Here is a 57,671-nt window from a genome sequence, read left to right as displayed (position 1 = left end):
TGAGGGGTTCCTGGTTCAGAAGCTGTGGCGCATGCCGATCACGGCGCCGATCTGGTTTGCACCGGGCAGCACCGATCCGTCATACCCGTTCGCGCCAAGCGCCGACCCACCCTTGTTCTTGGTATACGACGCCGTCACGTACGCGTCGGTACGCTTGGACAACCGGTAGTCGGCCGACAGCACGAACGAAATCGGGTCCTTGGCCGAAGTTCGGTCGTTGGTCTTGTACACCGCCCCGGTCAGCGCCAGGTTGGGCGAGATATTCCAGTTCGCGCCGGTCCAGATCAGGTCGGTACGCGACATCGACGCGAGCAACTGGCTCACCAGCCGCCGGTAGCCCAGGTACGCCGTTACCGGCCCGATATTCAGCGCTGCCGCACCGACATAGCGGCGCTCGGTCAGCCCCGCCTTGGCCGCCGAATTGCCATTGAGCTGGTCATAGACGCCGCCAACGCGGAACTTGCCCGCCTGGTAGCTGAAGCCCGCGCTCATGTCGCGGCCGACACGGCTGTTGCCCGGCACTTCCGAGCCATTGGCGACGGTAGAATCGACCCCGAAGCTGTACAGTCCGGCCACCGTCAGGCCGCCGAACTTGCCCGTGTACTTGGCCGCATTGTCGACCCGCCCCGCCAGCCACGGGTCATGGCTGAAGGACGAGTACTTGGGCGCGAAATACATCGGATCGAATGTGATGATCAGGTCGAACATCAGGTTGTGATGCCGGCCCATGGTGAACTGGCCAAAGCTGCTGCTGTCCAGCCCGACATAGGCCTTGCGCCCGAAGATCCGCCCGCCCTGCGACGCCATGCCGGAGTCCAGCACCATGCCGCCTTCCAGCACGAACACGCCCTTCAGCCCGCCGCCCAGGTCCTCCACGCCACGCACGCCCCAGCGGCTGCCGGCGATATTGCCCGAGGTCATGCGGAACAGGTTCTCGCCTTGCCTGGCTGCATTGGGGACGTGGTTCAGGTACTCGATGCCAGCGTCGGCCACGCCGTACAGCGTGACCGACGATTGCGCATGGGCGTGCGTAGCCGCCGCGAGCATGGCGCCCGCGATGGACAGGATTCTCTTCATGGCTCCTCCGGTGTTGGGAATGGCGCCGCCGGAGCAGTCTCGACGTCTCCCGGGGGCGTGCGGCCTCTTGATTTGCAGCCGCGTCCGCCCTGTTGGCCAGGGAAAGATCCGCCTCTACCGATTTATTTGAGACCGCGCCAATAATGTATTTATATTTGACACGATATCAAATAATGGATTTCCCCAAGACCGTTGCAGAGCCTGCTGGCAGGGCTTGCGGTAGAGACGGCCCACCCTGCAACTCAGCATCCGTTCACGAAGTTCAATCCCTCAACGCCCATTTTCCCAATCAAATCCCCCCGGCTTACCTCCCACGAAGGCCGCAATGGCATCCGCATGGAACACCGATGCAGACGCCACCCCCTGCGCCTGGCTTTCGAGCTCAAGCATCGTTTCGTACGGCGTCTCGAACGATCGATTCAGCAGCCGCTTGGTCAGCGCAATCGCCGCGGGCGGAGCCGGCACCAGCCGCGCGGCAAACTTCCGCGCTTCGTCCACCAGGGAGTCGGCCGGATGGATCGCATGCACCATGCCGACCGCTTTGGCCTCGGCCGCCGACAGTCGCCGCGCCGTGAACATCAGTTCCTTGGCCAGAGAGAGCCCCACCACGCGCGGGAGTTCATACAGCGCGCCCATGTCAGGCACCAGGCCTATCTTCACGAACGACATCGAGAAGAACGCGCGGTCGGAGGCGAGCACAAAGTTGGCCACCAGCGCCAGCGAGAAGCCCGCTCCCGCGGCAGGTCCATCCACCGCTGCGATGACGGGAATCTCCAGGCCGCGCAGGCGCCGCAACCATTGATGCGAGGTGCGCACGCGCCGGCACATCAGTTCCGGGCCGCTGGTGTCGGGACCGGCTTCCTCCTGCATGCGCTTGACGGACTTCAGGTCTCCGCCGGCACAGAAGCTGCCGCCCGACCCCGTGATGATCAGGACCCGCACGCTTCGGTCGGCTTCGACCTCGTCGAGCATATCGAAATAGTCCGCACGCAACTCGTTCGAGAATGCGTTGCGGCTGGCCGGCTGCTGGTGGGTCAGCTCCGCAACGCCATTCGCAATGCGAAGCATTGAGTGGCGAAGCTGGATGTCGCGGTCTTCCATGGTGGCTCCTTCGTGGATTTGAAAGTCATCCCGGCCGGCGCGCATCGGCGCCGGCCGGGATTCAGGAAGTGCGGTCCGCTCAGCGGCCGCACCATCGTGGCTTGCGCTTCTCGGCAAACGCGGCCAGGCCTTCGCGGCGATCCGCGGACTGGAGCACGCGCGCGGCGATCGGCGCCTGCAGGCGCCACGCCTCCTGGTCGGTCCAGTCGGCGCTGCGGCTGACCACCTCCTTGCTGGCGGCGAGCGCGAGCGGTGCGTTGGCCAGCAGCCCTTCGGCCAGAGAAACAGCCTCCTGCAAGGCGGCGCCGGGTTCCACCAGGCGATTCAACAACCCGTGCTGATGGAAGAACGACGCGTCCCGGATCTCTCCGCTCAGCACCAGCTCCATCGCCACGTGATACGGAATGCGCCGCGGCAGACGGAACAGGCCGCCACCGAGGGCGATCACGCTGTGGCGCACTTCCGGCAGTCCCATGCGGGCCGACCGCGAAGCCACGATCAGGTCGCACGCCAGGCAGATCTCCAGACCACCGCCGACGGCATAGCCTTCCACCGCCGCGATCAGCGGCTTGCGCGGCGGCCGCCCGAACAGGCCGAACAGGCCCCTGTCGCAGGTGCTCAGGCGCTCGCCGCGCGCTGCCGCCTTCAGGTCGCCTCCGGTGCAGAAGTTGCCACCGCTGCCGGTCAGGATGCCGATGAACAGGCTGTCATCGTCATCCAGCAGATCCATGGCCGCATTCATTTGCGCAGCCATGGCGGCGTCGACGGCGTTCTTCGCTTCCGGCCGGTTCAGCGTGACGATCAGCAGCGGTCCGCGTCGCGCGACGACGATGTTCTGGGCGCTGTCGGTCATGCTCGCCTCACAGGCCGAACGAGAAGCCGCCATTGACCGCGTAGGTCTGGCCGGTGATCCACGAGCTGGCGTCCGAAGCGAGGAACAGGACCATATTGGCCACGTCGTCGGGCCGGCCAGGACGGCGGATCACGTACTTCTCCATCATCTTCTTCAGGCGCTCCGGATCGGCCGACAGGGCCTTCTCGGTGAACGGCGTGGCTGTGGCCGAAATCGCCACGCAGTTGGCCGTGATCTGGTGGCGGCCCAGCGTGCGCGCGATGCCGCGCATGAAGCCCGCCGCGCCGGCCTTCGCGCCGGAATAGATCTCCATGCCCGGTTCGCCTACACGGCCCGCGTCCGAGATGATCGTGATGATGCGGCCGCCCTTGCGTTCGATCATGTGGGCAATGCAGGCGCTGGAGCAGTGGATCACACCGTAGAAGTTGACCTCGACGGCGCTGTTCCATACCTCGCGGCCGTGCTCCCAGAACGGCTTGCGGATGTCCGCCGACGGCGCCGCGCCGTTGTTGCCGGCATTGTTCACGAGGACGTCGACCGGGCCCGCGAGTTCGATCGCCTTGTCGATCATGCGTTTGACGCTGTGCGGATCCGACACGTCGGCCTGCACCGCGAATGCCTTGCCGCCGCCATCGCGGATCGACGCGGCCACCACTTCGGCGCGCTCGAGGTGGAAGTCATTGACGATCACCGTCGCGTCATGCCCGGCGAAATGGCGCGCGATCTGTTCGCCCACGCCTTGTCCGGCACCGGTCACCAGTGCGACCTTGCCGGAGAGATTCAGAATGTCGTTCATGGCTGTTGTCTCCTTGTTCAATAGCCCTTGAATTGCGGCTCGCGCTTCTCGACGAACGCGCGCAAACCTTCCTGGATGTCCCACGAGCGCTTGTGGTCGCGCAGCTCGAGCACTTCGTGGCGCAGCGCGTCGGCCAAAGACTTGTCGGCGCTTTCGCTGGCCACGCGCTTCATGCGGGCCAGCACCAGCGGGCTCTTCCTGGCCAGCTTCTCGCCGAGCGCCTGCGCGCGCGCAAGCAGTTCCGCCGCGGGCAGCACTTCGTTGACGAGGCCAACCATGCGCATATCGGCCGCGCTGAGCGAATCGCCCGTGAACAGCAGGTAGTTCGCGACGTTGGCCGGTACCTTGCGCGGCAGGATCGCCGCGCCGCCGCCGCCCGGGAACACGCCGAAGTTGGAATGCGCGTCGCCAAGGCGGGCGGTGTCGGCGGCGAGCACGATGTCGCAGGACAGCACCAGCTCCATGCCGCCGGCCAGCGCCAGGCCATTGACGACGGCCATCACGGGCTTCGGGAAGGTGCGCAGCGTGGTGAAGAATTCGACGATGTTGTCGAGCGAGTCACGTTCGCCGGGCTCGGTCGTCGACTTCGCGCCTTTCAGGTCGGCGCCGGTGCAAAACGCACGCTCGCCAGTGCCGGTGAACGCCAGCACGCGCACGGCCGGGTCGTCGCGCCAGGCCTTCAGTTGCGCGGTCATGCCCTCGACCATCGCGGGCGTCATGCTGTTGAGCGCCTGCGGCCGGTCAAGGGTGATCCACGCGACCGAGCCGACCACGGTAGGTATGAAACTCATCTCTTGTCTCCGTTGTGTCTGCGATCAGGTGTGAAGGATGGTGGCCACGGCCGCCGCGCCGTCCTGGCCTACGGAACCGCCGGCATTCTCGGCAAGCGCCACCCTGGCGCCCTCGCGCTGGCGCGGACCGCTCTGGCCGCGCAGTTGTTGCGTAAGCTCGACGATCTGTGCGGCGCCCGTCGCAGCGATCGGGTGGCCCTTGCTCAGCAAGCCGCCACTGGGGTTGACCGAGACCTTCCCGTTCAGGCCGGTGGCGCCGCTGCGCAGCAGTGCCGGACCCTGACCCGCCGGGCACAGGCCCAGCGTCTCGTAGTACATCAGCTCGGCGGGCGCGGAGGCGTCATGCAGCTCGACCACATGTACGTCGGTCGGCGACACACCGGCCTGCTCATAGGCTGCCTTGGTCGCGCGGATGGCGCTGTGCTCCATCTGGCCTTCGGGATCGCCCGACAGCAGCACCGAGGCACCCGCGTCACCGAGTGCCGCCGTGATCGCCGACTGTGCCAGCTCACGAACGGACTTGTCAGGGAACTTCCCGAATGGCGTCATGCCGACGCCGATGATTGCGCACTGGTTGCTCATACCTGTCTCTCCCTTCCTTTCCAATATGGCTCTCTGAGTTCCCGCTTCAGCAGCTTGCCCATCGGGTTGCGCGGCAGCTCCTGCATGAACCGGATGCGGCGCGGCCGCTTGTAAGAGGCCAGCAGCGGCACGCAATGCGCGAGCAGGGTCGCTTCATCGGTCTGCTGGCCGGGCTTGAGTTCGCAGAACGCCAGCACCTGTTCGCCGAACTCGTCGTCCGGAATGCCGATGACCGCGGCGTCGAGCACCGCCGGGTGCTTCTGGAGCGCCGCTTCGATTTCGGCGGGGAAGATGTTCACGCCGCCGGAGATGATCATGTCCTTGGCCCGGTCGGTGATGAACACGTAGCCGTCTTCGTCCATGAAGCCGACGTCGCCGGTCCTGAAGAAGCCGGCGGCGTCGAGCGTGTCGGGGCCGAGCGGCGGCGCGTTCAGGTAGCTGCGGATCGCCACGGGCGTCCTCACCCACAACTCGCCCTGCTGCCCCACCGGCAGGCTATTGCCCTGCGCATCGCGCACTTCGAGTTGCACGTGCGGAAGCAGGTGGCCGCACGAACCGGGCTTCTTGCGTTGCATCGACGGCGGCAACGTGGTGACCAGGCCGCATTCGCTCGCGCCGTAGACCTCATGGAGGACGTCGTCGCCGAAATAGTCCAGGATCCAGGTCTTCAGCTCCAGCGGCACCGGCGCCGTGCCGATGCGGATCTGGCCCATGGACGACACGTCGGCGGCGGACAGCACCTCGGCCGGCAGCGCGGCAATGCGCTTGAACATGGTCGGTACGGCCGTCCAGTGGCTGATGCGGTGCCGCGCGATCAACTCCAGCGCTTCCTCGGGGTTGAAGCGGCGCTGCAGTACCACCTTGTTGCCCTGGCGCACCGACGTCCAGAACTGGGCCGGGCCGGCCGCATGGTGGAACGGCATGTTGATCAGCGTCGCGTCGCGGCCAGAGAAACGCACGTAGCCGTCGCGCCCTTCCAGGAACTCGCGCATCGTCTTCTCGTCCGCGCCGGCGCTCTGGTTCATGACGATGCCCTTGGGCGTGCCCGTCGTCCCCGAGGTGTAGATGATCAGGCGCGGATCGGCCTTGGCGCAGTGCTTGTCCGGGCATCCCTTGAGCAGGTCGGCGTAGGAGATGAAGCCGTCCGCGGGCGTGTCGATCGACACGGCGAGCCTGACCGGAGGTTTCACCAGGGGCGACAGCGGCGCCGGATCGGCATCGTCGCAGACCAGGATCGTCGCGCGGCTGTCTTCGATCACATGCCGGCCTTCCGCCGGCGTCAACCGGTAGTTCAGCCCGAGCATCGAGCAGCCCAGCTTGGCGATGGCCCCGGCGATCACCGCCCACTCGGTGCGCGGGCGCGTGCGCACGACGACGATGTCGCTCGCGACGAGGCCGCGTGCCCGCAATGCGTTCGCCACGCGATTGGCAAGGTCGTCGAGCTCGGCCCAGGTCAGGCTGTGCTCGCCTTCCACGATGGCCACGTCGTCCGGCCTCTCGATCGCCCAACGCTCGATGCCCCTCGGGCTCGTCTGGTTCATGTCTCCTCCTGTGGCTGATGAGTTGCAAAGGCCTTTCGCCAACGGCGTCACCGGCCATGCTGGAATGCCATTCTACTTATTTGCTTGTTGATAGCAAGTATGCTGGAGAAGGAAACTCGACCTGCGCGCGGGCTTATCGGCGAAAAGCGCCTGATGAGGAAGACGGAAGCAGGTCGAGCGCCGTCAATGCGGCGTGGGCGCGCATTGCGCGGCCGATTGGCAGAACGGGCAGAACGGGCAGAACGGGCAGAACGCCGGGGTCAGGCTCGCGGGTCGGGACTTTATTTGTGGTCGTCGGGACGCAGTTCCCGCTCCACGGCATGGAGCGCCACGTCGCGCGTGCGCTTCCAGTTCTTGGATGGGGTACCAAGATAGAACTGCGCCGATACCCCGCGCAGCACGCCGAGGATCATCGCGGCCTGCGCCGCGGCATCGACGTCCTCGCGAATCTCTCCGCGACGGATGCCGGTGCGAATCTCTTTGCGGAAATGCGTGAGCGTCGAATCGGTGAAGGCTTCGAGCGCGGTGGCCAGTTCTCCGCCGGAAACGAATACATCGGAGAAAAGGACGTGCATGGCAAGCAGCCCGCGGTCGCGGTTGCCCGAACGGTCCAGGTACATCCGCATCGTTCCAAGCACCGAATCGAGGCCTGGCTCCAGGTTGTTCGCAAGCCGCGCGTCGCGGAACTCCTCGACAATATCGACGATCAGCGCCTTGAGCAGCCCTTCCTTGCTGCCGTAGTGATGTGCCGCCAGGCCGCGGCTGTAACCGGCGCGCTCGCCCACCTCGCCAAGCGTCATACGCACCACGCCTTTCTCGACGACAAGCTCCAGCGCGGCGTCAAGCACCCGGCGCTCCGCCTCGGCGCGGCGTTCATGCTGGGTACGGCGTGGTTTTGCTGCTTGAGTAGTGGTGGCCGGGTCCATTTCGGCGGGGATCGGGAAACGATTTGTGCCGCATGATAGCACCGCGCCCCACGTGTCGGACCTATCGTACCCCGGCGCCCTGCTATTTTCTTGCTTGTCGTTAGCAAGTATTTTAGTATGAGGCTGCCGTCATGCAAGTGCCGGACGGCCAAGCAAACCTATAAAAGGAGACAAGATGCAACGACTAGCAGGCCTGGCAAGTCGGACCCTGGCGATACTGGCGGCGTCCCTCGCGCTGGCCCCGCCTGCCATGGCGCAGAACTACCCCGAACGGCTCGTCAAGATCGTGTCGCCGGCCAGTCCGGGTACCAGTGTCGATCACTACCTGCGGCTGCTGGCGCAGCATCTCGGCCAGAAGCTGGGGCAACCGTTCATTGTTGAAAACCGGCCGGGCGGCAACATGATCATCGGCACCGACCATGTGGCCAAGGCGGCGCCGGACGGCTATACGCTGCTGATGGCCTCGTCGGGCGCGATGTCCGCCAATCCGTATCTCTTCAAGAAGCTGCCCTACACCCCGCTCAAGGACTTCATCCCGATCGCGCGCTTCATGTCGCTGCCGATGGTGATCGCCGTGCCGGCGTCCTCGCCGTACCACACGCTCGCCGAGCTGGTCGCGGCGGCGCGTGCGCAGCCTGGCAAGCTCAATTTCGGCACGGCCGCCGCCCCTTCCCAGGTGGCGATGGCTGCCTTCAATGAAGCGGCCGGCATTCGTGCGGTCAGCGTTCCCTACAAGGGCATGGCAAACCTGCTGCCCGATGTGATGACCGGCGTGGTCGACTACAGCGTGAGCGAGGCGGCCACCGTGCTGCCCCACGTCCAGTCGGGCAAGCTGCGAGTGCTCGCGGTACTCGGCAACGCACGCGTCCCCGCGATCGGCGACGCGCCGACCATGGCGGAAGCCGGATACCCGGGCGTGCGCGTGGGTAGCTGGGCCGGCCTGTTCGCGCCGGCAGGCACGCCGCCGGCGATCGTCGAGAAGCTGTCGCGGTACACCCTGGAGTTCGTGAACTCCGCGGCGTCGCAGAACTTCCTGGCCAGGCAAGGCAGCCTGGCGTGGCCGGCGTCCGGCCCCGAACTCGCCCAGGCGATCCGGGACGACCAGCAGATGTGGCAACGCCTGATTTCCCTTGCCGGCATCGAAGCCCAATAGCCCGCCGCGGACGCAAAGATTTCAATTTTCACTCGACGGAACAGCAATGACCGATACCACAGCAGCCCTGCTCAGCGAGCAGGAGATCATGATCCGCGACTCCGCCCGCAAGGTCGCCACCGAAGTCGTCGCCGCTACTGCCGCGGAGCGGGACCGCACCAGCGCCTGGCCGCGCGATGAGCTCAGGACCGTCGGCGAACTCGGCTTCCTTGGCATGCACATCCCCGAGGAGTACGGCGGCAGCAAATCGACCTTCACCGAGTACTGCCTTGCGCTCCAGGAATTCGCCGCCGCGGATGCCGGCTTCGCCACCATCATCCATGTCCATAACGGCATGGGCGGCAAGCTCTCGCGCTACGGCACCGAGGCGCAGAAGCGCAAGTACCTGCCCGCCCTGGCCAGCGGCGAGACCATCGGCTGCGGCCTGTGGACCGAGCCGCAGGCCGGCTCCGACACCTCGGCGTTCCGCACCACCGCACGCCGCGAAGGCGACCACTACGTGCTGAACGGCACCAAGCAGTTCATCTCCAACGGCAGCGAGGCAGGGTTCGCCTTCGCGCTCGCGATCACGGACAAAGCCGCCGGCAAGCTTGGCGCAAGCTGGTTCATCGTCGATCCGAAAGGCCCCGGCTACAACGTCACGCGCGTGGAAAGAAAGATGGGCCAGCACACGGCACACACGGCGCAAATCCAGCTCGAAGACCATCGTGTCCCGGTGGAAAACCTGCTCGGCGAGGAAGGAACCGCCTACAGCCGGATGCTCGGCGGCATGTCGGAGGGACGCATCGGCATCGCGGCGCTGGCCGTCGGCGTCGCGCGCGCCGCGCTGGAGGCGGCGGTGAGATATGCGAAGGAGCGCGAGGCCTACGGTGCGCCGATCATCAGGCTCCAGGGCGTGAGCTTCGATCTTGCCGACATGGCGACGCAGGTCGAGGTTGCGCACCAGTTCGTGCTCCATGCCGCGCGCATGCACGATGCCGGCGTGCCATGCAGCAAGGAAGCATCAATGGCCAAGCTGTTTGCGGCCGACATGGCCGAGAAAGTCTGCTCCGACGCGATGCAGATTCATGGCGGCTACGGCTATCTCAGCGACTTCCCGGTCGAGCGCTACTATCGGGATGCGCGCGTTACCAGGATTTACGAGGGCACGAGCCATATCCAGAAAGTGATCATTGCTCGCAGCCTGATGTAAGCGCACGGCGGCCAGGGACCAGCGTGAGGACGGTTCCTGGCAATGGGCTAGTGTCGCGCGTTTTGCCTGGATGGCGAGCCATGAAGCGGGATGTAGATGACTGGCCTCGTGCCTGGTGATCGTGGCCTTTTCGCCGGCGTATCGCAAGAAGGCCTTCGGCCGCACTGCGCTCGGTTCGCAGCGGGCATTGCGAGCGAGATCGAGGCTGGCGTGCGTCGGCCGTCCGCCCCACCCGAAAACGCGCTTGCCTACTCTTGCCACTCGGGCAAAAGCAGGTGGCCGGCTACGCCGGCGAACCAGCAGCGTTTGCCAAGAACGACCGGCCCCAACAAACAACGTTACGGGTACCTCCGGACAATCGACTCCGCAATACAAACCGGCCGCTGCCCACCCTCACGTTCAACAATCATCTCCACCTTGGTCTGGGCCCCACCGCCCTCCAGCGGCTCATACGACAGCAGCTTGAACTGCGCGCGCAAGCGGCTGTTCACCGGTACCGGCGCGGGGAAACGCACCTTGTCGAGCCCATAGTTCACCCCCGAGCTGGTTTCGCGGACGCGGTATGCCGAGTTGGTCAGCTCAGGCAGCAGGCTCAGCGTCAGGAAGCCGTGCGCGATCGGCACGCCGAACGGGCCGGACTTTGCGCGTTCCACGTCAACGTGGATCCACTGGTGGTCACCGGTGGCGTCGGCAAACTGGTTGATGCGGCCCTGCTCGATCATCACCCACTCGCTGGTGCCGATGATTTCGCCCACCAGAGGCTGCAGGTCGCTGATCTTTTCGTAGACTTTCATACTGGTTCTCACTCCGTGGTCAGGGATTGCTGCAACGCCTGGGCGACCAGCGATTCATGCAGGTCGGCGTTGCCGAAGAGCGCGTCGGCTACCACCGCGCGCTTGAAGTAGTGACCGACGGTGTATTCCTCGGTCATGCCGATGCCGCCATGGAGCTGGATGCCCTGGCCGCATACGTATTTGGCGGCGCGGCCGATCAGTGCCTTGGCTTGCGACATGGTGCGCTGGACGGCATCCGGCGTGCCGGTTTCGACCGCGGCCAGCAGTGCGTACAGCATCGAGCGCGCGACTTCCATCTCGGCGGCCATGTCGGCCATGCGGTGCTGCAGGGCCTGGAAGCTGCCGATGGGCACGCCGAACTGCTGGCGCACTTTCAGGTATTCGGACGTGATCTCGACGGTCTTTTCCATCGCGCCCACGAGTTCCGCGCACAATGCGGCGGTGCCGTGCATCAGGCCTTGCCGCAGCGCGGCCAGGCCCGTGCCCGGCTCACCGAGCAGTGCATCGGCGTTGAGGGCGACGCCGTCGAACGTCACTTCAGCAGCCCACGTGCCGTCATGCAGTGGCAGCGCGCGGCGCTTGACGCCCGGCGCATCGGCGTTCACCACGAACAGGCGCAATTCGCCGCCGTCATGCGCGCTGGCCGGCTGGGCGATCGGCGTCATGGCCGAGACGATGAATGCATCGGCTTCCGTGCCCCCGAGCACAAGGGTCTTGACGCCGTTCAGGATGTAACCGCCCGGTGCGGCGTCGGCATGCGTGGATACCGGCGCCGGCAGGCCGCGCGAGCCGGCTTCGCTGTACGCCAGCGCGATCTTGCGCGAACCGTCGGCCAGCGCCGGCAGCAGCGCATCGCGCTGGGCAGGCGTGGACGCAGCCAGCAGCGTCTGCGCCGCGGCGACGGCGCAACCCAGGTACGGCTCGATGACGAGGCCGCGGCCGAGTTGGCCCGCAATCAGCACGGTGTCGAGCAGCGTGCCGCCGAGGCCGCCCTGCTCTTCCGGCAGCGCGGCGGCAAGCCAGCCGTTGTTGGCGAAGGTGTTCCAGTGCTTCGGGTCGCAGCGCGAGCCCGCCTTGACCAGCGCGGTGCGCGCCTCGAAGTCATAGTCCTTCTCGACGAAGCGGGCCACGCTGTCCTGCAGCATCTGCTGCTCGGAGGTGAGATTGAAGTTCATGATCGTTATGTGCCAGGAGACGTGCGTCGGAACGTCAGAGTTGGAACAGGGCGCGGGCGATGATGCCGCGCTGGACTTCGCTGGTGCCGCCGTAGATGGTCGAGGCCCGGCGGAAGAACAGTTCGTTGGCCATGCCGCGCGCCACATCCTGCATCGGCAGCGGTTCGCCGTTGGCATCGCCCTCGGGCGCGGCGTATGCCACCGGGCCGTAGTCGCCAAGCGCTTCCACGACGAAGCAGCTCATGCGCTGCTGCAGCTCCGTGCCACGAACCTTCAGCATCGACCCGAGCGCATGCGCAGCGGGACTATGGTCCTCGGCCTGCTCCAGCGCGGCCACGCGCTGCACCAGCATGGCGATGGCGTTCAGCTCGGCTTCGAAGCGTGCGACCTGCTGCGCGATATGCGGGCGCTCGATCAGCGCGCGGCCTTCGGCGTCGCGTTGCCGTGCAAGGCTGCGGATCTGGCGCATGTAGCGCCGCAGCATCGGCAGGTCGGCTGCGGCGGCGTGTTCGTTGTTCAGCAGGAACTTGGTGATCTTCCAGCCGTCGCCCTCGGCGCCGACCAGATTTTTCACGGGCACGCGCACGTTGTCGAAGAAGGTCTCGTTCAGGTGGTGACAGCCGTCGATGGTGTGGATCGGACGCACGGTGATGCCCGGCGTCTTCATGTCCACCAGCAGGAAGCTGATGCCGGCCTGCTTCTTGACCTCGGTGTTGGTCCGCACCAGCAGGAAGATCCAGTCGGCGCGGTGGCCGTGGCTGGTCCAGATCTTCTGGCCGTTGACCACGTACTCGTTGCCGTCGCGCACGGCCGACGTGCGCAGCGACGCCAGGTCGGAACCCGAACCAGGCTCCGAAAAGCCCTGGCACCAGGTGCGCGTGCCGCCGAAGATATGCGGCAGGTGCTCGGCTTTCTGCTCGGGCGTGGCGAACTCGTTGAGCACCGGGCCGAGCAGCTTCTGTGCGCCGACGTCTTGTGTCGGCGCTCCGGCTCCCGTGCATTCTTCATCGAACGCCAGGCGCTCCAGCACATTCCACCCGGTGCCGCCGTGCGCCGTCGGCCAGTACGGCGCTCCCCAGCCCTGTTCGTTGAGAATGCGCTGCCAGCGCGCCAGTTCCTCGCGCGGCGAGCGGGTGCCGATACGCGGACGGCCAGCCAGGTCGGCCGGCAGCTTGTCGCGCAGGAAGGCGCGCACGTCTTCGCGGAACGCCTCCAGGCTGAGGTCAGGCTGAAAATCCATGTCTGTTCCTTGTCGTTCACCATGGCGGCCAGACGCTCCCCGCGGCCGGCCGCCAGCTGCTACCCCATGCGCGGCAATGCTCAGACCGGATCCCAGGCGAACGCGTCGCGCGAGAGGTCCAGCGGGAACAGCGACGGGCGGAACATCGGGATCGCGCGCTCCAGGCAGCTCTCCACCGTCCAGCCCTGGTCGTTGTGGGCGGTGCGGATCGGTCGCGGCTGCGAGATCAGGTAGATCTCGTTGCTGCGCACACCGAAGATCTGGCCGTTGACGTCCTTGGCCTGGTCGGTCAGCAGCGCCAGCGTGAACGGGGCGATCTTGCCCGGCTCCATGCGCATGTGGATCTTCATGCGCGCTTCGGCTTCCGGCGTGTCGGTCGGGATGCTGCCCACCATGCGCGTGAATGCGAAGGGCGCGATGCAGTTGGAGCGCACGTTGAACTTCTTCATATCGAGCGCGATCGACTTCGACAGGCCCACGATGCCCATCTTGGCGGCGGCGTAGTTGGCCTGGCCAACGTTGCCGATCAGGCCCGAAGTCGAGGTCATATGCACGTAGGCGCCGCTTTCCTGGGCCTTGAAGTGCGGGGCGACGGCGCGCGAGACGTTCCAGGTGCCCTTCAGGTGCACACGGATCACGGAGTCGAACTCTTCCTCGGTCATCTTGTGGAACATGACGTCGCGCAGGTTGCCGGCATTGTTCACCACGCCGTCGATGCGGCCGTACAGGTCCATGGCCTGCTGGGCGATCTTCCCGGCCGATTCCCAGTCCGCAACGCTGTCGGTGTTGGCCGCGGCTTCGCCGCCCAGTGCCTTGATCTCGTCTACGGTCTGCTGCGCCGGGCCGGCGCTGCCGCCCGAGCCGTCGATGTTCACGCCGAGATCGTTCACGATCACGCGCGCACCCTGGCGGGCCGCTTCCATCGCGATGCCCTTGCCCACACCGGCGCCCGCGCCGGTCACGATGACAACCTTTCCTTCAAGCAAGCTCATGCTATGTCTCCACTACTGGTCAAAGAATTCTTCAGGAACCGGATCTCACAAGGCAGCGCCCGGATAACCGCACTGATCGCCGGACCGGTAACCTGCCGGCAGCGGCACTGGCGCGATACCGGCCGCCACGGCGCCAGCGAGGTCGTGCACGCCCGGACGCGCGAACTGGCCCGCTCCGGACACGATGCAGCCATACAGCAAGCCGTCGTCAAGCAGCGGCGCAAGCGCTGGCAATGCCGCGGCCGGGGCGATCGCCACCTGCACGCTGCACGCGGCGGTCTGCCGCGCGATCTCGTCGCCGTCTTCATGCGCGTCGGCCGCAATGGCCGTGACGCCGCAACGAGCGACGGCATAGGTGGCAATGGCCGACGGCTCACCGTCTGCCAGCATCAGCAGCACGTGGTCACCCGGGCGCACACCGAGCCGCTGCTGCATGTAGCCGGCCAGCGCAAGGCTGGCGTCCAGCAGGTCGCGGTAGGTGGCGCTACCCACGGCGACGGTGTCGGGCTGCGCCGCCGCCAACGCTTCCAGTCGGCGGAACAGCGCGCAGCCGGTAACGCGGGCTGCGGACGGATCGCCGGCTGGCAGGTGAACGGGGGGCGTATGGTTGCTGGACATGACGCGATGGAACTCCGGAAATCCGGTATGGCTACCTTGTTGAGTCCATCATCGCGGCCGATGCGTTCGGGGGGTACTCCCCGACGCGGGTGGACGGCAGGGGTGGAACTTATGCCGGGACTTATTGCTGCGCTTGTAATGGCGCATAAGCGGCAAAGGCGGGTCGGTTCTTGCTCCCCTCTCCCGCTCGCGGGAGAGGGGCCGGGGGAGAGGGCAGGCGCATGGCAAGCACCATGACGCGCGACTTCGTGGAGACTCCTGCCCTCTCCCCCGCCCCTCTCCCATATATGGGAGAGGGGAGACAACACTCGCAAGTCCTGACTTTGTCAGCAACCAAAAAGGAGGCCGCCTTACGACCTGCCTTGTGCTGTCATGCCCCTTTGCTTTGTGTCTTGCGCTTACGCGGCCAGTGCGCTGCCCCGCTCCTGCGTCACAATGTCGCGCAGCCGCGCCGCCGCCCGGCCACGGCCGTTGACGCCGAGCTTCGCGTAGATATTCTTCAGGTGCCACTTCACCGTTTCCGGCGACACATTGAGCACGCTGGCGATCTTCTTGTTCGACATCGCCTGGGCAAGCAGCCCGAGGATCTCGCGCTCGCGCTCGCTCAGCAAGGCCATCGGTGCCGCCTCCTCCGCGGGGGGCGAGACCGCGGCGTCGGGCACGGCGGCCGCCGCCTGCAAGCGCCGCGCATAGAACGCCAGCACCGGCTCGTCGATGACCTTGCCGGCAAGCTCCAGGAACACTTGCGGGGCCCCGCCCGTGACATCGAGCAAGGTGCGGATCAGGCCCGCCTCATGACCGGCGCGCATCGCGCTCAGGAAAGCCGGACGCGCGCCGCGCGTGTTCCCCGTGGCTTGTCGCGCGAGCGCGAGCTGCAGCCACAGCGCGGCAATGCGCAGCGGCTTGGCGCCTGCCTCGCGGGCCAGCAGGTCTTCCAGGCGCGCGGCAGCGGCGGCGTAGTCTTGCGTATAGAGGGACATCTCGACCTCGGCCCGCGCAGCGGCCAACGCAATCTGCCGCGACACCGTGCCGGTTTCGCCCGCATGGCGCCGGGCCAGTTGCTGTACCTCGCGGAACACCGTATTGGCGCGCTCCGTCTCGGCCTGCTGCAGGTGCCGGCGCAGCCGCAGGGTCAGCGCCTCGGCCCGCAGGCGATCGAGGTTGTTGCGGGCGGCGTACATGGCGAGCCGATCCAGGCAGGCACTGGCCTGAGCACGCCTGCCTGCCAGCCAGTGCGCGTTTGACAGCAACGTCAGCGCACGCAGGACCACGTCGGGCAACGACACGCGTTCCAGCATGCCGATGCGCGGCTCCAGCAGGTGGCAGGCCCCCTCGGGATCGTTGAGCTCATACAGGATGTCGGCCAGCAGGCCGGCCGCCATGCAGGTCAGGCCGAGGAACGTCACGCCCTGCCGTTCCGACTCGCGCAGCACCTCGCGCGCATGGCGGCCAGCCCGTTTGATCTCGCCTTCCATCACCAGGCTCATCGCCGTGATGTAGCGGCCGAACAGGCTGCTGCGCGGCACGCTGCTGCGGCGCTCGGTGTCGTCCTGCAGGCGGCGTGCCTCGTCGTACTCGCCGCGCAGGATAAAGAGCCACGACAGCACGTTGCGCCGCGCGGTCCACCACAGGTCATCCGCCTCGGGCGGAATCGCCCACAGCGCCGGCAGCATGCCGAGCACGCTGTCGGGATCGTCGACCTGCACGGCGCGGCCCGCGCGCAGCAGGCAGACGATGTACTGCTGCACGGCGTTGGTGCGGTCGCACAGCGGCTCCAGGCGCTCCAGGCTACGGCGCAGGCCGTCGACGTCGCGCATATAGAGCTGCAGGAATGAAACCAGGGCCAGCAGCCCGAAGCGGTTGTAGTGCTGCTCCCGGGGCAGCCGCCGCACCAGCGCCAGCAACTGGGGCAGTTCGCCGCGCTTGAGCAGCGCGTGGCCGCATCCCTCGACCATCGTCGCGGCGGCGTCGGCATCGCCGGCGCGCACCGCGTGATAGACGGCGTCATCGAGGTGGCCGCGCCGGTCGAACCAGCGCCACGCAGCAGCATGGAGTTCGCGCGCGGCGCCCTGCCCACACGGGCCGTGATCGTCGCTTGCGTTGTTTGCGCCATCCGCACTCACCGCATTGTTTGCAGCCTCCGCAGCGTCCGGATCCGACCTGTCGGCCATATCGTTCTTGCCCGGCTCCAGCCTGCCTAGCAGCGTTTCGCGCAGCAGCGGGTGGATGCGATACCAGACATCGCGGTCGTGGCTGTCCACCTGCGTGATGAAGAGGTTGTCGGATTCGAGACGCGCGAGGCGGTCGCCGATGCGGGATGGCGGCTCGGTCTCGCCCGGCATGGCCGCGCACAGGTCCGCACAGAAGCGGCGGCAGGTGGCCATGCGCGTGAGCAGCGCCAGGTCGTCGGGCGCCAGCAGGCCCAGGACCTCGCGCTCGAAGAACGCCGCAAAGGTGCGCGGGTCGCGCACCTTCGTGAGCGGATAATCGGCGCCGTGGCGCGCACGCAGGTCCACCGCGAACAGCTGCAGCCCGGCGACCCAGCCGTCGGTCAGCTCGTGCAGGGCGGCCGCGTCGCGCGGTGCGATGGAGCCGAGCTGGTCCTCCAGGAAACGCACCGACTCCTCGGCCGTGAAGCGCAGGTCACGCATGTCGATCTCGGTCAGCAGGCCTTGCGCGCGCAGCGCCTCGAGCGCCAGCGGCAGTGCGCTGCGCGAGCTGAGCGCAAGGTGCAGATGCGCGGGAGCGTAGTCGAGCAGGCACTGCAGCGCGCGGTAGATGCGCGCGTCGGTGATATGGTGCAGGTCGTCGATCATCAGCACCAGTTCGCGCTCGCGCGGGCCCAGCGTCTGCACGAGCGCGATCACCCATTGCTCGATGGCGTCGTCGTCCTGCGCGCCGCCGACTTGCATGGCGGCATCGCGCGCCATGCCCGGATCGATCTCGGCCAGGCTGGCGAGCAGGCAGTCGAAGAAGCGCGTCGGCTCGTTGTCCTCGGCGGCCAGCGCCAGCCAGCTCACGTCGAAACCGAGCGAAATCAGCGCCTTGCGCCAGGCCATGAGCGTACAGGTCTTGCCTGCGCCGGCCTGGCCCTGGATCACCACGCAGCGCTGGCGGCGGGCGTCGAGCAGCCGGTTCATCAGGCGCTCGCGCGGCAGCAGCTTGCGCGCGTGCCGGGGCGGCAGCAGCTTGGCACTGGCCACCGGCTGCAGCGGGCGCAGCGGCCCGGGCCGCGTATCGGGATCGGGATCGGGACCGGGCACGAGCGAAAGGAAGGCCTGCGCCGGCAACTCGGAAAACTGCCTTGGCGCGCCCGGCTCCGCGGACGGCAGCGTGGCCACCGTGTCGGGCGCAGCGTCCGACCAGGCATCGAATGGACGTCCGGCAGCCGTGTACGCAACCGCCGATGGCACGAATGCCGCATGCATGGCGAATGGGCGCGGCACGGCCCCCTGCCCTTGCGGATATCCGGCATCGCCGGCGCTGCGAATCCAATGGAACGGCCCGAACGCGTGTTCGCCGATCGCAGCCAGCACTTGCGGAATGCCCGCGGGCAGCCCCTCGGCCGCATCACGCAGCAGACGCTGCACCGCGCGCATCCAGGCCGCTTGCCCGGCGGCGAAGCTGACCGTCCAAGGCTGCCCGGCGATGAAATCCTGCGCCTCTGGGGCGTTGTGCGAGACCGGGTTGTCCGCGAGGATCAGCAGCTGGCGCCAGGGCGGGCTATGTTGCGCCAGCGCATGAAGGAAGGCCAGCCAGCCGGATGCCCGCGCGTCCTGAAAGGCCGGCGCCGTCCCGCCATCGATGACCTTGAGCGCCGTCATGAACGAGGCGGCCAGCGTGCGGCGGTAGGTGGCACTGTTGCGTGCGCTGGCGTCCGATGCCGGGGCCATGCCCGCATGAAAGGTGTCGGCCTCCAGCGCCACGGCGATCGCGTGGTCGGGCCCGGCGACATAGATGCCGGCGATCTCGGCAGCACGCACAGCGACACCCCCGGCACCGGGCTGTTCGTCCGCAACCGCCGGGCCGCGCCGGGACGGCAGCCCGCTGGCGCGCCAGTGGCGCGACACACTTGCAGGACTGACGCCCAGTTCGGCGGCAAGCTGGCGGGTACTGAGCGCCGCCGGGCCGGCCGCGCGGGCGAGCGCCACCAGGCGGGCCACGTCGGTGCGCACGGGCGGCGCGCCGCGCGGCAGATCCTGCTCGATGCCAGCCAGCCGCGACGCGGCATACCGGTCGCGCCACCGCGCCACCTGCACGCGACCGACGCCGATCCGCGCGGCGATGTCCTTGTTCTGCCAGCCGGCGGCCGCCAGGAGAATCATCCGCGCGCGCTGCGCCAGGCGCAGGTTTCCCGCGGTGGCGGCGGACAAGGCCTCCAGTTCGGTCCGTTCGGTCTCACTCAGGAGGATGCGGGATGCGATGCGCATAGTGGTTCCCCTTGCTGGCGGATGGAAACGCTACCGGTACGAGCGATCGGACAGGCGGGTGGCACGGTCTGGTCGCAAATGGCTGCGACGCAATCGCAACCGGCTCGGTGCGCGGTTGCCGTCTCCGATTTTTCTATTGACTACGAAACTACGGATAATGCTACCATACCTCGTAGACAACAGTGGTCGGGAGTTTACCCGGCTGACCGGCGGCGAAAGACCGAAAGAATCCGGCACAGGAGACACAACACCATGACGCTTCCCAAGCGGCAGCCAGTGCACACGCGCCACATCCCTTGCACAGGTTATCTGCGCGATGACGGCATGCCGCGCTTCGAAGCGGCCCGATGCCGAACCCTCGCGTGACCGGCCCATGCCACACCTACCGCCCCGGAAGCCGGGCAGCGGACGTCCTGTGGCCGCCGCACCGGCGCGCGGAGAGCGAAGCACAGACCGGCGCGCCCGCCTGAGCGGGCGTCCCGCCACCAGACATATCCCGCAAGCCTGGCCACGGTTCTGCCCAGGCCTGCACTCGCCCAAGGACTGGCCGTGCGCGAGTGGATCCCCTTACCCACCAACCTTTCGACCCAAGGAACTACGCATGAGCATCAACGGCAAGGCATACATCGTCGGGGCCTATGAACACCCGACCCGCAAGGCGCCGGACAAGTCGGTCGCGCAACTGCACGCGGAAAGCGCCAAGGGCGCCCTGGCAGACGCCGGCCTCACGCTGGCCGATGTCGACGGCTATTTCTGCGCCGGCGACGCGCCGGGCCTCGGCGTTCTCAACATGGTCGACTACCTGGGCCTGAAGCTGCGCCATGTCGACTCGACCGAGACCGGCGGCTCGTCGTATCTCGTGCATGTGGCCCATGCCGCGCAGGCCATCGCCATGGGCAAGTGCAACGTGGCGCTGATCACGCTGGCTGGCCGGCCGCGCTCGGAAGGCTCCAGCGGCACCAAGCCACGCAACTGGGGCAGCGGCCTGCCCGACTCGCCCTTCGAAATGCCGTTCAGCCCGATGACCGTCAACTCGTACGCCATGGTCGCCATGCGCCATATGTACGAATACGGCACCACGGCCGAACAGCTCGCGTGGATCAAGGTCGCCGCGTCGCACCACGCGCAGTACAACCCGAACGCGATGCTGCGCGAGGTCGTGACGGTCGAAGACGTGCTGAACTCGCCGATGATCTCGGATCCGCTGCGCAAGCTCGACTGCTGCGTGGTGTCCGACGGCGGCGGCGCGCTGGTCGTCGCGCGTCCGGAAATCGCCGCGAAGCTCAACCGCCCGAAGGTCAAGGTGCTGGGTGCCGGCGAGCACGTGAAGGGCCAGATGGGCGGCCATGTCGACCTGACCTGGTCGGGCGCGAAGTTCTCGGGCGCGGCGGCGTTCGCCGAAGCCCGCGTGACCCCGGCGGACATCAAGTACGCCTCGATCTACGACAGCTTCACCATCACCGTGCTGATGCAGCTCGAAGACCTCGGTTTCTGCAAGAAGGGCGAAGGCGGCAAGTTCGTGATGGACGGGAACCTGATCTCGGGCGCCGGCAAGCTGCCGTTCAATACCGACGGCGGCGGACTGTGCAACAACCACCCGGCCAACCGCGGCGGCATCACCAAGGTGATCGAGGCGGTGCGCCAGCTGCGCGGCGAAGCCCACCCGGCGGTGCAGGTGAAGCATTGCGACATCGCCCTGGCGCAAGGCACCGGCGGCCTGCTCGGCTCGCGCCATGGCAGCGCCACCCTGATACTCGAGCGCGAGTAAGCCGCGCGAGGCATCCTCCACTGAATCACTGAGACTTCACCATGAGCACTCCTTTCACCCCGCAAGTCCTGACGGCGCCCGAAGAGATGCCGGACAACGCCGAGTTCTGGGCCGCCGCCCGCGAAGGCCGCCTGCTGGTGCGCCACTGCAACGACTGCGGCAAGCCGCACTGGTATCCGCGCACGCTCTGCCCGTTCTGCATGGGCGAGACCACGTGGAAGGCATCGGCGGGCCGCGGCACCGTCTATTCGTACAGTGTCACGCGCCGTGCCGGCCCGACGCCGTTCTGCATGGCCTATGTCACGCTCGACGAGGGCGTCACGATGATGACGCGCATTGTCGAGTGCGACCTCGACACCGTGCGCATCGGCCAGAAGGTCGAACTGACCTTCACGCCGACCGACAACGGTCCGCCGCTGCCGACGTTCCGGCCCGTCTGACGGCATGCCAGCCCTGGCACCCGTGCCATGGCTGGCCATCTCTTCAAGAACATCCGCACACTGACTCACTGCCATGACTTCCCCTGCCATTCCGGACTGCCTGCTCAATCCCCGCTCGGTCGCCATCATTGGTGCGTCCGACGAGCCTACCCGCATCGGCGGCCGCCCGATCTCCTCGATGCTCGCGAGCGGCTTTGCCGGCCGCATCCTGCCGGTCAATCCGAACCGGGCCACGGTGCAGGGCCTGCCCGCCTATGCGTCGGTGGCCGACTTGCCGGAAGTCCCCGACGTGGCGATCGTCGCGGTTCCCGCCGCGCAGGCGCTGCCTGCGGTGCAGGCGCTGGCTGACCGTGGCACGCGCGCCGCGATCCTGTTCACCGCGGGCTTCGCCGAGATCGGCGAGCAAGGCGCTGCCATGCAGGCCGAGATGGTCGCCATCGCGCGTCGTGCCGGCATGCGCCTGCTCGGGCCGAACACGCTGGGCATGGCGAACATGCACAACGGCTTCATCGCCAGCTTCTCGACATTCGCGAGCCAGGCGAAGGCCCGGCCCGGCCGTGTTGGCATCGTCAGCCAATCCGGCGCCTACGGCAGCCACCTGGTCAGCTCGGCCATGGAAGCAGGCGTGTTTCCGTCCAGCATCTTCATGACCGGCAACGAAGCGGACCTGAATGTCGGCGATATCGTGCACCTGCTGGCAGCGGACCCGAATACCGATGTGATCGCGGTGTACTCGGAGGGCATCAGCGACGGCCCGGGCCTGATCGACGCGATCAAAGCCGCCTACGCGGCCGGCAAGCCGGTCGTCATGATGAAGGTCGGCCGCAGCGAACTGGGTGGTGCGGCAGCGCGCTCGCACACCGCCTCGATCGCAGGCAATGACGCCGTGGTCAGCGCCGTGCTCGAAGAGCTGGGCGTGGTACGCGTGCGCACCACCGAAGAGATGATCGACATCCTGCAACTGGCGTCGCGCCGCATTTTCCCGGCCGACAACACGCTGGGCGTGGTCACTGTCAGCGGCGGCGCCGGCGTCATCATCTCGGATGCCGCCGAGGAGCTTGGCATCCGCATGCCCGAGATGCCCGCCGCCGCACAGGCCCGCATGCTGGAAATGCTGCCGATCTGCGCGCCGCGCAACCCGGTGGACGTCACTGCGCAATTCGTCAACGACACCACGCTGGTGACGCCTTTCACCGAAGCGATGATGTCGGAAGGCGGCTACGCCACCCTTATTGCCTTTTTCAGCTATGCGGCGGGCTCCCCGCTCGCGGCCGAGGCGCTGCTCCAGCAACTCGGCGACCTGCGCAAGCGCCATCCGGACCGCCTCTATGTCATGGTGGGCAAGGGCGATCCGAAGATCATGGCGCGTTACGAGGAAGCAGGCTTCTCCGTATTCGGCGACCCGAATCGTGCCGTAGCCGCCATCGCTGCGATGGGCCGCTTTGGCCGGGCCCTTGCAGGCAAGTCCGCGGCGCCGGCACCACAGGTCGCCGCTGTCACCCTGCCCTCGACAACGCCCACCGAAGCGCAGGCCAAGGCGCTGCTCGCCGAAGCCGGTATTCCGAGCGCACCGGAACGCGCATGCGCCGATGCGGAGGCCGCCGTCCGGGCCGCGCGCGAGATTGGCTTTCCGGTCGTGCTCAAGATCCTGTCGCCGGACATCCTGCACAAGTCAGAGATCGGCGGCGTGCTGCTGAACGTCGCCAGCGAAGGCGCCGTGCGCGAGGGCTTCGCCTTGTTGCTGGAACGCGCCCGCAAGGCTGTGCCCGATGCGCGCATCGAAGGCGTGCTGGTGGCCAGGCAGCTTGTCGGCGGCGTGGAATGCATCATGGGCATCAACCGCGACCCGGTCTTCGGGCCGATCGCCATGTTCGGCCTTGGCGGCGTGTTCGTCGAAGTGCTCAAGGACGTGGTTTTCCATCGCTGCCCGTTCGGGCCGGATGTTGCAGAGACCATGATTCGTTCGATCAAAGGGGCACCATTGCTGCTTGGCGCTCGTGGGCGCCCGGTGGCGGACATCCCGGCGCTGGCGCGCACGCTGTCGCAGCTCTCGGCATTCGCCGTGGCTGCGGGCCCCGGACTGCAGTCGATCGACCTGAATCCGGTGCTGGCGATGCCGGAGGGAGAAGGCGCGTATGCGGTGGATGCGGTGATTGAGATGGGGGGGAGTCAGTAAGGTGACGGGCGGCGTCGGCCGGCTTGCCTGGCCGGCGCCGCTGGTCTGTCTGGCGCGGCGCGCGCTGGCCGGATCGCGCTACAGTCCCAGGGCCGGCCCCCGGCCGCGCTTGAGCTGGAATGCCACCGACACCCGATCGGCCGGATGGCCCTGGGCTTGCTGTCCTTCAGTGTCGCGGTCATGGCGGCCGGCAGCAGGAAAGCCGGAGGACGCGCGCATCTTGCGATGCCGGTGCCATGGCCCTCCTGCTTCGTCAGTTGGCGAAGAAGCGGCGCTCCGCCTCGGCCGGCAGTGCCATGCCTGTGACCTTCGCCTTCCGCAGCACCTCCCAGAAGTAGCGGTAGGTGGCGCGGTCGTGCAGCTCGCCCTGGTACTGGATCGGGCCCCAGTCCGCGTCCTGCGCGGCCACGAGGATGCCGGCGGCGTCTTCCACTTCGGTGAAGTCCGGACGCATGGCATTGACGATGGGCTGGATCTGCGCCGGGTAGATGCTCCACATGCGAAGGAAGCCGAACTCGTTGCGAGCGCGGCGCGCGTCGCCGGCGATCACCTCAGCATCCTTGAGGTTCAGGCACACGTTGTGCGCCGGCACGATGCCGTTGGCCAGTGCCGCCGCCACCATGTCGGCCTTGGCGCGCGCCAGCAGCGCATGCTCGAACTGGCCCGGGCTGCGCATGGCGGCGGCCGGAATCGCCCCGTGGTGGCCACTGACGAAGTCCATCAGGCCGAAGTCGAGGACTTCAATGTTCGGCAACCCGGCAATCTGGAAGATGTCGCGCAGCGCGCCATGGGTTTCGATCAGCACGTGCACCGGCACAGCCTTGTCGAGGCCGGCCCGCTTGGCGGCATCACCGATATAGCGGATCACTTCCGCCACCTGCCCGCTGTTGGTGGCCTTGGGGACGGTGATATAGGCCAGGCGGCTGCCGGCCCCGTCCACGATGATGTCCACGTCCTGGCGCCAGGCCGGGTGGGACGGGTCATGGATGCGCGCGCCGGCGCGGCTGAAGCGGTTGCGGTCCGAGGCGATCATGCGCGCGACCATTTCGGCGTGCTCGCGCTCCTGGCCGGCAGCGGCGCCGTCCTCGCAGTCGCAGGTCACGTCGAAGACGGGGCCGTATTCGACCTGCAGGTCCATGGCCTTGCCGATCAGCTTCTCGCTGCCGGCAAAGTGTTCGCAGGCGGCCAGTACGGGAAACGCTTTTTCGCCGGCAAAGAGGGCGTCGTTCGGATGCGTTGCGGTGGTCATGTCTTGTCTCGCTGATCTCGCTGATTGATTGGATGTCTTGGCGCAGCCCACGCGTGGGGTTACCGCGGGCGTTTCGGGATGGCGATGGTGTAGTCGAGGTCGAGCACCACGTTGGACGGATGGGCCGTCCTGCCTTCGCCAGGCTCCGGGAAGGCAATGGAAGCGGCACCGGCGTTCTTCACGCCGATCATGCGCAGGCGCAGCCCGCCGACATGCTCCTGGCCCAGGTCGAGCTTCTCCAGCACCTGGGTCGCGCAGGCGATGGTGTCGCCCGCGTAGGTTGGGTTCACATGGCTGCCGCCGTTGATGGCAAGGATCGACAGGCCGTTTTCCAGCCCGTCATAGGCCAGCGCGCGGCATACCGAGATGATGTGCCCGCCATAGACCAGCCGCTGGCCGCCGTTCGCCGCCATGGCATGGCCGTCGAAGTGCGCGCGGGCCGTGTTCTGGTACAGGCGGGTGGCAACGCTGTGGTCGCTGTCGTTGATGGTCATCGCGCCCGGGTGATCGATGCGCTCGCCCACGGCGAAATCCTCCCACAGGTCGTCGACGCCTGTCATGGCGGTGATCTCCCGCACGCGGGCCGTGTAGTCGCTGCGGCGCAGGCGCTCGGCCGGCACCACTGGCTGCGTGGCAGGCACCACAGTCTCGCCGCACACGGCGGCATGGTCGCGCTTGTGCACCATCACCCAGCGAACCCAGCTCAGCACTTCGCGGCCATGCTGGCTCCTAGCGGTCGAGCGCACATAGACAACCCCGCTCTTGCGGTTGGAGTTCTCCTTGAGACCGATGACCTCGGTTTCGACTGCCAGCGTGTCGCCCGGATACACATGCGAGACGAAGCGCACTTCCGCATAGCCGAGGTTCGCCACGGCATTAAGAGAGACGTCCGGCACCGTCTTGCCGAAGGCCGTGTTGAACACCAGCAGGTCTTCCAGCGGCCGATGCTCGAAGCCCAGTTGCCGGGCATTGGTCTCTGCGGTGCACAACGCCGTGCGGCTGCCGGTCAGCCCGATATACAGGCTGCGGTCGCCTTCGGTCAGCGTGCGCGGCGTGGCATGGCTGATCTTCATGCCGACGCGGAAGTCCTCGAAATAGTTGCCGCTGCGGTCTTTTTTCATCATTTCCTTGTCCCCTCTGGCGTGGAGCCGGCTGCGTGGGCGGCTCACAACAATGTACTATGACCGTACATAGTGATTGCCACAACGAGAGATGTCAACCATATTGACAGGTGGCCAGCAATGCCAACTTTACGTCTTTTTATAGATATCGCCTTGGGTTGGCAGTCGGGATCCGGCTCGTCGCCCCTTTTTTATTCTGCATATATGTACGCACATAAAAATGAGGACCGGGAAGACTGGCGTAACGGCAGCGCTTACGGCAGCGCTTCCCAGGCACGGCCAACGCCTCTCATACCCACTGCCGACCCCTAAAACAACAAGCCCCCGAAGCCATTCCGGCCCGGGGGCGTCCCATCGCACCGCTAAGTCCATCAACGCTTCAAATTCGGCGCAACAATCCCAAGCGACGGATCGAAAACCGTCATCATCCCCACGAGTTCGCCAGGCTTCTTGCCATCCCCCTCCACCTCGATGTTCATCCCGGCCTGCGCCTCGGCATCGTTGTCGAAGCCGCTCGAGGCGATCATCCCGGGCGCCACGCTGTTCACGCGTACGCCCGAGCGGTCACAGTGCGGCCTTCGAACGCACCGGGCCTGAACATCGATCGATCACTCACGCCTGACGCCCCTGCTCCGCCTGCGGGGTTGCCATGGCGATCACTCCGGCTGCATGCCGGCGGCCGCGATCATGCGCTGCCAGAGCTTCTGGTCGTCGGTGACGGCCTTGGCGAGTTCGGCCGGGTTGCCGGGGCTCGGCATCGAGCCGCGGCCTTCGTAGTGCGCCATCGCCCCGGGCGAGGTGACGAAATCCAGCGAAACGCGCGAGAGCTTCTCAACGATCGGCGTGGGCGTGCCGGCCGGCGCAAACAGCCCGAACCAGTTGATCCTGGACAGCCCCTCGACCGTGGCCGGATCCTGCAGCCCCGCTTCAGCCAGCGTCGGCACCTGGTCAAGAGCCGGCACGCGCTTCGGCGTCACCATGGCCAGCGCCCTGAGCCTGCCCGCACGGATATGGCCGAGCACGGTCGAGAACTCGACGATGCTGTAGTCCACCTGCCCGCCGATCAGGTCGGTAATGAGGCCCGCAGCACTCTTGTAAGGGACGTCGGCAACCTGGATGCCGGCCGAGCGGCTGAAAGCCGCACCCATGACCCGGTAGCCGGTGCTGACCGAACCGAAGTTGAGCACGCCGGGCTTCGCCTTGCCGGCAGCCACCAACTCGGCAACCGACTTGTACGGCGAATTGCCCGGCGCGACCAGCACCAGCGACACGGACGCCAGGCGCGCCACCGGCGCGAAATCCTTTTTCGGGTTGTAAGGCAGCTGCTTGAAGAGGTAGGGGTTGGCGGACATCGAACTGGACGACGTCAGCAGCAGCGTGTAGCCGTCCGGCGCCGACTTGGCGACGTAGTCCGTGCCGATGATCAGGTTGCCGCCGGGCCGGTTTTCGACCACGACGCTCTGGCCGAGCTTCTGGCCCATGTACTTGGCCAGCAGGCGCGTGTAGTCGTCGACGACTGTCCCCGGGCTGGTGATCGAAACAATCTTGATGGGGCGCTCCGGAAAGCCCTGCGCCCGCGCGCCCGGCAGCAGCGCCAGCATTGCGCCGCCAACGCCGGCTTGCAGGATGCGCCGGCGGCGCGCCGAAGCGAGTGTGTGATTCATGTCCGTCTCCTGTTCCTTTATTTGGCCATTCATGCGATGCCCGCGCCCCGACTATCTTCGCCGCGCCTGCTCCGCCATGTGCCCGCGGTATTCAGGCAGCCATGGTCATCGCCTGCCACGAACTCCGCCCCACCCAACGCGGGGAGCAGGCTCGTGCCTTGGGCCGAACGGCCTGTTTCAGATGAAGAGAAACATGGAGCGACTGGCCGCTATCCCTGTGGCTGCCATCCGAGCGTCCCCGCGCGTTCAGCGCGTCGCGGACTTCACTATGAATCATTTTTGTACGTACAAACACGTAACGATTCGCATGCACCTTTCTGGCAAGGCGGTACTTATTATTTGTGAAATTCGCACCGATCTCCAAGATCTCTTGCAAATTCACCTCGGACGGAATCATACTATGTACGTACATATAGATGGCAACGAAACACCGGAGACAGAAGGAGCAAGAGGTGCAGAAACTTACCGAAGAGCGGCGCATGATCCAGGAGGCCGCGCGCCAGTTCACGATGGAGCGCGTACTGCCCATCGCCAACAAGCTGGACCCGGAAAAGGGCCAGATCCCGCGCGAACTGATCGACGAGATGGCCGAGCTTGGCTACTTCGGCATCCTGATTCCCGAGGAATTCGGCGGCCTGGGCCTGGGCGCCTACGAGTACTGCCTGGTGGCCGAGCAGCTCTCGCGCGGCTGGATGAGCGTGGGCAGCCTGATTGCGCGCGGCAATGGGCTGATCGGCGCGCTCAAGGGTCTTTCGCCCGAAAAGAAGGCCGAGTACCTGCCGCGCATGGCCCGTGGCGAGTTCCTGGGGGCGTTTTCGCTGTCCGAGCCCAATGCAGGCTCCGATGTCGCCAACATCTCCTGCCGCGCGGTGCGCGACGGCGACGACTGGGTCATCACCGGCAACAAGTACTGGTGCACGTTCGCCGACGAGGCCGACTTCATCCTGGTCATCTGCCGCACCGACCCGGTCATCGACCCCAAGGCGCGCCACAAGGGCCTGTCGGCCTTCATGGTGGAAAAGCCGCGCGGCGAACTGCCGGCGGGCGTCAAGGGCAGCGTGATTCCCAAAATCGGCTACCACGGCTGGACCACGTGGGAGCTCGCTTTCGACGGCTGCCGCGTGCCGCATTCGAAGATGGTCGGCGAGGAAGGCAAGGCGTTTTACCTGGCCACCGCCGGACTGGAAACCGCTCGCGCCCACACTGCCGCACGCTCGATCGGGCTCGCGCAAGGCAGCCTCGAGGATTCGATCCAGTATGCGAAGGACCGCAACCAGTTCGGCAATCCGATCGGCAACTTCCAGGCCATCCGCTTCAAGCTGGCCGACATGGCCACGCAGATCGAGGCCGCGCGCGCCCTCCTCTATGCGGTCTGCGAAAAGATCGACGAAGGCACCCGCGCCGATACCGAAGCCTCGATGGTCAAGCTGTTCGCCAGCGAGATGTGCGAGCGCGTGACCAGCGAAGGGCTACAGATCCACGGCGGCGCCGGCTACACCACGCATTTCGCGGCCGAACGCTACTGGCGCGATGCGCGCCTGACCAAGATCTTCGAAGGCACCTCCGAGATCCAGATGCGCATCATCTCCGATGCCATGCTCGGCAAGGTCGCCGCCTGAACGGAAGCCTGAAATGCAGACTCAAGCCAAACCCGCGGGGGCGCTTGCCGGCCTGCGCGTGATCGACCTGACGCAGATGCTGGCGGGCCCCTTTTGCACGCAGATCCTGGCAGACCACGGTGCCGATGTGATCAAAGTTGAAGCGATGACCGGCGACGGCACGCGCGTTACCGGCCCGTTCTGCGCCGACGACGCGCTGCGCGACTTCGGCGGCTATTTCCAGAGCGTCAACCGCAACAAGCGCTCCATCGCTCTGGACCTCAAGACGGAAGCGGGCCGTGCCGTTCTGCGCGCGCTGATCGACCGGGCCGATATCATCGTCGAGAACTTCCGGGCGGGCGTGATGGAGCGCCTTGGCTTTGCCTACGAAACCCTGCGCCAGACCAACCCGCGCCTGATCTACGGGACCGTGCGCGGCTTCGGCGATCCGCGCAGCGGCGAGAGCCCGTATGCGCAATGGCCTGCCTACGACGTGGTCTCGCAAGCCATGGGCGGCATGATGGGCATCACCGGTCAGGACCGCGGCACGCCGACCAAGATCGGGCCGGGCGTGGGCGATACCATCCCGGCACTGATGCTCTGCATCGGCATCCTCGCCGCTGTCAACCACGTACGCGAAACCGGCCAGGGACAGTTCGTGGATGTGGCCATGACCGACGCGGTGCTGGCCATGTGCGAGCGCATCGTCTACCAGAACTCCTATATCGGCGAGGTTGCGGCGCCGGAAGGCAACCGCCACCCGCTGCTGTGCCCGTTCGGCCTGTTCCGGGCACGGGACGGACATGTGTCCATCGCCTGCGCCACCGACCCATTCTGGGAAAAGCTTGCCGTGGCCATCGGGCGGCCCGATATGGCGACCGACGAAGCCTTTGCGACCAATGCAGCACGCGTGCAGCGCCAGAATCAGGTGATCGAGGCGATCGAAGCCTTCACGTCGGTGCGGACAAAGGAAGAAATCGCCGCGTGCCTGGGTGGCAAGGTGCCCTTCGGCCCGGTCTACACATCGGCCGAGATCTTTGCCGACAAGCACTACGCCGTGCGCGAGATGCTCGTGGAAGTGGAGCAGCCTGGCTCGGCCATCCCGGTAAAGATCGCCGGCGTGCCGATCAAGCTCAGTGAAACGCCGGGAGCGGTGCGCCGGCGGGCCCCGCTGCTGGGCGAGCATACCGAGGACATCCTGTTTGCAGCCGGGTATACCGAGGAAAACATCCAACGCTTGCGGAAGGAAGGCGTGGTGCGATAGAACCAACCTCCGCAAATTAAGCGGCCCCGCCGTCACGAAGGGCACGGCGAGGGACAACGACACTGCGAGCATAAGCGCCGCCACGCATGTAACGCATGCAGTGGCGGTTGCGGCACGCGCCGCGTGCCACCCAGCTCCCAGACTCCCCGCGCAGGGGGGCGGTCGCCAAGCGGCTTCGCGCCGATACTTGCCCGCATGGGCGGCCTGTATCCCGGCGGCCGCGCCTTGACACGGAGACGACGGATGGGCCATCACCAGTTCCCGCTGGCCGCAAGGATATCGCCGCCACGGACGCGAACCCGCGAAATCCAGCGGGACCGGCTGCTGGCCCAGCTGGAGGCCGCGCGCCAGTGCAAGCTCGTGTTGCTCAGTGCCGGCGCCGGATCCGGGAAAACCACGCTGCTGGGCCAATGGCGCCACGCGCTGATCAAGGCGCGCGCACGGGTCGTCTGGCTGGCGCTGGCTCCGGAAGACCAGGACTTCCGGTCCTTCTGCGCGGCGCTGTGCGGCGCGCTGCATGGCGCGGGAATCGCCGGAGGCTGGGACGAGTGCGCCCGGTCACTGGCACGGATGCAGGCGGCGGCGGCATCGAACGCGCTGGTCGAGGCGCTGGCAGGCATTCCAGGCCATCTTTGGGTCATGATCGACCAGTTCCACCATGCACAGGACAGCGAAGTGATGGCCCTGGTGCGCACCCTGGCCGATCCGCAGTTGCGGCACCTCAGCCTGGTGATCGCGTCGCGCACGGTGGTGCCGCTGCCGCTGGGCCGGTTGCGTGCCTCGGACGAGTTGTTTGAGGCCGGCCCGTCGGAACTCTGGTTCGACCCGCAGGAAACGCGCGCCCTGCTGCATCTTCAGCTTGGCGCCCACATCCCGCTCGACACGGTCAGTCGTGTCCATGAGGCCAGCGCGGGATGGCCTGCCGGCGTACAACTGATGGCAAGCGCACTCCGGGGAGGCGCGGCAGCAGTGGGGATGGATTGCGCCAGCGGCACGCCGACCGACCTGGCGCTGCGCGCCTATGTCGACGAGGAGATCCTCGCGGAGGTCGATCCTGCCGTGCTTGACTTCATGCGGCAACTCTCCCTGCTCGACAGCTTCTGCTACGGGCTGGCCGCGCAAGTCACCGGCGATGACCAGGCACAGGACTGGCTCGATGCGTTGGCATCGTGCCACCTCACCAGCGTCGCCGTCGGGCCTGGCGAAGGCAACTGGTACAGGTTTCCGCCCATGTTGGCGCGCTATCTGCGCGACAGCTTGCGCCGCGCCGGATTTGACGCGGCCGACTTGCACCGGCGCGCAGCGGGCTGGTATTCGCGCCACGGCATGCTGAGCGAGGGCCTGTGGCATGCCATGGCCTGCGACGACTTCGCGCTGGTGGTGCAGCTGTGCAACGGCCACGGCCAGCGGCTGCCCTCGGTCACCCGGCTGCGCGAATTCAGGCTCTGGGCTGGGCGCCTGCGGCCGCAGCAGATTGCCGCGCATCCGCGGGTGCTGATGCTGGCGGTCTGGGCCAGCATCATGACCGTGCGGGCGGATGAGGCCGAGCACTGGCTTGCGCGGCTCGAAGCCGCCCACGGATGCGTGGAGGTGCCCGCTGCAGTGATCATCCTCGCGCGGGCCGCAATCTGTGTGCAACGCGACGACGCCACGCAAGCGTGGGATCTGTTGCAGGGCATGCCCGTGCTTGCATTGCCCCACCCCGACTATGAAGCGATTCATGCTGGCCTGCGCGTGCGCTGCCAGGCTGCCCTGGGCGTGCAGGATCCCGCGCGCCCGGCCTGTGACGGTCCGCTGCGCACCGCCGGCACGCCCTGGCAGGCGCAGGAGCTGACGCTCCTTGCCGCGGCAGCCGCCGCATGCGCGCTGCTGCTGCAAGGTCGCGCGCTGGAATCGGAAGCCATCGGCGCCCAGGCCCTGGCGCGCGCCGAAGCAGCATTCGGGCGGCGTTCGATCTCTGCCTGCGCTTGCGCCGCGGTGATGGCCGAGGTCCACTATGAGCGCAATCAGCTCGACGCGGCACGCCAGGTGCTGGCGGACCGGCGCGGCCTGCTGCAGGCCTCTTCGCCTGAACTGGTATTGCGCGCGGCGCGCTGCCATGCCCGCCTGCTGGCCCGCCAGGGGCAGGCCAGCGCCGCTCTGTCCGCGCTGGGCAAGGCGCAGGCTGCATTCAGCCGCGATGGCTTTGCGCGCGGCCACGCGAGCATGCTGGCAGAGCAATGCCATATGGCTGTGAATGCGGGGGACCTGCGGCATGCCGCCACCCTGCTCGACGTGCTGCAGGCACTGGCATTGGCGCACGCCGGCGCAGGCCCGCGTGACGCCGGTATCCGCGCGCTCGCCACGCTGTCAGAGGCGCGCCTTGCGCTGGCGAAGCGTCAGCCGCAGCGGGTGTTGCCGCTGCTCGACCAGCTGCGTGCGTTCGCCGCGGTCTATCGCCGTGAGCAGTTGCTAGTGGTTTCCGATCTGCTGCACGCCTGTGCGCTGGCAGACCTGGGCCGCCATGTCGAGGGCGAGGCCGCGCTGCGGCTGGCCCTTGCCAGTGGGATGCGGCTCGGGCTGCTACGTACGCTGCTGGATGAACACCCCGGCGTCGGCGCCATGCTGGCACGGCTGGAAGATTGCGCCGACAGTGCGTCCGGTGCCTACCTTGCCCAGCTTCGGGGAGCGCTTAACGCACAGGCTGCCACGCCAGCATCGCTCATCGCGCCGCCGCCGGTGCCATCGTGCGGCAACGTGCCTGGGTTAACGCCGCGCGAGCAGGACATTGTCACGCTGCTGGACCAGGCCATGTCGAACAAGCGCATCGCGCTGGCGCTGAACATCAGCATCGTCACCGTGAAATGGAACTTGCGGCAGATCTTCGGAAAGCTTGGCGTCTCGAGCCGCTACGAAGCCATCGTCGCCGCACGCGCGCTGGCCGAGCAGGCGATTGCAAGCGCCGCCAGCTAAGCCGGTGGATGGCATCGCGGCGTCGCGGCGTCGCACTGCGACGCCGCGACGTTGGCAGGATCAGAAGCGGTGCCGCACCCCCACCGCCAGTCCGAACATGCCCTTCTGCCCGTTGTTGGGGAAGTAACCCGTCGCGAAGCTGACCGGTGAAGAGTCGAAGTTCAGCCCGGCATTGCGCGCATATGCCGTGGTCAGGTAGACGTCAGTCCGCTTGGACAGGTCATAGTCGGCAATAAAGGTCACCTGCCATGGATTGGCGGGTTCGAACCGCGGGGCAGTCGCTCCCAGGCGTGCTTCCTTGACGTCCGCATAGTAGTAGGCCAGCATCAAGTTCAGCGCGGGCATCACGCGGTAGCTGGCTCCGGTCCACCAGTAGTCGTCGCGGACAAAGGTGTTGCCGTTATTGAAGTTAGTACGGTTCCAGCGATAGCCGGCCGTCAGTTTGAGTGGCCCGGTCTGGTAGCTGACGGCGCCGCCGAACTTGCGGGTGCGGCCAGGCTGCCCTGCCGTCACGGTCGGATTCCACTCGTCATAGACCAGCGTGGCGCCGAAGCCGCCGCCGACATACGCCACGGACGCGCCGTAGCCAGTGTTGTCGCGGAAGTTGCCGGGCGACTCGCCCGCGCCGCCGCCGGCCAGCGGCGTCGACCCGATCGCACCCACACCGGTGCCGAACGAGTAATGCGCGCCGACCGTCACTGGCCCGAATTCGCCCAGGTACTTGATCATGTTGTCGCTGCGGTAGTTGACGCCGAGCTGCCAGACCAGGGGCTCATACAGTACCGCGTAGCGCGTGGGGGTGAAGTTGGAAAAGCCCTCGAAGATGCTGGTGTACTGGCGCCCGAAGGTCAGCCTGCCATAGGGGCTCTGGAAGCCGACCGAAGCCTGCCGGCCGAACAGGCGTCCCGAGGTCGACACGCCGTTGTCCAGACCGAACCCCCCTTCCAGCGTAAAGATCGCCGCCAGCCCGGCGCCGAGGTCCTCCTTGCCACGCAGGCCCCAGCGCGGCGCGGACAAGCCGCCTGTGGTGGGCATCGAAATACGCTTGCCGCCAGGCTGCGTCACCAACTGGTTGTTGACGACGGTAGGCGTACCCCGTGCCATGTCGTTGACATATTCGATTGGGGCATCGACCACCCCATAAAGGGTGACGCTCGACTGGGCCAGCGCCGGCCCGCCCATTGCACTCAGGGCTGAGAGCGCAAGAACCTGCTTTCTCATGCTTTGTCTTCTCCGATGTTGTTATGCGGCTTCATGGCAACTTGCTGCAATGCCTGAAGACGTAGCGCGCCGGTCCTGCGTTGCCGGGCTGCCTTGCATTAGAACTCCGGCGCGGACATTTGACCCCGTCCAAAAGGAATGGGGTATCGCTGCGATGTGGCGCAACGAACAAAAGCCGGCCACGCCAAGGTTTTTCACGATTGACAGGGGCGGAAAAGGCTTGCGGAGCCCTGGGCCTGGCCGGGATAGTGCAGGCGCCCTACATGGAGCGATGCAGACGCTCGCGATCATGGTGCGGCGTTACGCCTTTCCAGCGCCGGTACGCACGGATGAGGTTCGACACTTCCCCATAGCCGAGCGTATCGGCCACATGCAGCGCTGCTCGTTACACCGTCATATTGAGTTCGCACCAATACCTGTGCTGGAGCAACTCATCACGCAACATGGCGGCATCGTGCTGCGAGGGTTCCCCACCCCGCAGACCGAGGACTTCGCCGATCTTGTCGACATGTTTCCCACATTCCAGGACGGCTACATCGGCGGTCGCGCGCCGCGCAAGAAGATCGCCGGAAGGGTACTCGAGGTCACGCGGCTGGACGCGAGCGTCGGCCTGGGCGTGCATTCCGAAATGGCGTACCGGAACCACTATCCCAAGCGCATCGCCTTCTTCTCGCGCAAGACGGCGCCCGTCGGCGGCGAGACCACCATCGCGGATGCGCGCGAGTTCGTCGAAGCGATCGGTCCGGAGCTGGTGGCGAAGATTTCCTCGCTCGGCATCCGTTCGGCGCTGAACTACGGTAGTGCCGCGGGCGGTTGGTACGGATCCGGCGTGCCCATTGGAATCAGCGGGAACTTCTTCACGCTGGCCTCGAATGCTCCCATCATCTTGAGCATGGGCCCGAGTACCCAGCTTGCGTAGGCGCGCTTGTGCTCGTCTTCGCGAGGGTTGGTGTAGAGGTCGAACAGGTAGGGTACGGCGAGCTTGAGAGGCGGCGCTTCCATATTGTCCTGCTGGTAGAAGTGGGCCTTGAAATTCTGCCACTTGACCGCCTGCAGGCGGTTGTCGACCCAGATCAGGATGCCCTCGCGCGCGGACTTCGCGGTCTTGCCCTCGAAGAAGGCGGTCTGGTTCACGCCGTCGATGGGACGGTCACCCGGTACGCGCGCGCCGGTCATGGCGGCGATGGTCGGGAACAAGTCCACGCCGTGCACGATCTGGTTGCTCACAGCGCCGGCGGGAATTTTCCCCGGCCAGCGAATCATGAAGGGCACGCGGATGCCGCCCTCGTACGCAGTGAAATACTGACCGCGCCAGGGGCCAGCCCAACCGTCCCACGGCCTGAAGTACTCCGCGCCGTTATCGCTGGCGAAGATGACGATGGTGTTACTACGCAGGCCAAGCCGGTCGACTGTGTCGAGCATCTTGCCGACGTTGTCGTCCATTTCGGCCAGCATGTCGGCCCAGTCGCCGTTGCCGGTCTTGCCGGCGAAGCGCGGATTCGGCACCGTGGGCAAGTGCGGCTGTGTCAGGCTGGCGAAGGCGAAGAAAGGCTTGCCGGATCTTGCCTGCTGCTCCATGAAGGCGATCGAGCGGCGCGTGAGTTCCGCATCCATCAGGCGGCGCTGCTCCATGTCGTAGACCTTCAGTTCTCGGCTCGTTCCTCCTTTGCGCCCTTCCAGGATGTATTCCGGCTTCATCCGCTCCGGCGAATAGCCGTTGGAGCCCGGCCACATGGCCTCGTTGGTAGTACGCGGAATGCCATACCACTCGTCGAAGCCCTGGTCATTGGGCAGGCGCCCGTCATGGCTGCCCAGGTGCCACTTGCCGAAGAGCGCCGTGGCATAGCCGGCGTCGGATAGAGACTCGGCGAGGGTGACTTCCCACTGCGTCAGGCCTTCGGCAACGCCGCCGATCGGCACCGCGTAGGTGCCCGAGCGGATGGCATAGCGGCCGGTCATCATGCTGGAGCGGCTCGGCGTGCACTGCGGCTCCATGTTCATGTTGGTCAGGCGCATGCCCTCGGCGGCCAGCTTGTCGATGCGCGGCGTGGGTGCGCCACGCAGTTCTCCGCCGCCGTAGACCCCCAGCTCGCCGTACCCAAGGTTATCGGCAAGGATGAACAGGATGTTCGGCTTCTGCGGCGCCTGGGCCGATGCAACCGAAGTGAGCACAGCCCCTGCGGCAAACAGGGCGGCAGCGACGAGCCGAACTGCCCGCCGAGCGGGCGTTGACTGTATCGGATGGATGGGCTTCATGCCGGCGTTACCTGGATGGATTGGGAAGGAATGCATCAGCCGAGCAGCGCCCTGACCCGCACGGCCGCCCGGGAGCCGGCGCCGATTGCGCCATCGATGAAGCCGCGCCAGCCTTCACCGTGGTCGCCCTGGCCGAAGATGACGCGGCCGCGATCCTGCTGGAAATGCGCGTAGTATTTCCCGAACCAGCCCGGCCGATAATTGGCCCAGGTGCCGAGGCTGCAGGGGTCTTCGGTCCACGGGTAGAACTCGACCTGCTCCACCACCGCATCGGGGAAGAAGTCCCGCAGGGCCTGCTGCACGGCGGCCTTGTCGCGATAGTCGATCCGCTTCGGATCCGGCCCGAACGTGACAAGAATGGTGTGGTCGTCGGCCATGGCATAGGTCGACGTCAGCGAGAGCGGGTGTGTGGGCGATGCCAGGGCGGTCACGCGGCCCGCCGCAAGACGCCCCTTCACCTTCGTCAGCAATTTGATGCCCACGCCCGCGTGCCGCTCGCGCCCGGCGGCCACCACCTTTTCATCCAGAGGCGGGGAGAACTGCACGCCGGGCAGCACGTTCATCGGCAGCGCCACGATGACCCCCGCCGCGCTCAGTCGCTCGCCGGTTGCCGTGGTGACGACCACGTGGCCGCCCCGGTCCTCGACCGAGCGTACGGGGGTGCCGAGGCGGATTTCCGGCTTGCCGTCCGCCACCATCTTGTTGATCAGACTGACGGTGCCGTGCTTGAAGCGATAGCGCCCCGCCGCGTCGCGCAGCGCCGGCAGGTTGCCGCCAGGCAGCGACCACCAGCGGTTCACATCCACCTGCGATGCCCGTTCCGGCGGGCAATGCGCGAGCCCGGCCGCGTAGCATTCGAGGACCACCTGCTGGGTCCGGGTCAGCTTCATGCCGCCGATGACATCCTGCGCGCAAAGCCGGTCGCTCCCGGTGATCGCTTTCCAGCCGTGGGATGCGTCGTACGGGCGCTCCCACATCCCGCCCGCCTCCGCAAAATACTGGTTGAACGCGCCGAAGACCGTACCCAGTTGCTCGGGCGTCTTCAGGTATTCACGCCGGCCGTCCACCAGCACGACGGTCACCGCGCCGGCCGGATCGACATGGGCATCCGGCGTTTCCACCACTTCCAGCTTGTAGCGTTGCACTTCCGACCAGACGAACGGTTGCGACCAGTGGATCCAGGTGCCGCCCAGTTCGACCTGATGGCCGGCGAAATCGCTGGTATGCGTGCGGCCGCCCAGGCGATCGCGCGCTTCCAGCACCAGCGTGCGGTAGCCGTTCTTGCAGCAGTCACGCGCGGCGGTGATGCCGGCGAAGCCACCGCCCAGGACGATGACGTCGTAGTCGACACCCTTGGCCTCTGCCTTGCGACGCACCTCGCCGGCGCTGCCTGCCTGCGCCTGTGTCGAACCGATCGCACTGCCGAGCGCCATCGCCCCCGCACCCACGCCGGTGCGGCGCATGAAACCACGACGGTCGATCGACGCCGGTACCTTGCCGGTGACGGGAAGCTTCTTTTCCATGGTGATTGATGTCCGAAGTCAAGTTCCGCCCAGCATAGGACTAACCTGACCGCAGGCGGTATCCAGCATTGGCAACCCGTTCCTGATGCCCTGTTACAACCTGGCGGCGGACACTTGCCTGGATCGCATGACGCACAATCCGATGGTTGGCGTAAGTCCCGATACCGCCTCGCCGATCGCAACAGGGACAATGCTCGCGCCGGGCAGGCGACAACCATGCCCCAGAGTTACCGTTGCAGGCCCTATATGTTCAATGCCGGACATTGCCATGCCTCGTCGACCACGGACCCCGACGATCACGCGCGTGGTCTTCCCGAATTCCACCAGCGCTATCTCCAGACCGGACCAGGACGCTTCGAGGGTACCCTGCAGCGCTTCGATCTGGCCGGGGATGTTGTCGTGTACCGTGAACAGGTCAACGTCCCGACAGCGCAGGAAGGCTGGTTGGCGAAGGACTGGCGTACGTTCGGCATCTCCATGTCCGAGAGCAGTTCGACTCTTCAGGGGCGCGCCGTCGGCGCTACCATCGGGCATTTACAGGGAGGGGGCGACTGGGCCGTCCAGACGGCGGGACCGACTGACCATGTAGGGATCGTGATTCGCGACGAGACCTTCGCGCAGTATGCCGAATACCTTGGCGGCGTCGATGGTATTTCGTGGGCCAGCCAGCCCTTGCTCGAAACCAGCCAGCCTGCACGCCAACGCGCCTCGGCCGGCATCGGCAATTGCCTGCGGGCTGCCGCGGACAATCCTGGTGCCCTGGCGCATCATGCTTCGCGCACGGCGTTGCGCGATAGCATCCTCGAACACCTTTTCTGCCTGCTGATCGATGCACAACCGGCCCGGCGCCGCAATGACGTGACGCGGTTGACCTACAGCGAGATCGTCAATCGCAGCCGCGAACACTTGATGACGAACCCGGGTATGCCCGCAGGCCTCCTGGAGTTCTGCCGGATGCTGCGCATCAGCCGTCGGACGCTGCAGACGGCCTTCCTGGAAGTCACAGGTGTTACGCCTCAGGCATACATGCGAGCCGTGCGACTCTCATCAGTACAAAAGGTGTTGCGACAGGCCGATGCGCCGGAGATCAATGTTGCGGCCGCCAGTTGGGGCTTTGTTAACATGGGCAGATTCGCCGCGGACTACCGGCTCATGTTTGGCTATCTCCCGTCGGAGACAGTTCGGACCTGCGGGATGGTCCATATGGCCCGCTGACCCCTATTTCGGTAGCCTCCTCCCGTGAGGTGAAGTAATTGCGCTCCGTTTGTGAAGTAAACGTATTGCGCCCCCGAAGAAGCATTCACTGCAGCAATTATGGCAGTAACGCGACTACTCGTCTGTTGGCTGTTCTTCGCACACGAAATCAAAGCCACCTTATAAAAGTGGTGTTACAGCTCGTCGACAAAAAAAAGACACCGATAAACGGTGCCTTTAATGGGAAATTACAAGATAAAAGAAGAGCTGCAATTATTCCAGATATCTTCAATCATGAAAATCGAAATTTTTTTACATCAGTTTCTCCGTATGCCGCTAGGCGAAGGATTCAAGCTTGCCGGCCCGAGTGGGTTCGCTTCCGGGAAGCGATGATCGAACACTTTCCGCCCCACGGCAACCAGCCGCCCCGCCAGACAGCCTGCTCCTCTGGTACGGATCGAACTCCGGCAGCGCCCACGGTGCCGGGTCGACCGCATCGAGATCGACGCAGTGCCTGAAGTCACTCGCTGCCAGGCGCATACCTAGAAATTTTCCAAATGCATCGAGTTGGACCTGCGATGTCATGCCTGCGCTGCCGCCGATTGCCGGGCAGATGATCCATGTCGTTCCGTTCCTGGTGAAGATACGCAAGCGCCTGACTTGATCTGCCGGCTGGAGTCCGTGCTCTTCGCTGGCGAGCCCGCCGAGCGAGAAGGCCTCGATGTATTCGTCGGTATGGCGATGGCTTAGACAAATGACCACCTTCGGACGCCAGCGTGTGCAGGTCATTGCGAGGAACCGGAAGCGTTCGCCATGTCGGCACAGATCTACGTAGCGCGACTGTGGAATCAGTTCAGGCTGACCTCGGAACGCCTTGGACCACGTCGTTCGTCCGTCGACATGGGGAGACAGGGGAAACAGGCTGAGCCTGAACTCGGCGCCGCATGGCGAGTAGAGATGGCGCCAGTAGTATTGTTCCCAATCGTTGTCGCCGAGCCGCATGCCCATTGCCTCAGCCCGCGCGGCGGCCATGATGCGCGCAACGCACTGATGGCCAAACCACTTGCCCATGTCTTCCCGATGCTGATGGCGGAACACAGCGTCCCAGGCCGGCGGCGCCATGCGAGGCTGCAGCGGCGCGACGAGGGGCTCGTACCAGGCGGGGCTTCTGTCGCATATCCAGACAGGAGCCTTTGGGTTGCCTCCCTCCATCCCCAGGTACGAGGCAAAATATCGATCGAGTTCCCGGCGCTCGAACACCCTTGAATGCTGCATATTATCCCTTGCTGCTTGGTGGGACCCCCAAATATTCAATGCCGCAGCATGCCGCCGCCCGGAGACGAGCGTGCTGCCGTGGTCGTTTACGAATTTATTTGCAGACGGTGCGCGAAGAAATAGTGCGCCGTTGCCATCGGCATGCGTATGCCCATCGGATTTCTTATAAATCCGATGGACTGCCTGCTTCAAAGGATGGGGCTAGGCGCGTATTCGCATGCCATTGGTGAAAACTGATTACCCTGGCATTTCCGACTTATCGATGACGTCGATAAATTAATTTACCCAGACGTTCAGCCGCAAAAATTTTTCTAGAACCGACGTAATAATTATGTAATTTTTTGTGATTGATAGGATTTTAACCAATCCGTCCTATTTTAGGAATTTCAATCTTCTAAGGTCTGAAATAAGTGCCCTTGCTGCGATGCAATAAAGTTGGGGTTCCCTGTTTTCCATCCCCTCACCGGAGGGGATAGAAACGTGCTGACGATCCTGGAAACAGAGGGCCGCGCTGCGCAACGCGATCCCGATCGACGCTGTGAAGCGCCAGGGTCCCGGATTCAGAACCCGGAGAAGCGGATGCCGATCGAGCCGTAACCGTAGTACCGATCCAGCTTGCCGGCGGTCGCGGCGTTATAGAGGAACGGAATGGTTCCGACAAAGTTGTGCAGCGACGCCTGGCCGCGCAGGAACACCTCCACGTTCTTCACCACCGCAAACGACAGCTCCAGCCCCAGCGTATGGTTGGAGCGGATCGGCGAACTGCCATAGGTTTGCGAACGGCTATCGACATTGCTGCGCAGCAGGTATTGGAACTGGTATCCGAGCCGCGCCGCGAAGCGCTCGTACTTCCAGCGCCATGATCCACCCAGGCTCAGATAGCCGGCCGTGTAGTTGAAATCGTCATTGATATTCAGCCCGAACTGGCCGGCATCGACCGCGAACGACGCGGACTGGAGCGTGGCGTTGCCCACGTTGCACGGCGCGGCCAGTTGGCCTTTGGCGAGATTGTCGGAGCCGATAGCGACATTGAAATTGCAATTGCCTCGCTGCAGACGGGTATTGATGCTGCCGATCGTCACGCGGCTGATGCCGAGGCCGATGAAACCGGTGAGCTGGCTGCGCTCGGTCAACTCGCCGGAGAAGATGACATCGGCCTGGGCCTGGACATCATTCGCGTTATTCACTGTGAGGCTGTTGAACATCGTGTTGCGAACCAGCACAGGCGACGAGCGATTCAGGCTGCCGGAATGGTCTCCCCATAGCGAGAAGCGCAGCATGATGCGATCGCGGGCACCGGCCTCGGCCAGCGGGTCGTAGTGCATGGCCAGCATCCAGGTATCGATCTGGTTGTGGTCTTGCCCGTAATCGATGCCACGGCGCCAATAGGTGGCCGATCCCGACCAGTGTGGCGAGAATTTATAGCCCAGCATCAACTTGCCACCGCGGTAATCGCCCGCGTTGTCCGACACGGGCCCCTGCCGCCCGCGCAGGTTGAAGACGTCCACGGTGCGGTCGACCATGTCGTAGCTGGCCTCCACCCGCACCGAGGTGAACTCCCCGGTGGCGGGCTCGGCTTGCATGAACACATCGTCGGGGGCGGCACTGGCCGTACCTGCGCACGACAGGCCCAGCACCAGGGCGCAGGCGTGGACCAACCGGCGCTTGCGAATCAGCTGCATAGAAAACTCCGAGGCCGCTGGGCAAGCCTCATGCGTGGCGCGCTCCCGGGGGAGGCGCTCGACGCAGGCACAAAAGGCCCGGTCATCCTCGGCACTGCGTTCAGGCATGTGTTCGGATGAACGGGGCCGGCCTTCCCCATCCGGGCGGAAGGCACACTACGCGCTGGTCACGGGTTGAGCGTGACCGTAGTCTTGAGGCCGTCGCCGGTCACCATCTCTGCGTCGGTCTTCACCAATGCCGTCTTGGCGAACTCCACGCCGCCGTTGACCAGCATGCCCAGCTTCACATCCCTGCCGTTGACACCGGTGGTTGTCGCAAACGTCACGGGGAATGTGCTGACCGACTTAGGTGTGAGCGCGTCAACCTGCGCCTGGCTCAGCGCGCCGGCGGACCTGAGCTTGCCGAGGAACACCGTGAACGGCAGGTTCAGCGACCCGCCGTTGGCGCTGGAGAACAGACTGTCTGCGGCGCTATTCGTCAGGCTTGCCGCAGCAGACACGTTGCCACTGATCCTGAACGAATAAGCGGTATTGGCAGGCACCACCGCATCCACCAATTGCGACCCATTGAACGTCAGCGTCACGTTCTCGATGATGACATCGACCTGATTGCCGCCATAGGTATAGCTCAGGCCGGCGCGCACTTGCGACGGGCCGCCGTTGAAGGCATCACCATTCTGCGTCATCGCAACCTGGATCGCGCCCAGCGTGCCACCCGTGGCTGAGATCGTGTCGGTGATCGGGTAATTCGCGCCGTTGATCGTCAGGTTTGACAGCAGCAGGGAGTTGTTCAGCCTGACCGCGTTGGCCACGCTGTTGATCGCGCCAGCGTCCACCGCGCTGCCCAGGTCCGCGGCTGCCTGCTGGATCTCGGCGGTGTTGCCCGTCGATACTGCATCACCGAGTTCAGCCAGCCCGGCCGTGTTAGAGGCATCGGTCAGCCCGTCAGTCGTCACCGCCTGGACCAGCGCCGTGGTCGTCGTGGACTGGGCGCTCTCGGTCACGACGTTAATTGATCCGCTCTCCGTCAAGGCCGCCAACGTCTCGGCGGGGCTGCTGCTCAGATCGACGGCCTCCAGCGCCGTGCTGACGCTTGTCACCTGGCTCGTGATTACCGGAGCGGCCAGTGCGGCCACATTGGCTGCCACGGCGCCAATGTCCGACTGCAAGCTGGCGGGCAAGCCGGACTGAGCGTTCTGTACAGCGCTGGATACTACGTTTGTCACCAGTGCACTGCTGGTCAGGTCTGCGGTGCCCTGCGCGCTCGCCACGGCGCTGGCGACCGCCTTGGAAGCCGCCGCGGCTGTCTCCGCGGGCGTCAGCGTGCCACCCGTGCCCAGGCCCGACAGCGTCTTGGCGACGTGGTCGACCAGTTGCTGTACCACGACTGCCGCCCGCAGCGCGGTGGCGTCCTGCATCGGATCGAGCGTGGCCAGGTCCTTGCCTGTCAGGCCGAGCCCCGTGGCCAGGGGTGCGGCCTGCGCTGAGCCGAGTTGGACCGCCAGCGTGGTCAGCGGCGAGACTACCTGTATCACGCCCTCCCTGTAATCCTGCGCCTGAGCCTGAAGCACCCCGACAAACGGCTGCTTGGTACCGATATCGGTGCCGCCGGTCACTCTCAGCGCGCTCCTGGTGCAACCTGCCGGGAAGGTAAAGTCGCCGCTTGCATTCGTGGCCACCGTCTTGCTCTCGCAATCAAGGAAGGTGACAGTCGAGCCGGACAGGTAGAAGTCCACCGCCTTGCCGCTCACGGTGGCAGAAGGCTGGGAAGGCGGGGGCGAATCGTCGCCGCCGCCACCGCAAGCCACGAGCGTTGCCGCCGCGCCTGCCATGATGCCAAGGATGAAGATGTTCCGGGTTTTGGTGTGCACGCTGCTCTCCTGAGATCGAAACTTCGATACAACGAAACGTGGTGGGGAATCCTGCGACGGGGATACTGCCTCGCACAGTCTCCAGCGCCCTACGCTGCCTCTGGTGCTACGCACGCATAGGCGTGCGAATACCGCGGCAGCAGCTTGCAATTGCGCCGGCAGGCAGATAAACGCATCCACCAATCCGTGTCACCCCTACTTGGCGGGGGAAAGTCAATCCGTTGCCGTCGCGGCTCCCCGCAGGCCGGCAAGCGGGGCCAACGCCCGCGCTCGCCACGACTCATGACGCCCTCACTATCGGTGCCTCTGCACCAGCGGAGTGCCCGGGAAAGTCGTCCGGCCGCAGCCAGCGCGTGATGTACTGGCCCATGGCGTCAAGCAACACATCAGACATCAACCCTCCTGAGCCAGCCAGGGGCGGACAGATGATCCACGTGGTGCCGTCTCGCTCCAGCACGCGCAAAGTCTTGGGCTGATCGGCGGGCTGCAGGATGTGGTCGGTGGCGCGCGCTTCTGCGAGCACGAACGCCTGCGCAAAGTCGTCGGCGTGCCGCTCGCCCAGGCAGATCACCAGCTTCGGCTTCCAGCGTCGGCGAATTCCATCGATGAAGGCAAAGCGCCGGCCTTCGCGGCAAAGGTCAAGGTAGCGCTGCCTTGGCAAAAGCTCCGGCTGGCCGCGAAACGCCTTCGACCACGGTGTCTGATTGATCAGGCGCGCTGGCAGCGGGAACAGGCTGAGCTTGAACTCCGCGCCATGCGGCGCGTACAGATGCTGATCGAAGTAGTGCTTCCAGTCCTGCTCGCCTATGGCCGTCTTGAAAACCTGCGCGCGCGCTGTCGACATGATCCGGGCAATCTTCTGGTGCGATTGCCAGCGCTCCATATGATGGCGATACTTGTAGCGGTAGGCGGCATCCCATGCGCTGGGTTGCACATGCGGAACCAACGGAGCCAATAGCGACGCACCGCTTGGATGCGGGGAGCTATCGCAGAACCATACTGCGGCGCCCGGATTTCCCCCGTCCATCCCTACGTACGACGCGAAATACGAATCCAGCTGCTCCCGCGTGAATACCGTATGTGGCTCTGTCTTCTTTCTCATTTCTTTACCGCGGTTGAGTGAACGATGCCCGGATGCTGAGCCGCATCAGCGTCTTCATGCGCATCACAAAAGCTCGGCGGTCCCGAATCTGCTCGCGAATGTTTTTATTCTCACCCCCAGAGCGAGGGGTGCGCTGCCATCTCGTTTCCCTTCTTGCGCGGGGTAACGCCCGGCTCAGTTGCACGGCATCTTCGCGCGCGAAAAACGACTAGCCCAGCGGCGAACAGAAGTGGCGGTGCAATGCAAAGCCACCTCGACCACGGCCAGACTTTCCCTTCTGATGCAGGGTACCGACGCTTTTCGCTGCATCGCACTATTCCCTGCAGAAAACACAGAGCACGCCAGCGCCATCAGCAGCGCTGGCAGCAAGAGAGCGTTGCAGTTCCATGGATCGCCTCAAGGATTCGACCGCGGCCGGTCATCGGCGGATCGCGGCCACACCATGGATCCGGCTGCTGCGAAGCAGTCCGCACGACTCTGCCTTGTTCACATCATGAGCATGCACAACCAAGATGCATGCCGTGCGACGAGCATGGCCGCCACTGCGCGCGGACTGCAAGGCCGGAGGAGACAACAAGGGCATGGGCACTCGCTTGAGCGCCCATTACTCGAACGCTTCTGGGGGAAGCAATTGGGTATCTATCGAGATATGTTTGCCAGGCACCACGATCAGCTCGCGCTGATGGCTCGCCTGCTCGACGCCGGCGCCATCTGGCTTGCGGCAATTCTGGCCAGCGAAGTGCGGTTTGCTACTGCGCACGCGCCAATCCACCAGTTCATCCAGTACTTTGGTTGTGCGATCGCCTTCATCGTTCTGCCCGGATTCGACGTCTACACCTCCTGGCGCGGCCGTAGCCTGCTCTCCCTGGCTGCGCGCCTGCTGTCTGCCTGGAGCCTGGTCTGGCTGGTCAGCCTGCTGCTGATCTATCTGCTTCACCAGGCCGATTCCCTGTCCCGCTTGTGGATGGTGTACTGGTACGCTTTCTCGCTGGCAGGCCTGGTGGCCCTGCGCGTCGTCAGCCGTGCCGTGCTCAATCTGCTGCGCGTTGCTGGCGCCAACAATAAGCGCGTGATCATCGTCGGCTTTGGCCGTACCGGCCAGGAGATGTACCGCCGCGCGACCGCCAGCCACACCACGGGCTTCAAGATCAGCGGCATCTATGCGCCGGAAGGCGAGCCCACGCCAGAGGGGCGCCGTCGCATCACCGACAGCGCCCACATCGCCGAATTTGCGCGAGAGCATGAGATTGCCGAGATATGGCTCACCCTGCCGATGAGCGAGCATCGGTTGATGCAGGAGATCGCTTTCTCGTTGCGCAACGACTTCATCGACATCAAGTGGATGCCGAGCGTGCTCGATTTTGACCTGCTCAACCACAACGTCGGCAACTTCCTGGGCATGCCCGCAGTGGAGATGAACAAGCCGCCTTCGCTCGGCGTGCGCGGCACCATCAAGGCCATCTTCGATCGCACCTTTTCCGCGTTCGTGCTTATCGCCCTGTCGCCGCTGTTCCTGCTTATCGCCTTTCTGATCAAGCGCGACTCGCCGGGCCCGGTCTTCTTCAAGCAGGAACGCCTTGGCATGGATGGCCGCGTCATCCATGTCTATAAGTTCCGCAGCATGAAAGTGCATACCGAGCACGGCGCCGTCACGCAAGCCACCAAAGGCGACAGCCGCGTGACGCCGATCGGTGCGTTCCTGCGCCGTACCAGCCTGGACGAGCTGCCACAGTTCATCAATGTGCTGAAGGGCGAAATGAGCGTGGTGGGCCCCCGGCCGCACGCCATGGCGCATAACAATATGTATAAGGAACAACTGGACTTCTACATGCTGCGCCACCGCGTCAAGCCCGGCATCACGGGCTGGGCGCAGATTAATGGCTATCGCGGCGAAACCGATACCCTGGACAAGATGGCCAAGCGGGTCGAGCACGACATCTTCTATATACGCAACTGGTCGTTCTGGCTGGACCTGCGCATCATCTTCTGGACCGCATTCCGGGGCTGGATGGGAAGCAACGCTTACTGAGACCACGTGAGAGCACGGTCGGCATTCCAGCTCGCAATCGAACACGCAATCGAATACGGAATCGAACACGCAATCCAATGATCAAAGTCCTGCATGTGACCGAGTGCCTGGGCGGTGTCGAAACTTACCTCCACCTCCTGGCATCCCATATCAATACCGAGAACATCAGCTTCCACTTCGCCCTGCCGAAGCAATGCTCCATCTCGTCCATTGCCGACGCGCGCAACTTCGGCGTCAGCTACTTGCCGATTCCCCGCAAGCTCGATCCGTTGAACGACTTGAAGGCGGCGCTCAGCCTGCGGGCGCTGGTGAAAAGGGTAGCCCCCCAGATCGTGCATCTGCACAGCTCGAAAGCCGGGCTGGTCGGTCGGCTGGCATGCATCGGGTTGAACGTACGCGTTGTCTATACACCCCATGCCTACTACTACCTTGGGCTCAGCGGGGTCAGGCGCCGCGTGTTCCTGATGGCGGAGCGGCTCTTGCATCGTCTTACGGACGAGGTGCTGGCCACGTCGCCGTCGGAGCGCCATCGGGCCATCCACGACATAGGCCTGCCCCACGAACGCGCTCATTCGATACTGAACGCCGTCGAGCCCCGGTCCGTGCCGACGGAAAGACGGCTGGCTGCCGGCGTCAAGCGAGTCATCATGGTGGCACGGATCAGTCCTCAGAAGAACATCCCCATGTTCCTGGACGTGGCCAGGCTGTTCAAGGGGCGCCCGGATATCGAGTTCATGCTGGTGGGCTACGGCCACTATGAGAATGACCGGGCTACGCTCGATACACTGCTGCAGGAGCGCGGCCTCGTCGAGGGCAAGGACATTACGACCATCGCCTGGATGGGCCGGTCCGAGCTGCTGGAGCTGCTGGGTTCCGCCGCAGTCGTGGTGCTGACCTCGCACTACGAGAGCTTCGGCTACGTGCTTGCGGAAGCCAATGCCCTGGCGATCCCGGTGGTCGGCACTGACGTGGACGGCATCAAGGACATTATCGTGGATGGCAGCAACGGCTTTATTGTTCCGGCAGACGACGCCCCCTCCATGGCAAACTCCATTGAAGCCATCATCGGCGACGATACGCTCTGGCAAGCCATGTCCGAGCACGCAGTGACACGCGCAGCGTCCGAGTTCAATATCGTGACCCAGGCCCGGAAGTTCGAATCCTTCTATTCACGCGAAGTCCTTGCCTAGGGTGCTGGTCGATCCTGCCGCTCAGGGCGGCACTGCCCCGCTTGCCCAGCTGACCAGCAGGATCACCCCATTGGCAAGTCCGGCTTCGGCTTGCGGCATCGCCGAGCAAGGCCGCGCCCCCGCGGACATCCCCAGGGCCCGCACTTCGCAGCTGTCCGCCCTCTCCTTGCCCAGCTCCTCGAGCATCATGGCCTTGCTTTGCGGTCCCCAATAGATGCGATGGACCGCGCCATCCTTGCGCAGGGAAAGGACGAAGGTTCCGTTGCCCCCGCGCCAGTCAGCATCCTTCGCACCAGCAAGGATGCCCAGCAAGTCGCGCAGCATGGCGATGACAGGTTTTTCGGACCCATCAGCCCTTAGCAATCCGAAATTTGCCTCTCGGTCCCACCGGGCCTCGCCCCGGTCGCGCCAGGAATAGATGCCCAGCATGGGTACCTGTGAAATGACGCCGGCAAGCACCTGCCTGGCGATCAACGCGGCCTGCGTTGTCTCGCTGCGCACCGGAAGGTAGGAGGCGTAGCCCCATTCACTCACAATCAGTTGGGCGGACGGACGTGGCGAGTTGCGAATCCGGCCGCTGAGTTGCCGATAGTCCTGCAAGAGCGTCTCGGGCGTTGCCCGGTACGGATGGATGCTTAAGCCCTTCATGCAGCTCAGGCGCGGATCCGTCAGCAGTCGGGAAAAGGACAACTCCGCCGCCGGGTTTTCCGGTTTTGGGAGCCGGGCAAGACCAAACAGGTACACGGATGGCAGCGGACCGGTGCCTTGTTGCGCCAGCGCATCGCAGATCCTGCCGGCGGTCGAAACCAGTCGGGAGATGGGTACCGAAGGATGCAGGAAGGTTCGGTTGTCCGGCTCGTTCCAGATCTCATACGACAGGTCCGGTCCCTTGTTACGCCGCATAAACCGGACAGCGAACTCGGCGAACTTCACTTCATTCGCATCGCTCGAACCGTCGTCGCCGGTATCCCCCCAGATATACCGACCGCCGTACAGCGTGATCAGCATGTGCAGGCCGGCCTGGCGTGCCTGGCTAATGACCTGCAAGTAGCGCTCCGGCGTCAGGTGTCCCCGCACTACCTCGGGCCGCACGCCGAAACGCACATGCGAGAATCCCAGGCTCTTGATCGTCGCCAGGTCGCGGTAAGACACCGTGGCGGGGTCGATCTGAACGGCAAAGGCAGGCATTGCTGCAATCCGGACCGGAGCCTGCAGCAGTTCGGCCTGCGCCTGTGGACAAAGCAAGAAGGCGGACACCGCCACGTGCGTCGCCAGTGCCAGTGCGCGCGCCAGCGCACGGCCGCGCAAGGACGAGACCCTATTCGACGCCATGCCTGCGAAGCACGCCCATGGCGAGCGCACCGGTCTGAATCAGCGCGATGGCGAGGAAGGACACCAGCATGATCTGCGCTGCCACGAGGTAGTCGAGCTGAGGATAGCGCCACGCCCCCAGGCCGATTCCCGCCAGCAGGCCGATGCCAGCGGCAAGGAAGATGGCGCGGACCATGCCGAATGATTTCAACAAGGTCCTCAGGCACATCACGACGGCGAACACGATAGGGAACAGCGCGAAGAAGCGCACATCGAGGTCGCCATACGCCGGGCCGAACAGCATGACGACGACGTTATCGCCGAATAGCAGCAGCAGCGCGCTCAGCCCGCCCGCCAGCGCGACGCCGCCCAGCACGAACAAGACGGACATCCTGGCCAGCGTCATGGCGTTGTCCCGCTTGAACGACGCCGCGAACCTGGGCATCAAGTGATAGCCGAGCGCCATCAGGATGTATTGGGCCGGCAGCAAGACCGTGAGCAGGATCCGGAATCTTGCCGAGTCGGCAAGGTGTCCCAGCGAGCCGAGCAGCACGACCAGTCCCGGGCCGACCAGCCAGCTCATCAGCTGCGCGCTGGCCGAGCTCGCACCAAATTCCAGCCACTTCCGCGGGGAAGCTGGCCTCCCGGGAATGATTTCGATGCGCCCATTGCGCCGGATGGCACCGGCTGCCAGCAACGTTGGGAGCAGGATCGCCGCGGCGAGCATCAGCATCACCGCGGATGCACCCTGCGTGCTGGTGGCCAGGCCGATCATCGCAACGCCGCCACCAATCAGCGAATGGCAGACCAGCAGTCCCGTATAGCCCCTCGCCTTCGCGCCTACGGTCCGGAGCACCCAGTAAGCGGTGTAGCTGGAAAACAGCACGGCAGCCGCTGCACAGGCCGACGTGCTCAGGCCATGCCCGTACAGGTAGAGGATGGACCCAGCAGCCACTGGAAACACAGTCAGCCCTGCCATTTCTATCGAGAAGCCCACGCGGAGCTTCATCCCCTCAATCAGCGACGGCTCGTGCAGGAATGAGACATAGAAGATATTGATAAACACCACGAGGGACAGCACAACCGCAACCAGGCCATAGCCAGCCATGTCCATCGACCGGGCCAGAGCCACGTTGATGCCGAATTGCACTGCCGTATAGGCGGCCTGTTCGAACACCGCGCCAAGCGCCGACAGCATGCGGCGCATTATTGCATTCCCTCGAGCGACGGTGCCGCCTCTGGCGTCGAAGACGGGATTGGGAACGCCGGCATCTCTCTGAAAAGCAGGGACAGGCCCTGTGTAATCTCGTGGCCGAGCCGCGCCGAACGTTTGAATTGCGTTGCGCCCAAGGATCGCGCGTACGCCAGCCGTTCGATCAGATCGTCAGCGCAGGCAGTCTGGCGCACCGCGAAATCACCGCGCCCGCTCAGCCTGAAGAAGGACGCGACCTTGGAGTCCCAGACAATGCCGACTGATGGCACGCCGAAGCTGAAGGCGATGATGTTCGCGTGCATTCTGTGGCCGACCATGCTCTGACATCCCGCGATGATCGAGACCAGCTCCGCCGGGGATTTAGGCAGGATGAAGTCCGCACCACCAACGCCGAGCCGGTTCCCGACCGAAGCCGCCGCGATATTGTCTTCTTCCGCGCCATTGGTGAACAGAACCACCCGCTTCCCGCTCTGCCGCAGTTTGGCCACCAGCTCCACGAACATGTCAATTCCCCGGCCCTGCTCCGATACGGTGGCGAGGTCCGCGTTGTAGTGCAGTGACTCGACATCCGAGACACAGATACCGACATCCCAGCGCTTTTCCAGCCCCTTGTCCGCATAGAGAGCCGAGCTCAGGATGGCCGGGTCCGGAATGATTGTGACGTCGGAACAAGTGCCCCCGGCGATGCGGACAAGATTCCGACGCGAGCCTTCATCCCTGACGGAGATGAATTGCGGCGCCGCCTGCCTGAAGAACCTGGAGATGAGGTACCTGCCCGCCTTGGACCAGCTGGCTGCCACGCCTACCGATACCAGGGCGACCTTCGCGTTCGTCCCGAGGCACTGGGCCAGAAGATAGAGCTTCAGGGGAAAGTTGAGGTCGACATCGCACAGGAGTTGGCCGCCACCGATCACGACGACATCCGCATCCGCCAGCTGCTGCTTCCACCTGGCGCGCCACAGCCGCCGGTATTTCATCAAGATGGCAAGGGTCAGCACGGGAACCCGGGCCCACCCAGGGAGCCTGGAGAAGACCCGCATCAGCCCCCCCTTCTTCAGCGAGTTTTCACCGAGCTGCGTGCGCCCTGCTATGTCAAGGTAACTGACACGGCAATCCGGCAGGGTCTGATGGATCAAGTAGCCCAGTGTTTCGGCTATCACGGCATCGCCGAGGTTGTCACTGTACGGCACCGCGCATATGACGACGTGCTTCATCTTGATTGGCCGATGGCAAGGTTAGCAAGGGAATGAGAAACAAGCTGACCGATGTGAGATGGCGAACATAGCTTCCCAGGTCTGGCTCGAATATGAACTGCACCAGGATATGCGCGACAATCAACCTGGCAAACCAGCGGCACTTGCGTTGGTCCTCGCCAGCTGGCAGCGTCGCGGACAGCCCGCGCAGGGCTACGCGGATGATCGCAAAGTGCATCAGCATCATGGCAAGATCGACCGGCGCGCGGAAGCTGATCACGGGCAACACAAACATGGCGGCTGCATACAGATAATTGACGATGAAATTGACACCCGAGGTGGGTGGATACAAATTCCAGATCATCGTCCGGTTGTCGCTACCGATACTCAGCGCGTAATTGTTGGAGATATCCCTGGGCGACTGGAGGACATACAGGATCTCGGCGGGTGCCACCAGGATCGCTCCCAGCAGGCATGCCAGCACGACGCCTTTCCATGCCGGCGTAAGCCGTGCCGACGCGCGCATGCCGAGTGCGAGCACCAGGATCATCGCGTAATAGTTCCGGATGAAGAAGGCATAGCATCCGTACAGCACAATGATCATGACGACGAGCCCGCGGGAAGACACCGCCCTGGACATGCCGCACGCGACAAGAATGATCGACATCGCGATCACGACAGTCTCCTTGCCGGGTGAGAGCAAGTTCAGCAGCATGCAGGGAAGGACGAACAGCCAGCGCGCAGCCAGGTCTCGCAGGCTTGCGACGCGGCTCGACGCCACCACAAGGTAGGTAACGCCGATGCTGGCGGTTACGACGTTCACATACTCCGGCCCAAAGAAGGAAAACACCCTTGCGGTGGCGGCGAATGAATCGTCGAAGTTGGACGAGCCGGTCACAAGAAATTCCAGCATCTTGTTCGAATCGGCCACCCACTTTTCGGGAAGCGATTCGCGCCCAAAGAAATAGACCGCCAGATAGAGCATGCTCAACAGCATGCTGGCGATGGCGGCCAGTCCGCGCTCCGCAAGTACCCAGTCGCGATTCAGTTTCGTGGCGTGCATTTTGATCTCGCGGGACCGGTCCCTGGCGCCCGGCGCCGGTTACCGCCATACCAGCCCATCATGTTTGCCTGCTTGCGCCCCGATGGCCAATGCGCTTCGGTTTCACGATTTCTCGCTATGCGAGTAGCCGTAATAGGCATAGCGATAGCGTCCATACTTGGAACCGTAGCCATAGCGGAAGGCATTGGGATCGAGCCCATTGAAGATCACCCCTTTCACACTCACATTGACTTGCCCGAGTTGCTTGGCACACTCCGATATTTCCCCGATCGAACTCTTGCCGAATCGCGTGACAAGGAAGACCGTGCCGCAACGCTCAGCCAGGATCGCGGCGTCGGCGACAGCCAGCACCGGGGGCGTGTCAATCATGAGCAGGTCATAGCTTTCGCTGAGGTCTTCGAGCAGCTTGACCATGCGCGTGTTGAGCATGAGCTCGGCAGGATTGGGCGGTATGGTCCCCGTGCCGATGAAATCCAGTCCCTGGACGACGTCGCGGTGGATGACCTCTTCCAACGCAAGCTTCCCGGCCAGCACGTCAGACAAACCGGGGTCCCGGTCCTTGCCGAAGTATTGGTTCAGGTATCCCTTGCGCATATCGGCGTCCACCAGCAGAACGCGCTTGCCGCCAGAGGCCATCAACGCCGCCAGATTGACCGAGACAAAGGACTTGCCGACCCCCGCCGTCGCCCCGGTAAGCAGCACGCGGTTGTTGGTCGCATCCAGCATGGCAAACTGCAGCGACGTCCGCAGGCTGCGCAGGCTTTCCACCGACGGCTCGTTTGGATAGCGATCTGCCAGCAGAAACTGGCCTCGCTTGCGCGAATGGATTTCCTTGCTGAGGGTGATCTGGTGTTCGGACTGTGGAACGGTCGCATACACATTCAGGCCGGTATGCTCCTCGATGTCCTTGGGATCCGTAATCCCGCCGAACAGGACATTGCGGACAAAGGCTACCCCCGCACCCGCCAGCACGCCAAGCATTGCGGCCAGGACGATCACCAGAGGCTTCCTGGGCTTTACCGGCTCCTCGGGAACCGGCGAGCTATCCACAAGGCGCACGCTGCCGACCTTGCCGGCCTTCACCAGCTTGAGTTGCTGCATATTGTTCAGCATGCCGACGTATAGGTCGTTGTTGACCTGGACATCGCGCATCAGGCGCAAGGTATCCTGTTCCAGGTTTGGCAAGGCCTTCACACGACTGGCGATCGATCCCACCTTGGCGCCGAGCGCGGCGATTTGCTGGTCTATGGCTTGCATGGACGGATGACCGGGCGCAAAGCGCGTCACAAGCTCGGCGCGTTTCTGCTTGAGTTCGAGCAGCGAGGTTTCTGCCGTCACACTCTCCTGCAGGAATGCCTTGCCCTCTTCGCTGAGATTGAAGGTGCCTCGCTCATTGCGCATGGCGTTGTACTTGACTTCCGCGCGCTCGAGCTCTGCCTTCAGTTGCGGCAGCAGGTTGTTCAGGAAAAGCAGGGATTTTTCTGCTTCCGCGGCCTTGCGATTGATGTTCTGCGCCACGTACTCATCGCCGATCTCGTTCAGAATGGCAGCGGTCAGCCGGGGATCATTGCCTTCGAGCGAGGCACCGATCATGCCGCTCTGCTTACCCTTCTCCGCGATATTCAACTGAAGCTGCAACTGCTCCAGCGTCTTCAGGCGGGAATTGCGGATCAGGTTGAAGGCAATGCCGGGCTTCGCCTTCAGTGCGCTCACCAGCAGTCGGATCTTCCCCACACCATGCTCGACCTCGACCGCTTCCCCCACACGGCCCTCGATGGGCTTATCAAGACTGCTCTGCTCCAGCCGGTAGCGGCCATCCCCCAGGGTCACGAGTACGAAGCTCTCGCCCTGCAGCGCATCGGGCACGTCGAAGATGGACACCGCGATCGATTCCGAACCCCAGGCATAGCCCCCGATGCCAAACAAGCCCGGCTCGGAAAGCCCTTTCGACCGGCTGGCGATCCAGGGTCCGATCAGTGGGAAGTACTTCGGCTTGGCATCGATATAGAGCCGCAGATTGTCAACTGCCTTGCCGACAATCATGCGCGAGCGCAGGATCTCGATTTCCGCGGTCGCCTGCGTTTTGACGTCGAATAGCGAAGAGACATCGCCCAGCAGGCCGTTGGGGCTGTTCTGGCTGTCCTCAACCTGCACAAGGATGTTCGCCTCGTAAACCGGTCGCGCCAGGAAGGCGTAGGCAACCCCAATCGAAAATATGGCAATACCAATCGCCGCAATGAGCCAGCGGCTTGCCACGAGCACGTCAAGATAGCGAACGAGGGCGATCTCATCTGACTGACCGGGCGCCGCGACAGGAAGATATGTGGACTGGTTCATGGGAGGCAGGACAAGTTCGTATTAACCCAAGGCCCGGATGCGTGGCACCCAGGATTCCACACCGCGCTGAATCAGCTGCAGCGCATTCTCGAAGGCCGGAGGTGGCTTGCGATAGGGATCTGGCACATCAAACCTTCCCAGTTCGCCAAGGCGGAAAACCCGTCCTGTGGTGGCGGGGTGCAAACGCTGAATCTCTTGCCGCTGGGCGCTGTCCATGACGAGTATCAGATCCGCGCGCCTGACCATGGCGTAATCGAGTTGACGGGCCCGGTGGCCGGAAATATCCACGCCCTGATGAATCATGAGGTCCACCGCGTTTGGATCAGCAGCCTGTCCGGTAAGGGCTCCGAGGCCGGCGGAGACAACGTCGCCCTCGGGCAGTGCCTGTTTGAGCAGGCCCTGCGCCATCGGGCTGCGGCAGATATTGCCGATGCAGACGACGAGAACGGTCTTGATCATTTCACTGCGTTTGCCGTGGACGTAAAGAAATTTCCGCTGGGCAGCAGTTGATTGATCACGCGACTCCAGCGGACCACGCCAGCGGCATCGACATAGACAACGTCCCTCGGCTTCAATTCGAACGCTTCGGCCAGGGCAAACGCAACAGGGGACTTGCCGTCCAGGTGGAACACCTCGGCTTGCCCATCCGTACTCTTGCGGATCACGTAAAGTTCCTTGGCGTTAGCAGAATTCGGGTTCAGGCCGCCGGCTTCACCAATGGCTTCACTCAGCGTGAGCCGGCCGTTTCGCGGCATCACCGGCGTCGGCTTCACGACTTCGCCGGTCACGAATACCTTGCTGTCCTCACGCTGCTCCACGCGCACAATGTCCCCATTGCGCAACAGGATGCGGGCCGGGTCAATGCCTTGCTGCAGAAGCGCAGGCAGACTCACGAAATAGTTCTTGCCCTCGCGTGAGATACGAATGCGGCTGTTGTCACCAGTCAATACGTTGACGCCGCCGGCGCGGTTGAGCGCTTCGACCAGCGTCATTGGCACGTCGTCGATATTCTGCGGGCCAGGTGTCTTGACTTCGCCGTCGAGGTAGACACGCTTGCTGCGAAAGGCAAGCACACGCACGGTGACCTGCGGCAAGTTAACCACGGGCTTGAGCTGGGTGCTCAGCTGCCCGCGGATTTGATCCGGGGTCTGACCGAGCACCTTGAGCACCCCGGCATAGGGAAACTGGATGGTTCCTGCGGGACTGACAACGTAGCCCGGTATGTTGGCCGCGCCACTGTAGCTCGGAATCTCGTAGGCCGCGCCAATCGAGTAAGTTTGCGTGGGGAACACCAGTTCCGGGTGGTCCCACACCACGATCGAGAGAATGTCACCGACGCCAACGACATAGGGCTTTGGATCGGCGAATAGCTCCTCCACCCCGGCATTCGCTGGTGGCGTGGAGGCTTTTAGCGTACGCACCAGCGTGGGTGTGATCTGCGTGATTTTAGGCACCGATTCCGGATCCTCCGGATCGAGTGGGCGCTGTGGGTCGAAGCGCATGCCTGGCGCGAGTGCGCAGGAAGCCAGCAATGGAACGATACCCAGGCACATGGCGGCCCTGCCAAACCTCAAGCTGCTTGAAAGCTTTAGCACGTCTCGATGATTCCCTTGTTTTCAAGAAGATCCGCAATACCCGCAGTCTCCCTGGCGGGTTGAGCAGCGGTGACTCCGCTTGTTCGACATGGCACTCGCGGGTGCCTTTCCGCTTGTTTGCAC

42 protein-coding genes and 2 pseudogenes are annotated in these 57,671 nt (G+C 64.8%); 12 read left to right on the top strand and 32 right to left on the bottom strand.

Going from position 1 to position 57,671, the window contains the following annotated elements:
• Positions 1-15: 15 nt before the first annotated feature.
• The 8 genes and pseudogenes from ACIP1U_RS20805 to ACIP1U_RS20770 all read right to left on the bottom strand — a co-directional run bounded on the left by ACIP1U_RS20805 (position 16) and on the right by ACIP1U_RS20770 (position 7,667).
• On the bottom strand, positions 16-1,077 hold the full coding sequence (locus tag ACIP1U_RS20805) for a porin (RefSeq protein WP_400318692.1): 1,062 nt from the start codon (positions 1,075-1,077) through the stop codon (positions 16-18).
• Positions 1,078-1,347: 270 nt separating this feature from the next.
• A complete protein-coding gene (locus ACIP1U_RS20800) occupies positions 1,348-2,178 on the bottom strand; it encodes an enoyl-CoA hydratase/isomerase family protein (RefSeq protein ID WP_400318689.1) in 831 nt (276 codons plus the stop codon).
• Between the two features lie 79 nt (positions 2,179-2,257).
• Positions 2,258-3,031 carry a crotonase/enoyl-CoA hydratase family protein gene (locus tag ACIP1U_RS20795; RefSeq protein ID WP_400318686.1) on the bottom strand — a complete coding sequence of 258 codons (774 nt, stop codon included), beginning with the start codon at positions 3,029-3,031 and terminating at the stop codon, positions 2,258-2,260.
• A gap of 7 nt (positions 3,032-3,038) precedes the next feature.
• Complete coding sequence (locus ACIP1U_RS20790) at positions 3,039-3,827, bottom strand: SDR family NAD(P)-dependent oxidoreductase (RefSeq protein ID WP_400318683.1); 789 nt, start codon at positions 3,825-3,827, stop codon at positions 3,039-3,041.
• Between the two features lie 17 nt (positions 3,828-3,844).
• The gene (locus ACIP1U_RS20785) at positions 3,845-4,618 is read right to left on the bottom strand and encodes an enoyl-CoA hydratase/isomerase family protein (protein ID WP_400318680.1); all 774 of its coding nucleotides are present in this window, start codon (positions 4,616-4,618) and stop codon (positions 3,845-3,847) included.
• A gap of 24 nt (positions 4,619-4,642) precedes the next feature.
• Positions 4,643-5,083: pseudogene (locus tag ACIP1U_RS20780) on the bottom strand (thiolase C-terminal domain-containing protein); the annotation flags it as partial.
• A gap of 113 nt (positions 5,084-5,196) precedes the next feature.
• Entirely contained in the window at positions 5,197-6,741 is a 1,545-nt protein-coding gene (locus ACIP1U_RS20775; protein ID WP_400318677.1) for a class I adenylate-forming enzyme family protein, read from the bottom strand.
• A gap of 281 nt (positions 6,742-7,022) precedes the next feature.
• Positions 7,023-7,667 carry a TetR/AcrR family transcriptional regulator gene (locus ACIP1U_RS20770; RefSeq protein ID WP_400318674.1) on the bottom strand — a complete coding sequence of 215 codons (645 nt, stop codon included), beginning with the start codon at positions 7,665-7,667 and terminating at the stop codon, positions 7,023-7,025.
• A 175-nt stretch (positions 7,668-7,842) separates the two neighbouring features.
• Between ACIP1U_RS20770 and ACIP1U_RS20765 the strand changes: the two genes are divergently transcribed.
• Positions 7,843-8,820, top strand: a complete 978-nt coding sequence (locus ACIP1U_RS20765) for a Bug family tripartite tricarboxylate transporter substrate binding protein (protein WP_400318671.1) — start codon at positions 7,843-7,845, stop codon at positions 8,818-8,820.
• 46 nt (positions 8,821-8,866) lie between these two features.
• Complete coding sequence (locus ACIP1U_RS20760; protein ID WP_400318668.1) at positions 8,867-10,012, top strand: acyl-CoA dehydrogenase family protein; 1,146 nt, start codon at positions 8,867-8,869, stop codon at positions 10,010-10,012.
• 338 nt (positions 10,013-10,350) lie between these two features.
• On the opposite strand, the gene ACIP1U_RS20755 is transcribed toward ACIP1U_RS20760, so the two are convergent.
• From ACIP1U_RS20755 to ACIP1U_RS20730, 6 genes are all read right to left on the bottom strand, one after another.
• Positions 10,351-10,806 carry a MaoC family dehydratase gene (locus tag ACIP1U_RS20755; RefSeq protein ID WP_400318665.1) on the bottom strand — a complete coding sequence of 152 codons (456 nt, stop codon included), beginning with the start codon at positions 10,804-10,806 and terminating at the stop codon, positions 10,351-10,353.
• 8 nt (positions 10,807-10,814) lie between these two features.
• Complete coding sequence (locus tag ACIP1U_RS20750; RefSeq protein WP_400318662.1) at positions 10,815-11,981, bottom strand: acyl-CoA dehydrogenase family protein; 1,167 nt, start codon at positions 11,979-11,981, stop codon at positions 10,815-10,817.
• Positions 11,982-12,015: 34 nt separating this feature from the next.
• Positions 12,016-13,221, bottom strand: a complete 1,206-nt coding sequence (locus ACIP1U_RS20745) for an acyl-CoA dehydrogenase family protein (RefSeq protein WP_400318659.1) — start codon at positions 13,219-13,221, stop codon at positions 12,016-12,018.
• A gap of 80 nt (positions 13,222-13,301) precedes the next feature.
• On the bottom strand, positions 13,302-14,213 hold the full coding sequence (locus ACIP1U_RS20740; protein WP_400318656.1) for an SDR family NAD(P)-dependent oxidoreductase: 912 nt from the start codon (positions 14,211-14,213) through the stop codon (positions 13,302-13,304).
• 45 nt (positions 14,214-14,258) lie between these two features.
• A complete protein-coding gene (locus ACIP1U_RS20735; RefSeq protein ID WP_400318653.1) occupies positions 14,259-14,831 on the bottom strand; it encodes an AMP-binding protein in 573 nt (190 codons plus the stop codon).
• 398 nt (positions 14,832-15,229) lie between these two features.
• A complete protein-coding gene (locus ACIP1U_RS20730) occupies positions 15,230-19,261 on the bottom strand; it encodes a LuxR C-terminal-related transcriptional regulator (protein ID WP_400318650.1) in 4,032 nt (1,343 codons plus the stop codon).
• Positions 19,262-19,862: 601 nt separating this feature from the next.
• Here ACIP1U_RS20730 and ACIP1U_RS20725 point away from each other — a divergent pair.
• From ACIP1U_RS20725 to ACIP1U_RS20715, 3 genes are all read left to right on the top strand, one after another.
• Positions 19,863-21,029 carry a thiolase domain-containing protein gene (locus ACIP1U_RS20725; protein WP_400318648.1) on the top strand — a complete coding sequence of 389 codons (1,167 nt, stop codon included), beginning with the start codon at positions 19,863-19,865 and terminating at the stop codon, positions 21,027-21,029.
• Positions 21,030-21,070: 41 nt separating this feature from the next.
• Complete coding sequence (locus tag ACIP1U_RS20720) at positions 21,071-21,469, top strand: Zn-ribbon domain-containing OB-fold protein (RefSeq protein WP_400318646.1); 399 nt, start codon at positions 21,071-21,073, stop codon at positions 21,467-21,469.
• Positions 21,470-21,542: 73 nt separating this feature from the next.
• A complete protein-coding gene (locus ACIP1U_RS20715; protein WP_400318643.1) occupies positions 21,543-23,645 on the top strand; it encodes an acetate--CoA ligase family protein in 2,103 nt (700 codons plus the stop codon).
• A 253-nt stretch (positions 23,646-23,898) separates the two neighbouring features.
• On the opposite strand, the gene ACIP1U_RS20710 is transcribed toward ACIP1U_RS20715, so the two are convergent.
• The 4 genes from ACIP1U_RS20710 to ACIP1U_RS20695 all read right to left on the bottom strand — a co-directional run bounded on the left by ACIP1U_RS20710 (position 23,899) and on the right by ACIP1U_RS20695 (position 27,679).
• Positions 23,899-24,894: an HpcH/HpaI aldolase/citrate lyase family protein gene (locus ACIP1U_RS20710; RefSeq protein ID WP_400318641.1), complete on the bottom strand. Its 996-nt coding sequence runs from the start codon at positions 24,892-24,894 to the stop codon at positions 23,899-23,901.
• 59 nt (positions 24,895-24,953) lie between these two features.
• Positions 24,954-26,015 (bottom strand): MaoC family dehydratase, encoded by a 1,062-nt coding sequence (locus ACIP1U_RS20705; RefSeq protein ID WP_400318872.1) that lies wholly within the window; start codon positions 26,013-26,015, stop codon positions 24,954-24,956.
• A 371-nt stretch (positions 26,016-26,386) separates the two neighbouring features.
• Entirely contained in the window at positions 26,387-26,542 is a 156-nt protein-coding gene (locus ACIP1U_RS20700) for a hypothetical protein (protein WP_400318639.1), read from the bottom strand.
• Between the two features lie 129 nt (positions 26,543-26,671).
• Positions 26,672-27,679: a Bug family tripartite tricarboxylate transporter substrate binding protein gene (locus ACIP1U_RS20695; RefSeq protein ID WP_400318637.1), complete on the bottom strand. Its 1,008-nt coding sequence runs from the start codon at positions 27,677-27,679 to the stop codon at positions 26,672-26,674.
• Positions 27,680-28,131: 452 nt separating this feature from the next.
• Here ACIP1U_RS20695 and ACIP1U_RS20690 point away from each other — a divergent pair, with 452 nt between their 5' ends.
• From ACIP1U_RS20690 to ACIP1U_RS20680, 3 genes are all read left to right on the top strand, one after another.
• Entirely contained in the window at positions 28,132-29,298 is a 1,167-nt protein-coding gene (locus ACIP1U_RS20690) for an acyl-CoA dehydrogenase family protein (protein WP_400318634.1), read from the top strand.
• Between the two features lie 13 nt (positions 29,299-29,311).
• Positions 29,312-30,541, top strand: a complete 1,230-nt coding sequence (locus tag ACIP1U_RS20685; protein WP_400318632.1) for a CaiB/BaiF CoA transferase family protein — start codon at positions 29,312-29,314, stop codon at positions 30,539-30,541.
• A 243-nt stretch (positions 30,542-30,784) separates the two neighbouring features.
• Positions 30,785-33,493, top strand: a complete 2,709-nt coding sequence (locus ACIP1U_RS20680) for a LuxR C-terminal-related transcriptional regulator (protein WP_400318629.1) — start codon at positions 30,785-30,787, stop codon at positions 33,491-33,493.
• A 60-nt stretch (positions 33,494-33,553) separates the two neighbouring features.
• Here the strand turns inward: ACIP1U_RS20680 and ACIP1U_RS20675 are convergent, their stop codons facing one another.
• Entirely contained in the window at positions 33,554-34,714 is a 1,161-nt protein-coding gene (locus tag ACIP1U_RS20675; protein WP_400318627.1) for a porin, read from the bottom strand.
• On the opposite strand from ACIP1U_RS20675, the pseudogene ACIP1U_RS20670 reads away from it, so the two are divergent.
• Positions 34,713-35,474 (top strand): annotated as a pseudogene (locus ACIP1U_RS20670) (TauD/TfdA family dioxygenase); the annotation flags it as partial. The gene ACIP1U_RS20675 and the pseudogene ACIP1U_RS20670 overlap by 2 nt on opposite strands.
• A 32-nt stretch (positions 35,475-35,506) precedes the next feature.
• Here ACIP1U_RS20670 and ACIP1U_RS20665 read toward each other — a convergent pair.
• Both ACIP1U_RS20665 and ACIP1U_RS20660 read right to left on the bottom strand, forming a co-directional pair.
• On the bottom strand, positions 35,507-36,886 hold the full coding sequence (locus ACIP1U_RS20665; RefSeq protein WP_400318624.1) for an arylsulfatase: 1,380 nt from the start codon (positions 36,884-36,886) through the stop codon (positions 35,507-35,509).
• Positions 36,887-37,005: 119 nt separating this feature from the next.
• The gene (locus ACIP1U_RS20660; RefSeq protein WP_400318622.1) at positions 37,006-38,493 is read right to left on the bottom strand and encodes a flavin monoamine oxidase family protein; all 1,488 of its coding nucleotides are present in this window, start codon (positions 38,491-38,493) and stop codon (positions 37,006-37,008) included.
• A 216-nt stretch (positions 38,494-38,709) separates the two neighbouring features.
• On the opposite strand from ACIP1U_RS20660, the gene ACIP1U_RS20655 reads away from it, so the two are divergent.
• Positions 38,710-39,708 (top strand): helix-turn-helix domain-containing protein, encoded by a 999-nt coding sequence (locus tag ACIP1U_RS20655; protein ID WP_400318619.1) that lies wholly within the window; start codon positions 38,710-38,712, stop codon positions 39,706-39,708.
• A gap of 315 nt (positions 39,709-40,023) precedes the next feature.
• Here ACIP1U_RS20655 and ACIP1U_RS20650 read toward each other — a convergent pair whose 3' ends face one another.
• From ACIP1U_RS20650 to ACIP1U_RS20635, 4 genes are all read right to left on the bottom strand, one after another.
• Positions 40,024-40,809: a transcriptional regulator gene (locus ACIP1U_RS20650; RefSeq protein WP_400318616.1), complete on the bottom strand. Its 786-nt coding sequence runs from the start codon at positions 40,807-40,809 to the stop codon at positions 40,024-40,026.
• Between the two features lie 713 nt (positions 40,810-41,522).
• Positions 41,523-42,644: a hypothetical protein gene (locus ACIP1U_RS20645; protein ID WP_400318869.1), complete on the bottom strand. Its 1,122-nt coding sequence runs from the start codon at positions 42,642-42,644 to the stop codon at positions 41,523-41,525.
• Between the two features lie 167 nt (positions 42,645-42,811).
• A complete protein-coding gene (locus tag ACIP1U_RS20640; protein WP_400318613.1) occupies positions 42,812-44,515 on the bottom strand; it encodes a hypothetical protein in 1,704 nt (567 codons plus the stop codon).
• Between the two features lie 280 nt (positions 44,516-44,795).
• Positions 44,796-45,617, bottom strand: coding sequence for a transcriptional regulator (locus tag ACIP1U_RS20635; protein WP_400318611.1), 822 nt, complete (start codon positions 45,615-45,617; stop codon positions 44,796-44,798).
• Positions 45,618-46,266: 649 nt separating this feature from the next.
• Here ACIP1U_RS20635 and ACIP1U_RS20630 point away from each other — a divergent pair.
• Both ACIP1U_RS20630 and ACIP1U_RS20625 read left to right on the top strand, forming a co-directional pair.
• Positions 46,267-47,646 (top strand): undecaprenyl-phosphate glucose phosphotransferase, encoded by a 1,380-nt coding sequence (locus tag ACIP1U_RS20630; protein ID WP_400318866.1) that lies wholly within the window; start codon positions 46,267-46,269, stop codon positions 47,644-47,646.
• A gap of 77 nt (positions 47,647-47,723) precedes the next feature.
• Complete coding sequence (locus tag ACIP1U_RS20625; RefSeq protein WP_400318608.1) at positions 47,724-48,836, top strand: glycosyltransferase; 1,113 nt, start codon at positions 47,724-47,726, stop codon at positions 48,834-48,836.
• Positions 48,837-48,857: 21 nt separating this feature from the next.
• Here ACIP1U_RS20625 and ACIP1U_RS20620 read toward each other — a convergent pair whose 3' ends face one another.
• From ACIP1U_RS20620 to ACIP1U_RS20590, 7 genes are all read right to left on the bottom strand, one after another.
• Positions 48,858-50,099, bottom strand: coding sequence for a hypothetical protein (locus tag ACIP1U_RS20620; protein ID WP_400318606.1), 1,242 nt, complete (start codon positions 50,097-50,099; stop codon positions 48,858-48,860).
• Between the two features lie 55 nt (positions 50,100-50,154).
• The gene (locus ACIP1U_RS20615) at positions 50,155-51,354 is read right to left on the bottom strand and encodes a polysaccharide efflux transporter (protein ID WP_400318603.1); all 1,200 of its coding nucleotides are present in this window, start codon (positions 51,352-51,354) and stop codon (positions 50,155-50,157) included.
• Positions 51,354-52,574 carry a polysaccharide pyruvyl transferase family protein gene (locus ACIP1U_RS20610; RefSeq protein WP_400318600.1) on the bottom strand — a complete coding sequence of 407 codons (1,221 nt, stop codon included), beginning with the start codon at positions 52,572-52,574 and terminating at the stop codon, positions 51,354-51,356. Before ACIP1U_RS20610 ends, ACIP1U_RS20615 begins: the two co-directional genes overlap by 1 nt.
• Positions 52,537-53,616 carry a hypothetical protein gene (locus ACIP1U_RS20605; RefSeq protein WP_400318597.1) on the bottom strand — a complete coding sequence of 360 codons (1,080 nt, stop codon included), beginning with the start codon at positions 53,614-53,616 and terminating at the stop codon, positions 52,537-52,539. The genes ACIP1U_RS20610 and ACIP1U_RS20605 overlap by 38 nt, the downstream gene beginning before the upstream one ends.
• Positions 53,617-53,718: 102 nt before the next feature.
• Complete coding sequence (locus ACIP1U_RS20600) at positions 53,719-55,953, bottom strand: polysaccharide biosynthesis tyrosine autokinase (protein WP_400318594.1); 2,235 nt, start codon at positions 55,951-55,953, stop codon at positions 53,719-53,721.
• 21 nt (positions 55,954-55,974) lie between these two features.
• A complete protein-coding gene (locus ACIP1U_RS20595; RefSeq protein WP_400318591.1) occupies positions 55,975-56,412 on the bottom strand; it encodes a low molecular weight protein-tyrosine-phosphatase in 438 nt (145 codons plus the stop codon).
• Entirely contained in the window at positions 56,409-57,548 is a 1,140-nt protein-coding gene (locus ACIP1U_RS20590; RefSeq protein WP_400318589.1) for a polysaccharide biosynthesis/export family protein, read from the bottom strand. Before ACIP1U_RS20590 ends, ACIP1U_RS20595 begins: the two co-directional genes overlap by 4 nt.
• Positions 57,549-57,671 lie beyond the last annotated feature (123 nt).

This window comes from Cupriavidus sp. NPDC089707, from assembly GCF_044748965.1.
Lineage (GTDB): Bacteria > Pseudomonadota > Gammaproteobacteria > Burkholderiales > Burkholderiaceae > Cupriavidus.
This window is presented reverse-complemented; position numbering and strand designations above follow the sequence as displayed.

Bases quoted from the DNA above. Each gene is read 5' to 3' on its own strand.
- ACIP1U_RS20805 (WP_400318692.1), bottom strand. From the start codon at position 1,077: ATGAAGAGAATCCTGTCCATCGCGGGCGCCATGCTCGCGGCGGCTACG.
- ACIP1U_RS20800 (WP_400318689.1), bottom strand. From the start codon at position 2,178: ATGGAAGACCGCGACATCCAGCTTCGCCACTCAATGCTTCGCATTGCG.
- ACIP1U_RS20795 (WP_400318686.1), bottom strand. From the start codon at position 3,031: ATGACCGACAGCGCCCAGAACATCGTCGTCGCGCGACGCGGACCGCTG.
- ACIP1U_RS20790 (WP_400318683.1), bottom strand. From the start codon at position 3,827: ATGAACGACATTCTGAATCTCTCCGGCAAGGTCGCACTGGTGACCGGT.
- ACIP1U_RS20785 (WP_400318680.1), bottom strand. From the start codon at position 4,618: ATGAGTTTCATACCTACCGTGGTCGGCTCGGTCGCGTGGATCACCCTT.
- ACIP1U_RS20775 (WP_400318677.1), bottom strand. From the start codon at position 6,741: ATGAACCAGACGAGCCCGAGGGGCATCGAGCGTTGGGCGATCGAGAGG.
- ACIP1U_RS20770 (WP_400318674.1), bottom strand. From the start codon at position 7,667: ATGGACCCGGCCACCACTACTCAAGCAGCAAAACCACGCCGTACCCAG.
- ACIP1U_RS20765 (WP_400318671.1), top strand. From the start codon at position 7,843: ATGCAACGACTAGCAGGCCTGGCAAGTCGGACCCTGGCGATACTGGCG.
- ACIP1U_RS20760 (WP_400318668.1), top strand. From the start codon at position 8,867: ATGACCGATACCACAGCAGCCCTGCTCAGCGAGCAGGAGATCATGATC.
- ACIP1U_RS20755 (WP_400318665.1), bottom strand. From the start codon at position 10,806: ATGAAAGTCTACGAAAAGATCAGCGACCTGCAGCCTCTGGTGGGCGAA.
- ACIP1U_RS20750 (WP_400318662.1), bottom strand. From the start codon at position 11,981: ATGAACTTCAATCTCACCTCCGAGCAGCAGATGCTGCAGGACAGCGTG.
- ACIP1U_RS20745 (WP_400318659.1), bottom strand. From the start codon at position 13,221: ATGGATTTTCAGCCTGACCTCAGCCTGGAGGCGTTCCGCGAAGACGTG.
- ACIP1U_RS20740 (WP_400318656.1), bottom strand. From the start codon at position 14,213: ATGAGCTTGCTTGAAGGAAAGGTTGTCATCGTGACCGGCGCGGGCGCC.
- ACIP1U_RS20735 (WP_400318653.1), bottom strand. From the start codon at position 14,831: ATGTCCAGCAACCATACGCCCCCCGTTCACCTGCCAGCCGGCGATCCG.
- ACIP1U_RS20730 (WP_400318650.1), bottom strand. From the start codon at position 19,261: ATGCGCATCGCATCCCGCATCCTCCTGAGTGAGACCGAACGGACCGAA.
- ACIP1U_RS20725 (WP_400318648.1), top strand. From the start codon at position 19,863: ATGAGCATCAACGGCAAGGCATACATCGTCGGGGCCTATGAACACCCG.
- ACIP1U_RS20720 (WP_400318646.1), top strand. From the start codon at position 21,071: ATGAGCACTCCTTTCACCCCGCAAGTCCTGACGGCGCCCGAAGAGATG.
- ACIP1U_RS20715 (WP_400318643.1), top strand. From the start codon at position 21,543: ATGACTTCCCCTGCCATTCCGGACTGCCTGCTCAATCCCCGCTCGGTC.
- ACIP1U_RS20710 (WP_400318641.1), bottom strand. From the start codon at position 24,894: ATGACCACCGCAACGCATCCGAACGACGCCCTCTTTGCCGGCGAAAAA.
- ACIP1U_RS20705 (WP_400318872.1), bottom strand. From the start codon at position 26,015: ATGAAAAAAGACCGCAGCGGCAACTATTTCGAGGACTTCCGCGTCGGC.
- ACIP1U_RS20700 (WP_400318639.1), bottom strand. From the start codon at position 26,542: ATGATCGCCTCGAGCGGCTTCGACAACGATGCCGAGGCGCAGGCCGGG.
- ACIP1U_RS20695 (WP_400318637.1), bottom strand. From the start codon at position 27,679: ATGAATCACACACTCGCTTCGGCGCGCCGCCGGCGCATCCTGCAAGCC.
- ACIP1U_RS20685 (WP_400318632.1), top strand. From the start codon at position 29,312: ATGCAGACTCAAGCCAAACCCGCGGGGGCGCTTGCCGGCCTGCGCGTG.
- ACIP1U_RS20680 (WP_400318629.1), top strand. From the start codon at position 30,785: ATGGGCCATCACCAGTTCCCGCTGGCCGCAAGGATATCGCCGCCACGG.
- ACIP1U_RS20675 (WP_400318627.1), bottom strand. From the start codon at position 34,714: ATGAGAAAGCAGGTTCTTGCGCTCTCAGCCCTGAGTGCAATGGGCGGG.
- ACIP1U_RS20660 (WP_400318622.1), bottom strand. From the start codon at position 38,493: ATGGAAAAGAAGCTTCCCGTCACCGGCAAGGTACCGGCGTCGATCGAC.
- ACIP1U_RS20655 (WP_400318619.1), top strand. From the start codon at position 38,710: ATGCCCCAGAGTTACCGTTGCAGGCCCTATATGTTCAATGCCGGACAT.
- ACIP1U_RS20650 (WP_400318616.1), bottom strand. From the start codon at position 40,809: ATGGCGCCGCCGGCCTGGGACGCTGTGTTCCGCCATCAGCATCGGGAA.
- ACIP1U_RS20645 (WP_400318869.1), bottom strand. From the start codon at position 42,644: ATGCAGCTGATTCGCAAGCGCCGGTTGGTCCACGCCTGCGCCCTGGTG.
- ACIP1U_RS20635 (WP_400318611.1), bottom strand. From the start codon at position 45,617: ATGAGAAAGAAGACAGAGCCACATACGGTATTCACGCGGGAGCAGCTG.
- ACIP1U_RS20630 (WP_400318866.1), top strand. From the start codon at position 46,267: ATGTTTGCCAGGCACCACGATCAGCTCGCGCTGATGGCTCGCCTGCTC.
- ACIP1U_RS20625 (WP_400318608.1), top strand. From the start codon at position 47,724: ATGATCAAAGTCCTGCATGTGACCGAGTGCCTGGGCGGTGTCGAAACT.
- ACIP1U_RS20615 (WP_400318603.1), bottom strand. From the start codon at position 51,354: ATGCGCCGCATGCTGTCGGCGCTTGGCGCGGTGTTCGAACAGGCCGCC.
- ACIP1U_RS20610 (WP_400318600.1), bottom strand. From the start codon at position 52,574: ATGAAGCACGTCGTCATATGCGCGGTGCCGTACAGTGACAACCTCGGC.
- ACIP1U_RS20605 (WP_400318597.1), bottom strand. From the start codon at position 53,616: ATGCACGCCACGAAACTGAATCGCGACTGGGTACTTGCGGAGCGCGGA.
- ACIP1U_RS20600 (WP_400318594.1), bottom strand. From the start codon at position 55,953: ATGAACCAGTCCACATATCTTCCTGTCGCGGCGCCCGGTCAGTCAGAT.
- ACIP1U_RS20595 (WP_400318591.1), bottom strand. From the start codon at position 56,412: ATGATCAAGACCGTTCTCGTCGTCTGCATCGGCAATATCTGCCGCAGC.